We start from the raw sequence: 57,671 nt of genomic DNA, 5'->3' as shown, positions 1-57,671 counted from the left end.
GAAACTTGCGTCCCTTTCCAAAGGCGTGAGAACATATCTCGGCCAAGGCCGTCAGTGCCGAACCAATAATTGACTTCGACATTTTTCATGTCGTAGATATCAACATCTTTGCCACCCAAATTGCCGTGGCCATCCAGGATGCCCAAATTCTCAATAACCGGAATTTTAGGCGGCAAGTTAGCATGTGTTATGGTTTGCGCGTTTGGTTCGTAAGGGCTGATCATCGGTCCCACGAAAGACATGATGACGATTAATGTGAAAAGGATGATGCTGAATATTGCACCCTTGTTTTTTCGCAGGCGCAGCCATGCATCCTGCCAAAAGCTCATGCTCGGTTTTGATATGCGTTCAGCTTGATTTGCATCAACTGTTATACGCTCAAAAGAGCCTTTCGGCAATTTTTCTAGATTTTGTGTCATTAGTTTTTACCTCCTGAAAGACGGATCCGAGGATCGATGATGCCATATAGAATATCTACTATTAAGATGACGACTATCAAGAACACTGAGAAGAAAATTGTTGTGCCCATAATAATAGAGAAGTCATTGACCATGATGGATTTTACGAATTGCTCGCCAATTCCTGGTATTGCGAAAACCTGTTCCACAACTAGGGAACCAGTTAAAATGCCAACTGCCATTGGTCCAAGAACAGTTACCAACGGAATCAATGCGTTACGGAAAGCGTGTTTGAAAGCGACTTCAAAACCGCTTGAACCTTTTGCTTTTGCAAGAGTAATATAGTCGGAACTTAAAACTTCAATCATTTCTGTACGGATGAAACGCGCTGCAGTCGCTAATGGGAACATCGCCAACGCAATCGATGGCAGGACGCTGGACATAAAACCATCTTTCCAGAGTGCTACAGGGAACCATTCAAGCTTAACGCCTAACCAATATTGGAGCAGCGTTGCAAAAACAAATGATGGTATCGATATTCCGATGATAGCTATCAGTGTACTGGAATAATCAATCCATGTATTTTGCCTCAATGCGGCAACCATGCCGAGGAGCACCCCGATAATTGTGCCTAGAATCATGCCCTGGAAACCAATTTGTGCAGATGGGCCCATGCGGCTCAAAATCAAGTCTGTAACATTAGCGCCTTTGAATTGGTTGATCGAGATTCCAAGGTCACCTTTTAATAAGCCGAACATATAGTCGAAATACTGAACTGGAAGAGGTTCGTTCAAACCATAACGCGCTTCGACAACCGCTCTTTGTTCAGGAGATAGTTTACTTGCGGAAGCAATAGGGGATCCTGGTAAAATTTTCATTAAGAAAAATGTGAATGTAGCAATCAGTGCTAAGGTGATTACCATATAAATCAATCGTTTTCCGATATATCTTGCCATGTTGCACCTCCAAGAAGATTAGATCTATTTTACATGGGCCATGAACATCTCTGCATGGGTGCCATATTCTTTTCGATAGTTAGCTGAAAATGGTCAATTTTCGGTGAATTTTCATACATTAGAAAAGAGAGTATATCGAACACATTTATCCGATATACTCTCTTACTATTTGTTTTTCACAGTGGCCAGTTTACAGAATTATTCTTTGCCTGATACGAATGCCCATTTGTAGCTATAATCTCCACCGAATGGGTGAGAAACGATACCTTGAACATACGGTTTTTGAAGTGACATAACACCACGTTGGTAAATAGGTGCGATAGCAGCGTCATCTTCGATCAAGATTTTCTCAGCTTTAGCCATTGCATCCCAACGACCAGCAAGGTCTTGAGCCAATTCGCCTTTAGCTTGTTCGATCAATTTGTCGAACTCAGGGTTAGAGTAAGACATCAAGTTGTGTGAAGAACCAGTTACGAACAAATCGATGAATGTCATTGGATCCTGGTAATCAGGGCCCCATCCAGAGTTTTGGATATCGTAATCTTGCGCCTCATCAAGTTCTAGACGAACGTTGAATGGTACTGCTTTAAGGTTTACAGTCAAACCTTCAAGATTTTCTTCAAGCTGTGATTTCAAGTACTCATCCATTTTCTTAGCAAGCTCAGAGTCTCCGCCAAGCAATTCAAGAGTTACTTCAGTTTCACCAAGTTCTTCTAAGCCAGTAGCCCAGAATTTTTTAGCTTCTTCAGCATTGAATTCGTTCATGTCGCCGTTTACTTCACGGAAATCCGCGCCGCTCTCGTCGAAAGTGAATTCAGTTGGTACAAGGTAGTTAGCTGGAAGTGATCCGTTTGCTAATACTACGTCAGTTAGATCTTGTTTGTTGAACGCCAAAGAAATTGCACGGCGGATGTTTTCGTTCGCAAGTGGAGTTTTCTCACCATTGCGTTCTTGGTTGAATTTCAAGTAGAAAAGAGTTGGTTCAAGTTCTTTAATAACTTCTTCGTTATCAGCGTATTGCAATGCGTACTCGCCTGAAAGGCCAGCGCGATCTTTTTCGCCTGAAGTGTAAAGGTTAACTGCAGTACCTGGCTCTTTAACTACGTCAACATTGATTTTTTCAAGTTGAACAGTTTCAGCATCCCAGTACTCAGCATTTTTTTCCATTGACCATTTAAGTCCAGTGCCATCCCAGTTAGTCAAGACGAAAGGACCGTTTGAAAGCAAGTTGTCTGAGTTAGACGCATAAGCATCGCCTTTTTCAGTAACGAAAGCTTCGTTTTGCGGGTAGAAAGTTCCGAAAGCCATTAGAGACATGAAGTAAGGAACTGGGCGCTCAAGAGTAACGACAAGAGTTTTCTCGTCAGTAGCTTCGATTCCTAGTTCAGCTTTGTCCATTTTGCCTTCAGAGATTGCTGTAGCGTTTTTGATCGTTCCAGCCATCATGTATGGACCATAAGGTGATCCAGTAGCCGGGTCGATCGCGCGCTGCCATGAGAAAACGAAATCTTGCGCTGTAACTGGCGTACCATTAGACCAATTAGCGTCACGCAATTTGAACGTGTAAGTCAAACCGTCTTCGCTGATTTCTGGTTCGCCTTCAGCTAGAGCTGGTTCAGCAACGTTTTCTTGGTTCAAGCGGAACAAACCTTCGTTAACGTTGTTCAAGATGTTGAATGCTACAGAATCTTCAGCGATAGCTGAGTCCATTGAAGGAATTTCTGCGCCTTCCATCAAGTTAAGTTCTTGCACTGCATCTGGCTCGCCTGCAGGTGCTTCAGTAGATGTTCCATCTTCTTTTTCTTTCTCTGGAGTTTCAGATCCTTCTTCGCTTCCGCCGCCACATGCAGCTAAAAATGCGCTCAGAACTAAAACTAGGCTCATTAGCCAAAATAACTTGCTGTTCTTCACTTACGTGACCCCCTTAAATTTTCTGAAAAATTGGTACACTGTTAATTATACATATTCTTTTTTCCTTGTACAGCGTTTTTTTTAAGCTAATTACAATTAGATGACAGCAAGATGTCAAAGAAATGTCGTGAAGTAGCGTGAATATTGGGTTTGTAAGCGTTTACTAAGGAAAAATTTTTCAGTTTTTTTTGATTTTTTTTTTCTAAATCTTCTACAATATATTAGAACTGAGGTGCAAAAAAATGAAAAAATCCTTTATCGGTATATTAATAATACAAGTTCTGATCGTATTGACCATGACTTTTAGAAGTGATCCATTCTCTCTTTTGTCCTACATTAATACCTCCTTCATCTATGGAGGGGTATTGGTTTTCATCGGCCTCTGGGTTTTTGTGATTAGAACCGGCGTATTCGATATCTTCACGATGAGCATGCGAAAAGTGTTTAAGGGGAAATCGACGCTTGAAGACGATGAGATGAGGCTCCCATCGGAAACGATGGCTTTCTCCAGCTCCCCTTTGCTGATCATCGGCGGTACCACGCTGCTTATTATGGGAATCTGTTTACTGATTTATATGATGTAGATATTGCGCTGAATTTCTTCTTTGGTTTATAATGGATGAATATATGAAGCTGTGATAAAGAGTAGTAGATGGCCTTCCTTCTATAATAGAGAGTCTGTGGCTGGTGGAAACAGATGTCGGAAACCATTGAATGGACTTTTGAGCTGAAACGGTGAAGCAACGTAGCCGTTTCCGTGTTCTTCACGTTATGAAGAAGAGTGGCCGGAAACGGCAACTAGGGTGGTACCGCGGAAAAACACATCATTCGTCCCTTTATGCAGGGATGTGTGCTGTGTTTTTTTATTTTGAGGAGGAATTGTCGATGAAAAAGATTTTTTCAGGCGTACAGCCTACCGGTACAGTGACTTTAGGAAACTATATCGGCGCATTTAAACAATTTACAGAACTTCAGGACGAATACGATTGCATTTTTTGCATCGTCGACCTACATGCGATTACGATGCCGCAGGACAGCAAAGAACTGCGCAAGAACATCAAATCGTTGGCCGCATTGTATCTTGCAGCCGGCATCGATCCCGAAAAAGTCACGCTGTTCATCCAGTCGGAAGTTCCGGCGCACGCCCAGGCGGGTTGGATGATGCAATGCATCTCTACTATCGGAGAGCTTGAACGCATGACACAATACAAAGATAAATCAGCGAAAAACGAATCTGTTTCTTCTGGTTTGCTGACCTATCCCCCATTAATGGCTGCGGACATTCTGCTTTACCAAACGGATATCGTGCCTGTTGGCGACGACCAGAAGCAACATATCGAACTGACTCGCGACTTGGCTGAACGGTTCAATAAACGCTTCAAGAAAGTTTTGACGATTCCAGATATCCGCATTCCAAAAAATGGCGCCCGCATTATGTCCCTGCAAGATCCCGCCAAGAAAATGAGCAAATCGGATCTGAATAAAAAAGCTGTTGTCACTTTGCTGGATGACCTGAAAACAATCGAGAAGAAAATTAAAAGCGCTGTGACCGATTCGGAAGGCATTGTCCGCTTCGATCCAATTAACAAAGCAGGCATTTCCAATTTGCTGACCATCGAAGCCGCTTTAACAGGAGTATCCATTGAATCCCTCGTCGCCAAATACGAAGGCGCAGGTTACGGCGACTTCAAAGCTTCTGTAGCAAAAGCCGTAACAGAACATATCGCGCCGATCCAGGAACGCTACAAAGAGCTTCTCGATTCGGAAGAATTGGATGCAATCCTTGACCGCGGCGCCGAAAAAGCGGCGATGCTTGCAAACCGTACACTAAAAAAAATGGAAGACGCTATGGGCTTAGGCCGTGCAAATAGGTAATTCCTTTCGGAAATAGCATAAAATCATTAATCGAAGCAAAAAAAACATAAAAAAAGACTGCCGCTAGGGCAGTCTTTTTTTATTGGCCATCGTATTTTTTCAAAACGATTGATGCATTGTGTCCGCCAAATCCAAGTGAATTGCTCATTGCGTATTTCAAATCCGCTTTGCGCGCTTCATTTGGCACGTAATCCAAATCACATTCCTCATCCGGCGTACCGTAGTTCGTCGTCGGAGGCATAATGCCTTCTTGCAAAGCAAGTGCAGTGAAAATCGCTTCAATGCCGCCCGCTGCTCCAAGCAAATGGCCCGTCATCGATTTCGTCGAACTCATACCCAGTTTATAAGCGTGCTCGCCAAAAACCGTTTTCACAGCCATTGTTTCGAAAAGATCATTATAAGGTGTGCTTGTACCATGGGCATTGATATATCCAACTTCAGTTGTATCAACGCCGCCATCTGCAAGTGCTTGCGCCATTGCACGCGCTGCCCCTTCTCCGCCAGGTGCCGGAGCTGTGATATGATGTGCATCGCCGGTTGAGCCATAGCCCACTAGTTCTGCATAGATTTTTGCGCCGCGCGCTTTCGCCTGCTCATACTCTTCCAGAATGATGATGCCGGCTCCTTCGCCAATGACGAATCCGTCACGGTTTTTGTCAAATGGCCGTGAAGCTGTGGTTGCGTCCGGGTTAGTTGTCAAAGCGGTGTTCGCTGTAAAGCCCGCTACTGCCAATTGAGTGATCGGTGCTTCCGCTCCACCCGTGATCATTGCGTCTGCATCACCGCGCTGGATGACTTTGAACGCGTCTCCGATGGAATTCGTTCCTGATGCACAAGCGGTTACGGAACAAGAGTTGATCCCTTTCGCGCCAAAATAAATGGAAACTTGCCCTGACGCCATGTCCGGAATGATCATCGGGATTAGGAACGGGCTGATGCGGCGAACGCCTCTCGTGTTCAATACGTCCATCTGGTTTTCAATTGTTTCCATGCCGCCGATTCCTGAACCGATCCACACACCCGTACGCAACGCATTTTCCTCATTCAATTCAAGGCCAGAATCTTTCATCGCCATGATCGAAGCAGCTAACGCATAATGCGTAAAGCGGTCCATTTTGCGGGCTTCTTTCTTTTCAACATATTCTTCTATCGAAAAGTCTTTTACTTCTGCTGCAATTTTTGCCGGATATTTATCCGGGTCCAGCCTAGTCAACGGACCTACGCCCGATTTACCGGCTTTTACCGCTTCCCAAGTCGTCTCTATATCGTTTCCTAAAGGAGTCACTGCTCCGATGCCTGTAATAACTACTCGACGATTTTCCATTCTATTTTATCTTCCCTTCGCTTAACCTTTTATTTGCCCCATCGCATTGCTATCGCGCCCCATGTCAAACCGCCGCCGAAACCGACCATAACGACAACATCGCCATCTTTGATCCGGCCTTCTTCCACATCTTCAACCAAAGAAATTGGAATGGACGCTGCTGACGTATTGCCATATTTGTGGATGGTCTTTGACATTTTTTCAATCGGCAGATCCAGGCGGGTACGTGAAGCTTCCATGATCCGGATATTCGCCTGATGCGGAACAAGGAAATTCACATCTTCCTTTGTCAGTCCTGCTTTTTCAATGACATTGACTGCAGATTCGCCCATTTGGCGTACTGCGAATTTGAATACTTCACGGCCGTTCATCACCAGATGGTCGTTCTCATCTTGGAAAAGATGCTTGCCGCCGGTGCCGTCAGCTCCAAGTTCAAATGACAGGATGCCCCGCCCTTCTGAAACTTTGCCCATGACGACCGCTCCGGCTCCGTCGCCGAACAGCACAGCGGTATTGCGGTTGTCCCAATCGGTGATCTTCGATAGTTTTTCGACGCCGACAACTAGAACATATTTATAAGTGTCAGACTCGATAAACTGCTTTGCTGTGATTGCGCCATACATGAATCCCGCGCAGGCTGCAGAAACGTCCATTGCCGCTGCGTGTTTCGCGCCGATTTCCTGTTGGATCATGCAAGCTACCGATGGGAACGGCTGGTCAGGGGTTACAGTAGCAACCAGAATCATTCCGATTTCAGCTGGATCAATACCCGCGTTCTTAATTGCCTGATTTGCAGCTTCTATTGCCATATGAGATGTATCCTGGTCATCTTTTGCAATTCTGCGCTCTTCGATGCCAGTCATTGTGCGAATCCATTCATCTGATGTATCCATGCGTTTTTCCAAATCCGTATTCGTCAGTATATCTTCTGGCAAACATCTGCCTATGCCGATTATCCCTGCATTCATGATTGGTCCCTCATTTCAATTAACATCAATTATTAGTACCTGGTAATAATAATACGTCATTTCCCCTTTTATTTCAACTCACTGACAAATTTCGGACAAATAATCTTTGAAAATCAGAAACTTTCTTTCTGTCTGCGAACCGGTATGATATGATTAACACAGATATTTCTATGTTGAGGTGAAAATTGATGCAATTTCTAGGTACATTCTTTTGGTCTTTCTTGTTGATTTCGTTATTGAATTACGTAGTAAGCGCAGTGCAGAACGTTCCATTCGACTTTATGGTGGGTGTCTATATTTCTGTAGCTGTATCAGTACTGATATTCGTCCTGTCTTCATTGATCCCGGACGGTCCTGCACCTGAAAAACATTAATAATAATACAAAAAAAGAAGCGTAAACCGGAATTCCGGTTTACGCTTCTTTTTTAATGATGGCCAAACGATTGTCTTGCATCGTCAGCTGCAAAGTGGAGTTCGGTTGGATATCTCCTTTGATCAGCTCACGTGCGATATTGGTTTCGATTTCACGCTGAATAAAGCGTTTCAGCGGACGTGCTCCGAAAACCGGATCAGTTCCCGCTTCAACTACATAGCGAATGACTGATTCATCGACATCCAATGTCAATTGCTGCTGAGCCAAGCGTGCTCCGAGTTCAGCCAGCATTTTCTTGGCAATGCCATAGAAATGGCTATTATCCAAGGCATGGAAAATGACGATGTCATCAATGCGGTTTAAAAGTTCCGGCTTGAAGTGCTTTCGGAGCTCCGCCATGATGATGTCATCCAGCGAATGCTCTTTCGTTTCCTGGCCGATAAACGCCGATCCGATATTCGAAGTCATGATGACTACGGTATTGGAGAAGTTCACGAGCCGCCCTTGGCTGTCCGTGATCCGGCCGTCATCCAGAATCTGAAGCAGGATATTGGCGACATCCGGATGCGCTTTTTCAATTTCATCCAGCAGCACGACCGAATACGGATTGCGCCGCACCGCTTCTGTCAATTGGCCGCCTTCTTCATAGCCGATATATCCAGGAGGTGCTCCAACCAAGCGGGACACACTGTGTTTTTCCATATACTCCGACATATCAATGCGGATGAAATGGTCTTCCGAATCGAATAGGTTGGCAGCTAATGCTTTAGCAAGTTCCGTCTTCCCGACCCCTGTCGGCCCTAGGAAGATGAACGAACCGATCGGCTTTTGCACGTCTTTGATGCCGGCGCGCGCACGCCATACAGCTTCGGTCACCAATTCCACTGCGCGGTCTTGGCCGATGACACGTTCTTTCAATGTATCTCCGAGGCGCAGCAGTTTGTCCCGTTCCCCTTCGACCAATTTCGTCACCGGAATTCCCGTCCAGCGGGCTACGATTCCGGCAATTTCTTCTTCCGTCACTTCTTCCCGCAACAGCCGTTCCGATCCTTCTGCCTCAAGGCCCGCTTCCAAAGCAGACAGTTCTTTCTCAAGTTCTGGAATCTTGCCGTGGCGAAGCACTGCGGCCGCATTCAAATCGTAGCGGTTTTCAGCTTCTTCAAGCTGTCTTCTATATTGGTCCAGCTTCTCGCGTTTTTCCTGGATTTTCTTCAGCGCTTCTTTTTCAGAAGTCCATTGCTGCTTCATGCCAGCGGAAGATTCTTTCAGCTCGGCAATCTGTTTGCGGAGCGTCTCCAGACGCGTTTTGCTTGCCGTGTCTTTTTCTTTCATCAACGCCTGCTCTTCAATTTCAAGCTGCATGAGCTTGCGCGTCACTTCGTCCAGCTCCTGCGGCATTGAATCGATTTCTGTACGGATCATCGCGCAAGCTTCATCGATCAAGTCGATCGCTTTATCCGGCAAAAAACGTTCCGTGATGTAACGGTCCGACATGGCTGCGGCCGCTACAATCGCCCGGTCATGGATGCGCACAGCGTGGTGCAATTCAAATCGTTCTTTCAAGCCGCGCAAAATGGATACGGTATCTTCAACAGACGGTTCGCGCACCATCACTTGCTGGAAGCGCCGTTCGAGTGCCGGATCTTTTTCGATGTGCATGCGGTATTCATCCAGCGTTGTCGCCCCGATGCAATACAACTCACCGCGTGCAAGCATCGGCTTAAGCATATTGCCGGCGTCCATTGCACCTTCCGTTTTGCCGGCGCCGACAATCGTGTGGATTTCATCAATGAACAAAATGATTTGGCCCGCACTGTCCTTCACTTGTTTCAAAACGCTTTTCAAACGTTCTTCGAATTCCCCGCGGTACTTTGCGCCGGCAATCAATGCGCTCATATCCAACTCATAGATGACGCGGTCCTTCAGCCCTTCCGGTACATCATTGCGGACGATGCGCTGTGCCAAGCCTTCGACAATTGCGGTTTTACCGACGCCCGGCTCGCCGATCAACACCGGGTTGTTCTTCGTTTTCCGCGATAAAATTCGGATGACGTTGCGGATTTCCTGGTCCCGGCCAATGACGGGATCCATTTTCCCGGATTTCGCCTGCTCCACCATATTGCGGCCATATTGTTCTAGCGGCGACTGCTGTTCTTGGTTCTGGTTTTGGAATTGGGTCATGCTGCTCACTCCTTTAAAAGTTTGACCTTTCTTGACTAATTCAATTATATGAAATCCGTCCTTTAAAAGCAAACGATTAAGCCATAAAAAAAGCCTTCCGGAAAATAGATTTCCGGAAAGCCCATCCGCTTTAGCGGATGCCTAGCGCCATTTTAGCGTAGCGCGACATATTCTCTTTGCCCCATACCGGCTGCCAGACGATTTTCACATCGACTTCTTCAATTTCAGGCAGTTCGTATAACGCTCTTTTCACCATATCGACAATCTGGGGACCCATCGGGCAACCCATTGAAGTCAATGTCATTGTTACAACAGCAAAACCGTCTTCTGACATATCCACGTCATAGACTAAGCCAAGGTTGACAATATCGACACCCAATTCCGGGTCGATAACTTGTTCCAAAGCGCCCATCATACTGTCTCTCATATCTTGATCCATTTAAAGCCCCTCCTTCTTCTGCTCTTTCTATCTTAACAAAGTTTCCGTGCAATTCAAATTCCCCTGCTTATTGCGCTGCCGTATGCCTCGCCAGCCAGTCAGTCGCCGCCAACATTCCACTCCGGCTGACAGCATGCCCTGCTTCTTTGTCCCGCATAAAATAGAGGCGTTCAGGAACTTCCGCATAATCTTCCGTTAATGCTTTGTAAAAGCTGAATATCGGTGAAAATGGCACGGTAGTGTCTTGTTCGCCATGCCAGAAAAACACTGGACGGCTATTGAAAATCGATTTGTTCTTTGTCGCATCGAAATGCTCGAGCGTTTGCAGCATTTTGTTCCGCTCTTCCTGTGTAATGGGCAGCTTGAATCCTTTTGATTCAAATTGCTGCATCTGCGCTTTCGCCAATTGGACATAGTTAGCGGCCCCCATCATGACAGCAGAAGTTTTAATCCAAGGATAAACGGTAAGTGCACCAAGTGTCGTGATGCCTCCCATGGAAGTTCCACCGACGCCAATCTCGCCCGCGGCCAATTGCTTTCTATGTAATTCATTGTTCAAAATCTCCAGTTCTTCGATCGACGTCAGCACCACTTCCCAAAAACGCAGGCTCATCTGAATCCCATCGAGCCCTTCTTCCCGTTCACCGTGGAGATGTGCATCCGGCAAAAGCACACGGAGGCCTTTTTCAGCCAATTGATAGGCATAATGCAGATTGTGCTCTTTAGCGCTCATATGCCCGTGAAAAAATACCACGGTTGGCAGCCGTTCGTCGATTTTGTCATCCGGCACCACATGCAGCAGTGGTATGCCTTTCCAATTTTCTCTCTCTACTCGCATCGATCTCACTTCCTTCTATTTAATCCTATCAATGTTCCGAAACACCGGCAAGCATTCCGCAGCCGCCTAAAAATTTTCCAGAAACGCTTGGTCAGCCGTCAAGTTTCTTTGACGAAACAGTTCCCTTATCGCTACACTATATAATAGAGAGAAAGGAGACGGATACCATGAAACAGCACCTGATTGTATTGGACTTGGACGGAACGCTATTGACCGACCAAAAAGTCATTTCACCTAAGACCAAGCAAACCTTATTCCAAGCTATTGAGGCGGGGCATCAAGTTATGATTGCCACTGGCCGCCCTTACCGTTCGAGTGAACCTTATTATAAAGAGCTAAGCCTGCAGACGCCGATTGTCAATTTCAATGGCGCTTTTGTGCATCATCCTATGAATCATAACTGGGGAACGCACCATACGCCGATTTCACTGGATGTCGTCCATGAAGTCGTCGAGTCAATGCATGACTTCAACTTCCATAACATCATTGCGGAAGTATTGGACGACGTCTATGTCCATCACCACGACGAAAAATTGATGGACATCTTCAGCATGGGAGACCCTAGCATCACGACGGGCGATTTGCGGAATTACCTGCGGGTAGACCCGACTTCGCTGCTGATTCACGCACCTTATGAAAAAGTGGAATTGATCCATGAACATCTGAACTCAGTCCACGCGGAAGTCATCGACCATCGCCGTTGGGGTGCTCCGTGGCACGTTATCGAAATCGTCAAAAGCGGCTTGAACAAAGCGGTCGGAATTGACCGCGTCTCCAAATCACTCGGAATTGCAAAAGAAAACATCATTGCGTTCGGAGATGAAGACAATGATCTTGAAATGATCGATTATGCTGGAGTTGGAGTTGCAATGGGCAACGCCATCGGCCCATTAAAAAATATTGCCAATGAAATCACATTGACGAATAACGATGACGGCATCGCTGAACTGCTGATTGACCGTTTGAAACTAAATAAATAATTGGTTAGAGGTCCAAATTAAAAAGGAGGATTATCATGAAATTATTTGCTGACAGCGCTTCTGATTTGCCGAAACAGTTTTTTGTAGATGAAAACGTGGAATACTTTCCATTGCGCGTCCATATAGGCACTGCGGAATATGAAGACATCCGCACCATCCATTCCAAAACCGTTTACGATGCAATCCGATCAGACATCCACCCGAAAACGTCGCAAGCTTCTCCTGAAGAAATGATGAACACGTTTGAAAAGTTGGCGAAAGATGGCGAAGAAGGGCTTTATATCGCCTTCTCTTCTGAATTGTCGGGTACATACAATACAGCCGTCATGGTCGCTGACCAGGTCCGCGAAGAGCATCCCGATCTGGACTTGATAATCATCGATTCGAAAGCTGCCTCACTGGGCTACGGAATGATCGTCAAAGAAGCGGCACGCCTCCGCTCTGAAGGCCAGGCGCGCACCGCTATCATCGAAACCGTGAATTTTATGGTTGCCCATCTCGAAAGCCTGTTCACGGTTGAAGACCTGGATTATATGGCGAAAGGCGGACGTATTTCAAAAGGCAGCGCTTTTGTCGGCGGGCTATTGAACATCAAACCTCTGCTTCATGTCGAAGACGGTAAATTGGTGCCGATCGAAAAATTGCGCGGCCGAAAAAAAGTCCTGAAACGCATTGTAGAATTGATGAAGGAACGCGGCTCTGATTGGAAGGAACAGACGATTGCAATCAGCCACGGCGACGATATCGAGTATGCACTTATGCTGAAGCATGAAATTGAAGAACAGCTGCAGCCAAAAAATGTGGAAATTTATTTGATCGGTTCTGTCATCGCAGCACATACAGGCCCGGGAACGCTCGCTGTATTTTTCTTAAGCCAAGTGAAAGCCTGAGGTGAACACACAAATGAGGAAGATTGTAATCATTGGGGCGGTCGGCGGCGGCGCAACAGTTGCGGCGCAAATCCGGTTTTATGATAAAGAATCCGCTATTACGGTGTTCGACCGGGATTCGACAATGAGCTATGCTGCTTGCGGCACGCCTTACGCAATTGGCGAAGCAATTGAGAATCCTAAGTCTTTGCTGATGGCAGACCCTTCATCTTTTAAAGAAAAGCGTGATATTCAAGTTCTCCTAAAGCACGAAGCATTGGAAATCAAACGAAGTAAAAAGGCTGTAACTATAAAAAACTTGGCCACTGGCGAAACATTTGACGAACCCTATGATGTGCTAATCCTGGCAACCGGCGGCTCTGCAATTATACCGGACATCGACGGATTGTCATCCGCTGACGTATTTGTGCTTCGCAGTTACGGCGATATGGAGAAGATCAAACAATTCATCAATGAACGCAAGCCTCAAAGCTGCTGCATTTCAGGTGCCGGGTTTATTGGCATCGAAATGGCTGAGAACTTGAAAGAGCTTGGCATTGATGTGAACCTGGTCCATAAATCGCCGCACGTCATGTCGATCCTTGATGAAGACATGTCCGCTTTGGTCAAAACAGAGCTGCAAGCGAATGGCGTCAATGTCAGAACAGGCGTATTCGTAGAGAAAGTTGATGGGACCGCGCTCACATTATCGAATGGCGATACAATTGAAGCTGATTTCCAAATCATGAGTGTAGGCATCAAGCCCAATACGGAACTAGCTGAAAAAGCTGGGCTGCCGATCGGCGAAACAGGCGGCATCGTAACAAACGATTTCATGCAAACAGCCGATCCGAGTATTTACGCTTTAGGCGATTCGTCAGAAAATGCCGATCTTGTAACAGGGGCTCCTAAGCGGATCCCGCTTGCGTGGCCGGCCCATCGCCAAGCCTACCTGATCGCTCGCCATTTGATCGGCAGCGCCATACCTAAAAACGGCTTGCTCGGCACTTCCATTGCCAAAGTCTTCTCGAAGACTATCGCCATGACCGGATTAAGCGAAACGATGATCCAGGAAAGCGGACTTTCCTACGAAACCGTCGTCCATAAAGGCAATTCAAACGCCGGCTATTATCCCGACCACTCGAGATTAACGTTGAAAGTGCATTACCATCCCGAGACCCGCAAAATTTTGGGTGCTCAATGTTTCGGCGGAAAAGGCGTCGACAAACGGATCGATGTCATCGTCACCGCCATGTTCGCTGGCCTGACTGTAGAAGATTTGCAGGCGCTGGAGCTTTGCTACGCCCCGCCGTATTCTTCACCTAAAGACCCGATCAATATGGTCGGCTATAAAGCGGTTAAATAAGAAAAACCGGTCCTGGAAAAAAGGACCGGTTTTTCTTATTTATTTTTCACTGCTCCGTCAGCTTTGCGTTGTTTTCCTTTTCTCCAGACGAGCCAGATGAAAAACATGAACAATACATAAAGGACAGCAAGGGCCGCCAGATAAGCGGTATTCAATCCTCTTTCTTCTGTCACGTGGAACGTATCGGCAATTTCACGGTCAAGTGTGATGCGGTAATCGCCATTGCTTTCCTGGCGTACCACGTCGCTTTCAAACAATCCGCGCATTTCTTTATCGCTGCCGATTTCTGATGCAGGGATGCTGATGCTTTTCGTCGACGATGAGTTATTGATTGCAACGATCCACATTTCCTCTTCATTGAAGCGCTTATAGACTATCCAGCCGTCTTCTTCATGAAGCACTTCGGTTTCGCCTGTGCGCATGGCCTCAGACGAGTTTCGCAGCGAATTCAAATTCGTGATGTGGTCAATCAACTCTTCTTCCACTGCCAAATCCATAATTTGATGCGACTCAGGCAGCTCACTGCCGTTCATCGCTGTTTCCGAACCGTATTGCACAACAGGGATCCCTGGCATCGTCAGAAGCTGGGTCATAATCAGGCGCCAGCGCGTCGGCGGAAATCCTCTTTCTGCAACGGCGTCGGCAGTAAACCGGGAACCGAGCAGCGAATCGACGCGGATCAGGTCTCCTGAGCTTTCCTCGATAAGTTCCGGAAGGCCGGAAGAATCTTGGTCGAAGTTCTTATAGCTGTTTCTGAGCACTTCTTCCGCATCAGGCAAGACAACTGCGTCCATGCCATCTATCCCTTCACTTTCCTGGTCATTGATGAGGTAGATGTCTCGAATATTTTTCATTTCGCTGGAAAAGATTTCGATAAACTCAGCATCGACCTTATCCGTTTCCACCAAACGCAACCCGTCAATTTCATATTTCTTGATGAAATCACCGATAGCGACCACCAATTGCTTTTGGACTTCCGCATTCGACGTATCAAGCGCTAATGTACCATCTTCGTTCTTAGTAAACCATTCCGGGTTTTCAGCCGCCCAAGCGTGATCTGCGCTCAAGCTTTGCGTCGGAATGTCCACCATGACTTTCATGTCTTCCTTATGGCTTTGCTCAATAAGGGCCTGAAGTTCTTCTTCAGTTCCGAAATGGCGCTCCAACTGGCTATAATCCAACACAGTTTTGCCGTCATATGTAGAAGTGGCAAAAACGGAGCCAATCGACATCATCGTGAAGCCCATGTCTTTAATGTGCATCATTTGATCTGACAGCCCGGCAAAATCCCCGCCGCTGAATGCCGCTGGATCTTGTGCGCTCACTTCAAAATCATTGTCGATTTTTTTATTGAAATATCGGTCAACCAATACATCGTAGATGATTTCGTCTTCAATCGACCGTTCTTCTGCCGCTGCAGCGGGTTCGATCGGACTTAACACCAGTGCTCCGATCAGCACGCTTACTAGCCATTTTGCTTTCAATCCAATATCCTCCCTCAATGAGGCTCATTTAATCCGTTTCACTCGGTCTATTTTATCAAAAATTCACAGTTCCCTGTTGAAGAAAATGCAAATAACCACCAGTTGTCCGGCAGTTTCGTCTAAACTGTGAATTTCAACATAAAAAAACAGGCGCGAAATGCGCCTGTTTCTTTAAAGGTCATGCCAGAAAATTAATGCCCACTGGCAATTTGAAGCCTAGGAACATTGTTACAAATAAGAATACTGCGAACAATGCCCAGAATAAAGTGACCGGTTTTTGTTTTTTCGAGCGGACCAGCACCATTTCCATCATGCCGATTGTCAAAATTCCGAACAGGAACTTCATTCCGTATAACATTGCATCATAAGAAGAATGCTCGACGAACAAAGTCAATCCAGAAATCACAATCAGAATGTAGAACAAGCGAAGGACCATGTGTGTAATTTTGCGTCCTTTGCTTTCTTTGGCCATGAATGCAGCCACTAAAAACAAAACAATCCCGATGACCCAAGTCGTAATGTGCAAATGTGTAGTATCAGTTAAAAAAGCCAAATCGTCACCTCTTCTAAAATAGTCTTTTTCAGTTTAGCATAACTCTGCACCTAAAAGACATGTTTGCCGTTATGACAAATGTGTGACGAGTGTGCCTATCGATTCGATTGATACTTTCACGGTGTCCCCAGCCTTCAGGAATTTTGGAGGGTTAAACCCTTTGCCCACTCCTGCAGGTGTTCCTGTCAAAATCACATCCCCTGGTTCCAACGCGATGTATTTCGACACTTCTGAAATGATGTCATCAACACGGCGGATCATATTTTCCGTATTGCCATTCTGGCGTACTTCATCATTTACTTTAGTGACGACCGAAAGGTTCTGTGATTGCGGAATCTCATCTTTGGTGACGAGATATGGTCCCATCGGACAAGAACCTTCAAGGCTTTTCCCTAAGAAATATTGTTGGTGTTTCGTTTGCAGGTCGCGTGCCGTCAAATCATTGGCGATAGTATACCCGAAGACATAATCGTAAGCCATTTGCTTTGGAATTTTTTTGCCTGCCTTACCGACAACAATAGCCAATTCGCCTTCATAATCATAAGCTTCTGTTAGGTCGCTGTGAACTGAAACCGTAGCTTCGTCTCCAACAATGGTGCTTGGTGTTTTAGTGAAGACCACCATTTCCACAGGTGCTTCTGCACCCATTTCCTTCGCGTGGTCCGCGTAATTCTTGCCGACGCAGATAATATTTTTAGGTGTTCGTGTAATTGGCGCTAGCCATTCGATATCTGAAAAAGAGAGTTTGAATTGCTCAGGATGTTCAGATTTTCCAGCTGCTTCAATCAGTTTCCGCATTTGTTCAACAAATTCCATTCCCTCGGAAACCCCTTCAACAAGCTTTTGTGGAAAAGAAGGCAACACTTCCAGCTCTTGCTGAATTGCTAATACATCCCATACAGCTTCTTCTTTCTTAACTTTCGGTCCAAAACGTTCTTCCCCTTCAAATCGAAAAGATAACAGCTTCATACTTCAAACACTCCTTTTCTATGATTCCATTCATTATACACATTCATTGTTTTGAATTGTTGCTTTTTTCGAAATTTCGTCCGTAAGTCGCTTTTTTCCATACAAACTCAAGTGGTCCTTGTGAAAATTTAGAAAACCATATTTCTGCAAAAATAAGCTGGACCGTAAAAATCCCTAATGCAATCAATGTGCCGACCGCTATGTCCACCTGGCCATAAAGCCCGAATCCATAAGAATAGAAGATGAATGTCGCAATCAATGATTGCATGATGTAAATGGTCATCGACATGCGCCCCGCATTGGCAAGCGGGTGGAATAGTTTGCGGAAGCCTTCGAAGCGCGACAGCAGCACGATTGCCGCAGCATAGCCGATTGAAACTAACGGTCCCCCCAGGGAATCCTGGATATACATGAACGCATAGTTTTTTTCAAAAATAAACGGCGTGGATTTTAACAGAAGACCTAACCCCAATCCTCCAACAGCCAGCGCTGTCCATATACCCTTCAGCTTTGATGCCCGTTCGACAAGCCGCCATTTTGCAGCAGCCGCTCCGAGCATCATATGGGGAAGAATCATCACCAGCAGCAAGAGATAAGTCGATGGGTTATTTCCGTTCAGCCAATCATCCAACCGCTGGCGGAAAATCTCCGCGAATGAGCCCGTCGGATAAGCCGACAGCGAATTTTGGACTTCTTGCATGCCCGTGTAGAAATTCGGATCCACCGACACCGCGATGAACATCAACACAGTCATGAAAAACTGCGGGATGGCATACAGCAACGCTGCAAATCCCAATAGCCATGCCGGAGGCAGCCGAAGCATGCCTATCAGCAAGATTCCTGACACGGCATAAGTGATCAGTATATCCCCGTACCAAATTAAAAACGCATGCACAATGCCGATCAGCAGCAGGAAAGCCAGGCGTTTCACCGCCAGCGGCGCAAATCTCCGCCCGCTCTTCTGTGCTTTAACGAACTGCATTGCTAAACCATACCCGAATAACATAGAAAATAACGGATAAAAACTTGCTTGCACAAATATATCCAGAAAAGTGAATACTTCTGTATCCCATTCGCCTTCAAACCAGCTATATGGATCAATATATGAAAATGGTGAGTGGAACGCAGGCATATTGATCAACAGGATTCCAAGAAGCGCAAAGCCTCTCATCAAGTCCAATGCCTCGATGCGTTCGTTTGTAGCCACAGGTTGTATTTTCACTTCAATCCCCCTAAATCTTCTCTATACGGTCAGCCGCGAACAAATACAAAAGGCGCTCTTGGATGCGGATTTGCAAGATAGCCTCTGCCGCTTCCTGGTAAACGGCCAATTGCACACCGTAGCGCGATGCCATTTCCTGTCCGATATCCGCGATGCCCATGACACTATCCGTTTTATAATCCAGCAGAACCCAGCCTTCCTCTTCTTCAAAAAGGCAGTCTATAATCCCTTGGATGATTTGGTGGTCGCCATCCTGGTCTTTTTTCGCATAGGTAAAGGGAACTTCGCGTTTGATATTTTTGGCCCTCGACAAGCGGCCGTATAACTCACTGCTGTAAAATTTGCTGATGCTGCTGGCGCGGACAGCTTTTCCTTCGTCCTCAGACAATATCTCCTTGCCTACCAGCTCTTTTATGAATTCCTGGATTTCAGGCACAGACATTTTTTTGTGGAGTGGAATATGCTGCATAACAGCATGGACGGCAGTGCCGACATCTGCAGCCGACATGCGTTTTTCCTGCATGAAGTCCGGACGGTGGGCCAATGCGCGCTTAGGCGTGCCTCCAGCTGCACTGATAAATGATTCTGGTTCATCCAGCCGCTGCAGCATTTGCAGGCGCTTCATCTCTGAGACAGACTGCTTCGACCTTTTCTCGACCGCTTGCTGATGCGGATAGCGGAAATCGAAACGATGCAAAACTTCATCCGTGTAATCGGCCTCCCCTGTTTCGGCATGCAGCAATTCTTCGACATCCAGTACTGTTGGCAGCAACGAAGTGGATTCGATGATGCTGACATGGAAACGGGAATGGTGCGGCAATTGCTGGCCGCCAGTGCCGAAGATTTCGGCCGCATCCGGATGGCGCGACAATGCCGGCCCGATCCAATCGAGATACGTTTTTGCGCGTGAACGCAGGAAATCAGGCATCAAAATCTGCGGTGAGTTGACCTTCCATTTTCCAAGCAGCCGGTCAATATCTTTAACTGAAGCCGTCATATACAGCCGTTCTTTGGCTCGTGTCATCGCGACGTACAAAACCCGCATTTCTTCCGCTTTCATCTGCAGCTGCTTCATTTCTTTGACCGCTAAAAATGGCAAAGACGTATATTCCAACCGGGTATCGGGGTTGATGGCTTTTACCGCTAACCCATAATCCTGGTCAAACAAATAAGACTTCCGAAAATCCATTTCATTGAACGCACGTCCCGTACCGGCAAAAAAGACCACTGGAAATTCCAGGCCTTTCGATTTATGGACGGTCATCAACCGCACGACATTCTCTTTTTCACTCAATGATTTGGCAGTTCCCAAATCATCTCCGCGTTCACGCATCCGGTCAATAAAGCGCAAAAAGCGGAACAACCCTCGGAATGAGGTTTTTTCGTATTCCAATGCCCGGTCATGCAGCGCACGCAAATTCGCTTGGCGCTGCTTGCCATTCGACATGGCCCCGGCCATTTCGTAATAATTCGTGTCCAAGTATACCTGCCAAATCAATTCAGCAAGAGAGCCTCTGCGCGCCAGATTGCGCCAATCCTCCAGCTGGTAAGTAAAGCGCTGAAGTTTTTCCGCTGCAGCCGGATCGATGCCGCTGCCGCTCCGGATAAAGGTCTTCATCGCTTCATAGAACGAGGCGTTTGGTGCAGCCAGGCGAATTTCCGCCAACTCGTTTTCTTTCATGCCGATGAATGGCGCACGCAGCACCGAGGCCAGCGGGATATCCTGGTATGGGTTATCGATGACACGTAATGTGTTGAGCATAATCATGACTTCCAGTGCATCAAAATAGCCGCCGGTGAGTTCTGCATATAGCGGAATGCCTGCCGCCTTGAACTCATCCGAAAAATCGCCCGACCACGTCATGGATCTCATCAATACGACGATATCGCTGTATTCCAGCGGACGATTATCCTGTTTCCATGGATCATAGACGAGCGTCCCTTGTTCCATAAGCTTGTGGATCTCACCTGCAATGAAGCGGGCCTCCCATTGCGACTTCGCCATATCATCTTCCGGTTCTTCTTCGGTTTCCGGCTCATGGATCAACGCCAATTCGAGCGGCACTTCCATTTCCGGGAACGGGGCTTGATGCTTCAATTCAGCAGACGCATCGTATGTGATTTCCCCGACACGCTCCCCCATGATCTGTGAAAATATATAATTTGTGCCATCGAGGATTTCTTTGCGGCTTCTGAAATTGGCGTTCAAATCGATTTTCAGGCCGGTGCCTTCCGCTTCAGCTGTGAAGCGTGAATATTTGCCGAGAAACAGCATCGGTTCCGCCAAACGGAAGCGGTAGATCGACTGCTTGACGTCCCCCACCATGAACAAATTGCCGGCTGCTTCTGTGCCGGATTTCACCAGCGACAGGATTTTTTCCTGCAGCATATTCGTATCCTGGTATTCATCCACGAGCACTTCCTTGAATTGCCGCTGGTAATCTTTCGCAATATCCGAAGGATTTCCTCCGTCACTCAAAATCTGCAGCGCGTAATGCTCCAAATCCGAAAAATCGACAAGCGCCCGGTCAATCTTCAACGCTTTATAACGTGAACCGAAAGTCTTCGTTAAAGCCGTCAATGTTTCCATTAAAGGCGCCATTTCACGCATTTCCTCCAGCAGCCGTTTGGGTCCCCTGGTAAAATAAGATTCAAATATGCCGTTGACCAGTTTTTTTACTTCGTTGCGGCGCGCCTTGGCTTCTTCCGCCAGTTTCGGGTCGCATGAATCTTTTTTAATGGATGCCGCTTTTGGCCATGCCATGGATTTACTTAGTTCATGCAGGCTTTTCCACGATTCATCCAGTGCTTCAATTGCTGCCTTGATGACCGCAATATCCAAATCGAATGTGCCCGCAAGGACTTCTGGCCCTTCCGGTTCGAGTGCCAACGCTTTTCCTTCAAATGCCAATTGCAGCGCTTCATCAAAAGCATGGCGGATCGCCATTTTCAAATCACCGATAAATGGCAAATCATCAATCGACGCAGTTTCCGGCACTGCATAAAGTGCCGGCACTTGGTCCAGCCATTGCTCAGGTTCAGGATGGACGCGCGAATAATCATACAGTTTATTCAACAGAACTTCCATCGCCTGGTCGTTGCGGTCTGATGTAAAACTATCCGCTAAGCGGTAGACAGCTTCAGCCCCGTCCCCTTCATAAGCTTCTTCAAGCACTGCTTCGAGCACATCGTCGCGCAAGAGTGCCGCTTCGGTTTCATTGGCGATGCGGAACCCCGGATCGATTTCAAGCAGGTACGCATATTGCTTCACCACTTGCAGGCAGAATGAATGCAAGGTCGAAATTTGCGCTTTATTGATAAGGCGCAATTGCTTCCGCAAATGCTTCGATTCCGGATTTTCAGCCACTGCTTTTTCCAGTGCCCGCAGCATGCGGTGCCGCATTTCAGCGGCTGATGCGTTGGTGAATGTCACGACGAGCAATTCATCGACGGAAATCGGATCGTCTTCCGCCAGCACTTTTTCAATCATCCGGTTGATGAGGACTGCAGTCTTTCCGGAGCCAGCCGCCGCGGACACGAGCATGTCCTGCCCTTTTGCCCAAATGGCCGTCCACTGTTCGTCTGTCCAGGTGGCATCAGTCGGTTTGTTCGGTATCATCGCCTGCAGCCTCCTTTCGAATAAGTTCAATTGCCTTGTCCGTGTTCAAAACAGGCAGTTTGCGGTAATGCTGGTCAGGATCTGCCGGATCGAACTGGCAGACAGACCGATAAGAACAAAACTGGCATGGTGTCTGTTCTTTTACTTTATAGGGTGTGATTTGAGTATCGCCTTCCAGGATGCCGTTGCCGGCAGCCTGATGTTTGCCGCGGACAAATCTGCGGATCGCCTGCATATCTTCTTTCACTACGGTTTTCGACTGGGATGTGGAAATTTCCCCGCTTTTATTCAGGCGCACCGGAATGACGTTGGAATAGCCGTCGATGCCGCTGTCCATCGCCTCGATGACTTCGGGATCTTCAACAAGCAGCCCATTCATCTTGAATGATTTGGCCACTTCTTCTTCTATTTCATCGGCTGTCATCAGCTTCGAAAGTTTCAGCATCGGGTTGTGCATGTGGAAATATAACACGCCGGCCGGTTCTGCCAGCGTGCCAAGAATGCGTTCCGAATTGTCGAGGGCTACGTCCAGATAAGTGAATGTCTGCAACGACAGCCCGTGGTAGACATCGCCCAGTTCAAGGCCTTGTTTCGATGATTTATAATCGACGATGCGGATATATGGCTTGTCATGGATTTCCGTTGAATCGATGCGATCGATGCGGCCTCGGATATTCATGAGCCGCCCCTTGTGCAACGGCACTTCCAGCGGCGGAATCGATTCTTTCAGGCCAAAACTGACATCCATCGCTACAGGCTTGAAGCCCGTCACTTTCGCATGCTTGCCAAGCATGAATGCGGTCTGCCGGATAATGGCTTCAAGTTTATGCTGGATATAGCGGTAGCGATTGGAACTCATCAAGATGTGATTGACAAAATAAGGTGATAATTGATCGATGGCAGCCTTTGCCAGCTCATTGCATTGCTTCTGGCTCAGCGAAGACCAAGAAACGCCCAGCCTTGCCACTTCATCGGAAATCCATTTGATGGCGGCATGGAACAGATCTCCCATCGCCGGGGCAGCCAGTTTGTATTGGCTCCGCTCCTCAAGCCTCAGCCCGTAGGAGACGTATTGCGCAAACGGACAGCTGAAATACGTTTCCACCCTTGAGACGCTTGATGCAAGCGTGGTGCCGTACAATGGCTCTGCGATTTCCTCGCGCAGCGTGTCAGCTGTGTTGGGTTTAATCGGCTCCAAAATCCTTGAGACAACCGAAGACCACAACGGATCTTCCCGGTAATAAGCGAGAACTGCACGCCATTCCGCCGCCAACTTTCCGCCGCGCAGCTGAGACGTCAGATAGGAAAGAGTGGCGCGCGGATGTGAGATATAGTCCAGTGGCGCTGCATCTTTCAGTTCCGCCGGATCGATGGCAGCCGGAGTCAAAGCGATGCCGAACATATCCTGAAGCTTTTGAATGTAAAGTGAAGGCAGCAATGCTTTGCCTTCTTCATCTGCAATCGGATAAGACACAGTAAGCGAATCCGAAGCGGATGTAAATGTCCGGTAAGCCATATAAGTCTCATCCATCAAACGGCTTTTGGAAGTCGGCGCCAATTCAAAACCGATTTTGGCAAACCATTCCCTGTCCGTATCCGTCAACAAGCCTTCTTGCTCGACGCGTTTTGGCAATATGCCGTCATTCGCGCCGATGACAAAGACCGATTTGATGTCCATCAAACGGGCCAAGTCCATTTTTGAAACCGTCACCTGGTCCAGTGAAGGCGGAATCCGTGAAAATTCCAAAGTCTCAAAACCTTCATCCAGAATTTTGGCAGCGGCCGGCAAACCGATTTCCTGGTCGCCGAACATGAGGACGAATTGATCGAGCACTGCCACCCATTGGTTCCATGCCTGTTCGTGCTCGGCAGCTGCCAATAAACGGTGCTCCCTTTCCTCGCGGTCTTTGAGTGTCTGCAATTTGCTGTAAACGTCCTGTTCTTCGATGAACAGAAAAAGCGCCTCTGCAAAATCGCGCCCTGTCCGGCAGCTGCTGAAGTTTTCCTTCAGGCGTGAAAGCGGATCCCGAATGAGATCCCGCACAGCATGAAGCTCAACTTGCGCCGCACGCTCTTCGTCGGTCTGGATGCCGGTATGCATCTCGAGCCCACGGTATTTCTTGAAAAGCCAGCGTTTTTCATCAAACCAGCGATCGCCGAAAATGCCATTGGCGATGACGAAGTTTTCGAGCAGATCGCTTCGCTCGCGCCATTTCAAGACACTTGCTTCCGGGAAAAACAGATCCGTCTTGACCGCCCGGAAAACAGGTTCATATGAATAATTGGAAAGCACAGCTTCGAGTACCGAACGGCTGAATTCAATCAGCGGATGGTGCAGCATCGTTTTCTTTTGGCTGATAAAATAGGGGATATCGTATTGCGGAAGAATGGTATTGATCAATTCGTCATACACTTCCGGCTGGCGGTACAGCACAGCAATCTCGTTATAGCGCATCCCTTCCTGCGCTTGGCGCCGGATAGACCGTGCCATTGCGTGGACTTCTGCCCGGCGGTTTGATGCTTCCACTAAACGGATGTGGCCCCGCGACTCGGAAACCGGCTGCGGGTAATCATCGAAATGCCTCTCTAAATGGGCAAGTTCCGGGTTCGTGAAACGCCGTTGCATTTCCATATGGATCGGATGGTCGACATCTACGCTTTCTTTCCGTGCAAAGTCGGTCAGCCGCTGCGCCGTATTTGCGGACTGGTGGAAAAGCGCCTGTTCATCCTTTCCATCAGAAGAATTATCCATCGGCAGGGCGATCGTTACATTTTTTGCGTATTTCATCAGTTCCACGATGATCTCGTATTCACGGGCAGTGAATGACACAAATCCATCGATATAGATATCAGCGGATTTCACAAGTTCTGAATGCCGGATTTTTTCAGCCAATAACGCCAAATGGCCTTCGGAATCGACGAACACTTTCCCAAGGCGGCTTTCTATTTCAGCTAAGATCAATTCCAAATCTGCTGCTTTGTCGAGCAGCGTTCGCGGAGCACCGGCAGTTTGCAATGAAGTGCGGATAGTCGACAGCTCTCCGCAATCGACACAATACCGGGCGAACTCTTTCACCAATTGCTCAATCTGATCAGTGAACCCGCGCTTGCCTGCAGCTCTGCGGAAAAGTTGGAACTCTTCTTTGTGTTCTTCAAGCAGGCTGCGGATCAGCATCCGGTAGCCGAAAGCATCCACTTCCTTGCGGCTGATGCCGCCGACTTCCTGCAGTACGCGCCAGGCCAGGCGCTTGAAGGTCACTGCCTGCGCGCGGATCATGCCGTTCATGCCGTACGCAGAAGAAAGCCGATACTCCGTAGAGAATGACATTTGATCCGGAACGATGAAAAATATAGGATCCCCGTCTCTGCTGCGCTTCAATTCTTCAGCAATTTCTTCCTGTATGAACCGGGTTTTGCCGGAACCTGCACGCCCATAGACAATTCGCAATGACACATAACCACTCCATTCTAGGAACATTTGTTCTTATTATATAAGAAAAACAGGTGGATTGCCACTTTCCGCAGCCTTCTCACCCCTGTTTTTTATTATTTTCCCCAGCTTGCCTGAAGTCTTCTTCCACCCTTTTATGCAGCCTTTTTTCAAATATCTTTCCGACCACATAGAGAATCACAATAACTGCAATGACGATGGCCGTCCGCAGCGGCTGCGTGAAAAGCGCACGGATGTCATAGCCGACAAACGAAATGATGAATACCATGACCAATTTGCCGGCCATCACCGTCAATAAATAATAATGCCGGCTGATATTCGACAGGCCCGCCACTAAGTTGACCAATGCCGATGGTGTAAACGGAAAGCATAATAACAAGAATAACGGGCCGAATCCATTGCGCTCCACCCAACGGATTAATTTCTGCACTTTTTCATGGCGCGTCATGAAATTCATGAAGCGCGCTTGCCCATACTTTCGCACGATCAAGAAGACGGCGTAAGCCCCTACCACTGTGCCAAGCCATGACAGCAGAAATCCGAACCACAATCCATACGCTGTGGCATTCGCGAAGACAAATACGAAGAGCGGCAGAAATGGCAAAAACGCTTCCAGAAATGGCAGTAAAAATCCGATAAGCGGACCAAATGCCCGATAAGATTGCGTTAGTTCAATAATATTTTCCAATGAAAAAAAGTCAGCCATTACGCCCATCCTCTGCCTCTGTTATAGATTTTATGTATATGACCAATAAGCAGCGGATCCGATTAAATCAAAGGAACTCGCAGACTTTGGCCGCTATTTTTGCACTATACTTCTTAAGTCGAATTATCTTATGATAGACTATATTGATTACTTTACACTCTTTCCCCTCATTTGGAAAAGAGAAATACTTTACATAAGGAGTTTGCCACATGACGGAACGCGGTTTTATAGCTGGGCTGAAAGCCGGCACCAGCATTGCAATTGGCTATTTCCCGGTAGCCCTGACATTCGGGCTGCTGGCAAAGACCACAGGATTGTCATTAATCGAAGCGACGGCCATGAGCATTTTCGTCTTCGCGGGAGCAGCTCAATATATTTCGCTGACCCTTATCACCGCAGGTGTCGCACCAATCCTGATCGTCCTGAACACGTTCGTCGTCAATATCCGCCACTTTCTGATGACAGCGGCGTTGAATGAAAAGATGGAACCTGCGGCTGTCTGGAAAAAAGCGTTGTACGCCTTCGGAATCACAGATGAATCGTTTGCAGTTTTAGCTATCCAGGAAGACAACAAAGTACGCACATCGTTTGCAGCAGGAGTCATTGCCATCTCATACGGCAGCTGGGTCGTATTCACCGCTATTGGCCATTTGATCGGAGCCAACCTGCCCCACTTTCTGCAAGCTGCCATGTCGATTGCGCTGTATGCTATGTTCGTCGGCCTTTTAGTTCCTTCAATGCGAGGAAACCGCAAAGTATTAAGCCTGGCGGCAATTGCCGGAATCATCAACTCCGTCTTCTACTTCACTGGCTGGCTATCCACCGGCTGGGCAATCCTGTTTTCCACACTCGCTTCCGCGGTCATCATTGAAATCATTTCTTCGAAAGGTGTGAAAACATAATGAGCGATTGGTTCTGGTGGATGATTTTAGGCATGGCACTTGTAACTTACTTGCCGCGTGCTATTCCTCTGACATTTTTGGAAGGCCGCGAACTGCCGGACGCCATTCAGCGAATTCTGCGTAATATTCCTTACGCCGTATTGGGTGCTTTGATTTTTCCGGCGATCCTGTTTATCCAGGAAAATAATATCTGGTTCGGGGCCATCGGAGCGGCTGCCGCTTTCGGCATCGCTTTGACTGGCGCCAACGTCATGCTGGTCGTGCTGGGTTCCATTTCTGTCCTAGCTGCCTATAGTCTGTTTTTCTCCTAAAAAAAAAGCCGTCACTCATCTTCATGAGTTTCGGCTTTTTTCGTGCGGTGATACATCCGGGAAGCATACCAGAACCCCGATGTCAGGGAAGCAGCGTTTACGGCATATAAAAACCACGTATTAGTGTATCCTGCATAAACTGCAGCTGCAATCAATGCAACCGTTAAAATCAGCCCCACAATGTGATTGAAAGTGACCCTTGTAAAGAGCACAACCAGGAGGCCAGGGATCAGCAGGGACAATAAAAACTTTGTAAGCATTGATTCCATTTTATAAGCTCCTTATTTAACGACGATGAGCCCCAAGCGATGATGGTCATGCCGGAAAATAACGTGTTGGCGCAGCCTGACTTCCCGGCTGTGGTCAAGCACTTCAAGCCGGCAATGGGCAGCATTCACTTGGATCGCTTCATATAATTCCATTTCGTTTGATACCGATAAGCCGTTGACTTTTCGGATCACTTCTCCGCGCATCAAGCCCATCTTATGTGCCGGCGAATCCGGCAGCACGTCGATAATCATCACTCCAAGAGCTTGCGGTGCCACTGCATTATTGCCTTGGCGTTCTTTCAACTCAAAATTCACAGTAATCGCAAGTCGCGCTGCTGCACCGGCAATCAGTGCGATGAAAGCAAGCGGCTCCCATAACACGGCTCCAAGGGACAGCAAGATAATTGCCGCACCAAGTTTCCAGACCAGATTCCCGATTGCCGGATATAAATAAATCGGCATCGTTTTTCTTGCACGGCTTTGAAAACCGAAAACCATTGGAAACAGAATGAACGAAAACATGCTTTGCCCGATTGGCAATTGCGGCCAGTACGGCGCGTATGATTCGATAAGATCCCCGGGCACAACCAGCAGCACTGGCAGCAGCCATAGGCGTTTTGCCGTATAAGCTGCTGCTGCCAGCCCTCTGGAAGAGGTTTCAAGCCTTGGCGAGGCGGCTTCCGCTCCGTGCTTGCGGATCAGCAAGCCCTCGGCCACCACCATAGCCCCAGAAATCAATGCGACAGGCACAAGCCAGTCCCAATTGACCGCGTAACCGCTATAACTAATTATTCCAAGATCCACGTTCCATTCGTTGGTTCGGAATAACCAGCCGATGAAGACAGCAGCCAATGCCAAATAAATGAAAGAGCCGAGCTGATAAACACCGGCCACCATGAGTAAAATAGCCACGGCACTCAAAGCGATCAGCCATTCAATCGGCACTACTAAACCGATGCCGGCAAAAAGCACTGAAAAGACAAGCGCGAACAGCAATCCGTCTTTCACAAGCCCGGCAAATTCCCGCCAGCCCCAAATTATGCGTGTCCGAAACATTTTCCGCTCTTTCTTGACTCGGAAGTAGCCGAGCAGCACCGCTGCCAACAAAGCTATGTAAAAAACAGGGTTTATAAAAAATCTTCCTATGTCCAGCAACGCATCCATTATCACTTTTTACACCTTCCTATTCACAGCCACTTGCATTTCTTCCCATTGTACCAAAGAAACAGCGCTCACTGCACTTCTTTTTCAGTTTACAAACGCCGCGCCCAGCTGCGTTAAAATATCTTCGGCGCCTTCAATTCCAGCTGATAAACGGATTACTTGGCGCGTAACGCCAATTTTCTCTTTTTCTTCGAGGGACAGCGCCCGATGCGAAGTGCCGAACGGGTAGGAAACCGTCGTTTCCACTCCAGCCAAGGTAGGAACAATTTTGATCCAGCCCAGTGATGAAAAGAATTTGGAAACATCCATTGATTCGGGCAATGCAAATGTAACAATCGCGCCCATTCCTGGATACCAGACTTGCGCTTTGCCTTCAAGAAACGCTGCAATCGCAGCGGCATTTTCTGTCTGCGCCTTCATCCGAACCGCTAGTGTCTTGATGCCGCGGATCGTCAGCCATGCTTCAAATGGGCTTAGATTCATTCCCAGGTTAACGATGCGGCTCTCAGCCACCCGAATCAAGTCGGCGTCACCAACAAGCACGCCTGCCGTCACATCGCTATGGCCTCCAAGATATTTAGTAGCACTATGCGCAACAAGATCTGCGCCTAAAGCATAAGGCTGAATCGTATACGGGGTTGCGAACGTATTGTCGATCATCAGCTTCACACCGTAATGCTTCTTCAATTGTTCAAGTACCGCAAGATCTTCAACTCTTAGAAATGGATTAGTAATGGATTCACTGAAAATCAGTTTCACTTCCGGGTAGTCGATCAGAATTTGTTCAACTTGGCTAAGGTCCGTGAAATCAGCAAAATGGACAGTCATGCCCAGGTGCACCAATTCTTCCTTCAGTAAATGGAACGTGCCGCCATATACATCTTCAGCTGCAAGGATGTGGTCGCCTGCACCAGCGACAGCGAGAATCCCAGCAAATATCGCTGACATGCCAGAAGATGCCGCAACTCCGCGTGGCGCTTCTTCTAGATCCGCAACCGTTTGGCCAAGCGCGTCGGTATTCGGATTGGCTGTCCGGGAATAAAGATAGGTGCCATTCCCTTCATAATAGCCTTCCAATTCTTCTAATGAAGAAAAAGCAAATGCCGAAGTTTGGTAAAGCGGCATCACTTTCGGTTGGATGGTGCGTTCTTTCATAGATGCGGTATGCACTGATTTCGTGTTAATCGAGTTCATCTTTTATCCCCCTAATCCATAGTCGATATGATGTTTTCAATTGTAGCTTGGTCCATCGGCCCCACAAACTTCGTTTGGACGCGGCCTTGTGTATCCAGTATATAGGAAGTCGGTATTGTCACAGCCTGATACAACGAGCCAATTTCTCCCTTTTCATCCATCGGAATCGGGAATGACAATCCATACTCTTCTTTAAATGTCTTGATTTTTTCCAATCCATGATCTTCTTTTGTTAAGTTCACTGCTAAAATTTCCACATTATCCGAAGCTGCCTGCTCTTCATAATATGCCTGCATATGAGGCATTTCGGCCCGGCATGGCGGACACCAAGTAGCCCAGAAATTCAAAATCACTTTTTTTCCTTTGTAATCGGACAGCTTGACCCTTTTCCCGTCCAACGTCGTCAATTCGAAATCGGGAGCCATTTCACCTTTTGCCAGCCCTTGCTCCGTTGCCAAAAAATCAACGTCGCTGCCAAGTGCGATATTGTCGAATTCCGTGGTTTTTTCAATATTGTCTTTTACCACTCCGGCAATCGCTACCCCAATCAATACCGCAACCAGTGTCAAGCCGATCAGTTTTTTCGACATTGCTTTTTCACCTCGCCTAACTTTCATCATACGATAAACCAAGGGCTGAAATCCACTATGCCAGACATTGATTTGTGACTAAAATAAAAACCGGCATCGCTGTCGATGCCGGCCTTTCTTATCTTAACGAAACGAATCTTTCAGGATCGACTGCATTGGATCGTGCACCGTTCCAAGGACCGACGTGAATTTCAAAATGGAGATGCGAACCGAATGAACGTCCCGTATTGCCCATTTGCCCTACACTTTGCCCTTGAGAAACTGATTGGCCAACAGAAACGCCAATTGAGTTTAAGTGTGCATAAACTGTAGCGTGTGTTTGTCCGTTAATTGAGTGAGTAACGATGACAACATTGCCGTATCCGCCCATTGAACCTGCATAAGACACGAAACCGTGCGCTGCTGAAACGACATTCGTTCCAACACTATTTGCAATATCCACACCTTGGTGGAATTCCTGGCCAGCGCCAATATCGCGCCATCCGAAATCAGATGTGAAGCGTCCAGAAGTGGGACGGATAAAGTCTGCACTGATCGGTGCTGAATAAGATACAACAGGTGTTGGCGCAGGAGCAGGCGTTGGCGCTGCAGCTGGTGCCGCTGGAGCGCTTGGTGCCGGCTCAGATTTAGCACTCGCTTTTTTAGCTGCAGCTGCTTTTTCCGCTGCTGCCTTTTCTGCCGCTGCCTGTTGTGCTGCCGCAAGCTGGGCCGCTGCTTGTTCAGCCGCTGCCTTTTCTGCTGCCGCTTTCGCTGCCGCAGCACGCTCAGCAGCTAATTTGCGCTGGCGCTCTTCTTCCGCTTTTCTGGCTAATTCAGCCAAACGTTCCTGTTCTGCGATAATCTGGTTTTCAAGTTCTTTCGAAACTTCAATCGATTCTTCGCGCTGATCAACCAAGTCGGCTTTCTCGCTTGCCAAACGTTTTTGTTCTGCTTGCAATTCTTTTTGCAATCCGGCTTGCTCAGCTTTCTGTCCGCTGAGTGAGCCTTTCAATGATTCAAGTTCAGCGCGGCGCTGTTCCTGCTGCGCCAATTTCGTTTCGACTTGCGCTTTTTGTTCTGCAAGCATTTTTTTATCCTGTGCTTGTTCTTTCATGATTTCCCGATCCGCATCAATCAACGTGTTGACGGCTGAAAAACGGTCGATGAAATCGATAAAGCTGTTCGCTCCGAGCAATACGTCTATGTAATCAACAGAACCGCCGCTCAACTGAATAGCGCGGGCTCTCTCTTGAAGCAATTCCGTTCTATCGGAAATCTTGCGCTCCAATTCCTTGATTGATGATTTTAACTCATTTATTTCAGTTACTGTTTTTTCTATGTCGCCTTCTACGCTGGAAATCTTCGCTTCGGTTTCACCGATTTTAGCTTCCAGTTTCTTAATCTGAGACATGATTCTTTCTAACGTCGTCTCATTTTTCTTCATTTCACCAGTTTTTTCAGAGATGCCTGAATTCAATTGATTTTGCTGCTGTTCTGCTTGTTGCTGTTTTTGTTCCAGCTCAGTTAATTTATCCGCATTAGCGGTCGGCATCAATACCGACAACGCTAATACGGATGATAAACTGGCCAACACCCATTTCGACTTCGAGCCCAAGTTCGTGTTCCCCTTTCGGATGACGTTCTCTCTTTTTTCTTCTCTCTCTTATCTTGCTGTCATCTCTATCTCTAAGTTGTATGTTATACGCGAAGGAATTTCCGGATTGACATGAAACTGCCCCAGACGCCGATAAAGACGCCCATCAATAGGATCAAGCCGCCCACTTGGTAGATGAACGGTGTAAAGTCAAGCAACTGGAATAATTCCCCGCTCAATTTCGGCTGTATGAATTCGAGCGTATTATAGTAGAGCGCTGCTACCAGGCCGATTGGTATGATCGATCCCAGCAAGCCAAGCCACATGCCTTCCAGTATGAATGGCACACGGACAAACCAGTTGGTCGCCCCTACAAGTTTCATAATCTCAATTTCCCGGCGACGTGCCACGATCGTGATGCGGATCGTATTGGAAATCAAGAACATTGCTGTGAAGAGCAGTGCCAGTATTAACACCAAACCGACATTTCTTCCGGCATTCAGGAAATTGAATAACTTCTCAATTTTGCCTTTGCCATACTCGACTTTTTCTATGTTCTCAATTTCAGCAATTTCTGCTGCCACATTTCCAGTTTGTTGAGGATTTGAAGCTTTAACATAAAAAACGTCGAACAATGGATTATTTTGCTGGAATAAATCCAGCTCATTTCCGAAATCAAGAACAAGATCAGCTAATTCTTCTTCTTTAGTGGAATAGACTGCTGATTCCACTTCGGGTATGTCGACTATCGTTTCTTCGATGCTCTGCTTTCGAGCTTCGTCCGTCTCCAATGAGACAAAGACCTTCATTTCAACATCGTTTTCCAAATCGTCTGCAACTTTGTTCAAGTTCATCATGATTAAGACGAAAACTCCAACAAGCAGCAAGGTCACTGTTACAGCACTGACAGATGCAAACGTCATCCAGCCATTGCGTCCTAGGCTTTTCAGGCTTTCACGGAAATGGCGCCATAATGTTCTAGCTTTCATAACCGTAATCACCTCCGTCTACGTCACGGACAATCAGTCCGCCTTCTATGGCAATTACGCGATGGCGAATGGTGTTGACGATTTCCTTGTTATGAGTCGCCATTAAAATCGTCGTGCCTGTGGCGTTGATCTTTTCGAACAGGTTCATGATATCCCATGCAGTTTCAGGATCCAGGTTTCCTGTAGGCTCATCGGCAATAACTACCTTCGGTTTATTGACGATCGAGCGAGCAATCGATACCCGCTGTGCCTCGCCGCCGGACAATTCCGTCGGGAACATGCGAGCTTTATGCTTCAATCCAACCATATCCAGCACGTCTAAGACACGTTCGCGGATTCTAGAAGGTGATTCTTCGATAACTTCCAATGCGAATGCAACATTTTCGTAAACATTCAACCTTGGCAAAAGTTTAAAATCTTGGAATACGACGCCCATTTGGCGGCGCAGCATTGGCACTTTTTTATTCTTCAATGTAGCAAGATCAATGCCATCTACGAACATTTGCCCTGAAGTCGGGCGTTCTTCACGATACATCATTTTGATGAAAGTCGATTTCCCAGCACCGCTGGGCCCTACTACATAAACGAATTCGCCTTGGTCGATTTCAACATTCAGTCCGTTGAGCGCTACAATGCCATTCGGATATTTTTTATAAACATTCTTCATTTGAATCATTTAATAACCACCTATATGAATTAAGTTTCCCTAAGCTGAGTTTATCTGACTGAAAAATTCCGGCAGAATCATTATAACATCCTAAACCTTTTTTTTTATTACAGTTCTGTATCAAATGGGTTTGTTGATATACATCCAACATTATAGAGGAATAAAGTAATAGCTGATTGGGCCATATCCAGCTGTGGAGAACGTCGTTTAATTTAACACATAAATGTTCTATCCGCAAATTATTATCATTCTTGTGCAAAAAGAAAAACCGGCCATTTGGCCGGTTTATTTCTTCTCGGACAGCCATTTCGCTACAGCTGTCGCTTCTTCGCCTTCAATGATTCCCGCAGGCATTGCCCCGCGGCCATTTTCAATGACACCTAAAATCTCTTCTTCTGATAACCGGGCACCGACATCATTCAACGGCGGGAAGTTCCCTTGCCCTTCGAGATTTTCACCATGGCAGGAAATACAGTTTTGCTGAACAACTTGTTCAGCATCCACAGCTGCCGTGTCTCCGTCTCCTGAGTCTGCAGGCGGTTCAGCAGTATCTTCTCCGCCTCCGCATGCTCCAAGAACCAATGCAGAACCGAATAATAAAGCCATCAATTGCTTTTTCATTCAATGTTCCTCCTCGCTATAGTATCTATCTAATACAGTATATACCAATACTAAGCTCTTTTGAAACCCTCTCCTAGCACTTCCGCCGCATCAGACACTATGACAAATGCGCCAGGGTCGACATCTTTAACCACTTTTTTCAGCCGGGTGAACTCCGTCTGATGGACAACCACAAGAAGGATTGGCTTTTCCGCTTCTGTATAGCCGCCTGTTGCTGTCAGCTTTGTTACGCCCCGGTCAATTTCTTCATAGATGGCATCGCGCATTTCGACTTGTTTATTGGTGATAATATAAACAAGTTTCGATCTGCCGAAGCCGACTTGCACCAAGTCGATCGTTTTCGTCGTCACATATAAACCGACCAAAGCATATAAGCCTTTTTCAATATCAAAGACAAGCGCAGCTGCTAGCACAATCAGTCCGTCTATGAGCGCTACACTGGTGCCTAACGTGAAACCGGTATACTTCGTGATAATCTGCGCAGCTAAATCGGTTCCTCCAGTTGATGCATTGCCGCGGAAGACGATGCCAAGCCCAAGCCCGACAAGAATCCCTCCGAACAAAGCACCAAGCAGCGGATTCAGCGTCCACGGTTCCCAGGCTTCTGTCAAAAAGACCACAAACGGCAGGAATACCGTACCCACTGCCGTTTTGGCACCGAAATTACGCCCAAGCAAAATGACGCCGGCAATGAACAACGGAATATTGAACGCCCATTGAACGAAAGCCGGCTTCCAGTCGAAGAGGCCTTTTAAAATTGTACTGATGCCGCTCACACCGCCTGAAGCCACTTCATTCGGCAGTAAAAATACATTAAAGGAAATTGCCACAATTGCGGAGCCGACGATGATACTGAAATATTCACCAAAGATCCGCAGCAGCGGATGCGGATCTTTGCGGTTGCGTTGTTTGTTTTTCATCATGATGGTTTGAATCCTCTTTCCTTTATATGCTCGTTAACCCTGTCAGAGTATACCAAAGGAAGCGCCGCTTGTGAACTTCATCAAGATAAAGCAGGATGCCATCTATCTCATTATGGAGCGTATAAGCTAGCCGATATTCCGCAAAACAGCCCCGCTAAAACATATGCTCCTGCATCGCTTCACTGCTCCCTTGGGAGTCGGAACTATTTTGCTTCATATCTGGAGAACCTATAGACATTGCAGAAAGCATATCTTTCGTCTTTTTCGGTAAACGAAATGATTTTCTATATTAAGAAATACCTTTGAATGAAGCGGAAGGCGGCGACTCCTGCGGGATTAGCGAGATAGACGAGACCCTGCAGGAGCAAAGCGACGAAGCGGCTCGGCGCTCGCCCCGCGGAAAGCGTCCGTCTGAAGCGAAATGCAAAACAACCATTTAAGTTTCTCAACAGTCTGAAAAGCCCGGAAGCGTTTTTCGCTTCCGGGCTTCAGCTTATTGCATTTTTGAACGCAGCAAAGAATTGATGAAGCCGTCAATATCGCCATCCATGACAGCTTGGAGATTGCCGGTTTCGTAATTCGTGCGATGGTCTTTGACCATTGAATAGGGGTGGAATACGTAAGAACGGATCTGGCTTCCCCAGCCGATTTCCTTTTGTTCTCCACGGATTTCAAGCAATTGCTCTTCCTGTTCCTGTATCTTAAGAGCATATAATTTCGCTTTCAGCATCTGCATCGCTTTCTCGCGGTTTTTAATCTGTGAGCGTTCCTGTTGGCACGTCACAACCGAATTGGTTGGAAGGTGAGTGATGCGGACAGCGGAATCTGTCGTGTTGATGTGCTGGCCGCCGGCGCGCTTGCGCGGTACGTATCAATCTTCAGATCTTCCGTACGGATATCAATTTCGATTTCACCGGTAAATTCCGGCATCACTTCACATGATACGAACGATGTGTGGCGGCGTCCCGAAGAATCGAAAGGTGAAATGCGTACGAGGCGGTGCACGCCTTTTTCAGCTTTCAAGTAGCCGTAAGCATTGTGGCCTTTGATGCTGAGCGTGACCGATTTCACACCCGCTTCGTCTCCAGCCAAGTAATCCAAAGTTTCTACTTTGAAGCCGCGCTTTTCAGCCCAACGCGTATACATGCGAAGCAGCATTGAACACCAATCCTGAGACTCGGTGCCGCCTGCGCCTGGATGCAATTCCAAAATCGCATTGTTTTTATCATAAGGCTCGCTGAGCAGCATCGTCAGTTCGTAATCGGCCAGTTCTGAAATGAAAGCTTTCATTTCGGAAGCCAGTTCGTCATGCAATTCTTCATCTTCTTCTTCACGCAATAATTCCAATGTCATTTCCAGGTTTTCCTGGGTTTCGACAAAGTTATGGTAGGTATTGACGATTTCCTTTAAACCGTTCGCTTCTGAAATGACCACTTGCGCTGAATCCTGGTCGTTCCAAAAATTCGGGTCCAACATCATTTCGTCCAGTTCCTGAATGCGGGCTTCTTTGTTCTCTAAGTCAAAGTGACCCCCTAAAGTCGGCCAATTTGCTGGCGGATTTGTCGAGTTCATTGCGGATGCTTGCTAATTCTATCATTATAAGTTCCTCCTCAAAATAACACCGAAGAGCATTCGCTCTTCGGCATGGCTTGCTTGTTATGCTGTTGTCGTACCGTGGCAATTCTTATATTTCTTGCCGCTGCCGCAAGGGCAAGGGTCGTTGCGCCCTACTAAAACATCCTTGCGTGCGGGTTCTTTTCTTTTAACTGCCGCTGGCCCATCCTCTTTCGGATTAACCGCTTGGCCTTTCGCAACTTCTTCACGTTCCAAGTTGCTGCGGATTTCAGCCTTCATGGCGTATTTTGCCACATCTTCTTCGATCGCCTGCACCATTTCCTCGAACATCGCAAATCCTTCTTGTTGATATTCACGAAGCGGGTCATTCTGTGCATACGCACGAAGGTGAATCCCTTGGCGAAGCTGGTCCATCGCATCGATGTGGTCGATCCACTTCGTATCGATTGAACGGAGAAGGACGACTTTTTCGAATTCGCGCATGCGGTCCGACGTCAATTCCTCTTCTTTTTCATCGTAGCGTTTATTGACAGCCGCCGTGATGAATTCGATCAATTCCTGCTGGTTCTTGCCTTCAAGGTCAGCCAAAGTAATGGTATGTTCCGGCAGCAGATTCGCACCGATCAATTCAGACATCGCTTTCAGATTCCAGTTTGCCGGTTTTTCGTCAACTGTGTGGGCATAGACCATGCGTTCAATTGAACTATCGATCATTTTTTCCACTAGCGAACGCATATTGCCGGTTTCAAGAACTTCCATCCGTTCTTTATAGATAACTTCACGCTGCTGGCGCAAAACATCATCGTATTGCAGCAAACGTTTCCGTGCGTCAAAGTTATTGCCTTCTACCCGTTTCTGGGCGGATTCCACAGAACGCGTCACCATCTTCGACTGAAGCGGCTGTGAATCATCCATTCCCAATTTGCCCATCATCGAACGCATTGCATCAGAGCCGAAACGGCGCATCAAATCATCTTCCAATGAAAGATAGAATTGCGTTACACCCGGATCTCCTTGGCGGCCTGAACGTCCGCGCAGTTGGTTATCGATGCGGCGGGATTCATGGCGCTCTGTACCGAGCACCGCAAGGCCGCCCGCTTCGATGACGCCTTCTCCAAGCTTGATATCCGTACCACGGCCTGCCATGTTCGTCGCAATTGTCACTGCGCCTTTTTGGCCGGCATTCAAAATGATTTCCGCTTCGGAAGCGTGGTTTTTAGCGTTCAAGACAGAATGCTTGATGCCTTCTTTTTTCAGGTAAGCTGAAATGATTTCTGAGGTTTCAATAGCTACCGTACCGACAAGCACCGGCTGGCCATTTTTATGGCGCTCAGCGATATCTTCTGCAACCGCTTTGTATTTCCCAGCGATTGTTGCATAGATCAAATCGACCCGGTCATCACGGATGATTGGTTTATTGGTCGGAATCGTAATGACGTTCATATTGTAGATATTGCGGAATTCCTCTTCCTCTGTTTTCGCTGTACCGGTCATCCCGGACAATTTCGAATACATACGGAAAAAGTTCTGGAACGTGATCGTTGCCATCGTCATTGACTCGTTTTGGACTTCAAGGCCTTCTTTTGCCTCAATTGCCTGGTGCAGGCCATCAGAATAGCGGCGGCCTTTCATCAAGCGTCCTGTAAATTGGTCAACGATGACCACTTCGCCGTCCTGCACTACATAATCGACGTCGTTATGCATCGTCACTTGAGCTTTCAGTGATTGGTTCACTGCATGGTTCAAGCGCACATGCTTCATGTCGAATAAATTATCGATGCTGAAAGCTTTTTCGATTTTCTCGATGCCTTCCTCCGTCAACACGACGCCTTTTGTTGTTTCATCAAACGTGTAATCCGTGTCTTTCATTAGAAGGCGTGCAAACGCATTTGCCTGCATATAAAGCTGGGCCGCTTTTGCTGCTTGACCTGAAATGATCAATGGAGTCCGTGCTTCATCAATCAGAATTGAATCGACTTCATCGATGACTGCGTAATTCAGCGGACGCTGAACCATATCAGTTTTATAAAGCACCATGTTATCGCGCAGATAATCAAATCCAAGCTCATTATTCGTGCTGTACGTGACATCCGCCGCATAGGCTGCTCTTTTTTCATCTTTCGTCAAGCTGTTCAAATTCATGCCGACTGTCAATCCGAGCCATTCATATAAACGGCCCATTTCAATCGCATCGCGGCTTGCCAAATATTCATTGACTGTTACAACGTGAACGCCTTTTTTAGCAAGTGCATTCAAATAGACGGCAAGTGTCGATGTCAAAGTTTTACCTTCCCCGGTCTTCATCTCGGAGATATTCCCTTCATGCAGGGACACTGCCCCCATGATCTGAACGCGGAAAGGATACATGCCAAGAACACGCTTTGATGCTTCGCGGACTGTCGCGAATGCCTCAGGCAGCAAATCATCCAATGTTTCGCCTTTTGCATGGCGCGCCACAAACTCATCCGTTTTCGCTTTTAACGCGTCGTCGGATAAAGCAGCATAATCTGCTGCCAATGCTTCAACCGAATCCGCTGTCTTTTCTAATCTTTTCAAGTCCCGTTTGTTCGGATCGAATACTTTATTCAATACTCCAAGCATATATAACCGCTCCCTGTATAGTGTCTGGCTGTCCCTTAATGAGATGCCAAAACGCTTTTGCTATTGTGTAATAATCTGCAGGCACAATAATGCTATTGCCGGTGCGCCTTTTCTTAGTAATCCATGACAAAAATTCTCATGACTCATTTTAACACTGCAAAGAACCCTGTGCAAATAAACAAGAGTCCATTTATAGGCTTGTTAAGCATAATCACCATAGAAAAAAGCCTCTCGCTAGGAGAGGCTTTTCATCTGACTCAGCTTGTTTCGATCAAGCCGTATGTTCCATCTTTTCGTTTGTAAACGATATTTGTGCCGTTTGATTCTGCATCGGTGAAGACAAAGAAATTATGGCCAAGCATATTCATCTGCAGAACCGCTTCTTCTTCATCCATCGGTTTCAAATCAAATTGCTTCGTGCGCACAATTGTCAGATCCTCTTCTTCCTCTTCTAGAGAATCGAGGACTCTCGTTTCGTTTTCAATTGATGCAAACGCTGTGCCAAGGCTTTCGCGGTCACGGAATTTGCGGTTGATGCGTGTTTTATATTTTCTGATTTGGCGTTCCAATTTGGCAACGATCAAATCGATAGCTGCGTATAAATCTTCATGGCGTTCTTCCCCGCGGAGCACCAGGTTCTTCATTGGCACTGTAACTTCCGCTTGAGTCTGGCTGTTATTAATCGTTTTTAAGTTAACCATAACCGTAGCATCAGTTCCTTCAGGGAAATAACGTTCGATTTTTTCAACTTTCTTTTCAATATGTTCGCGAATTGCTGGAGTTACCTCAAAGTTGTCGCCTCGAATGTTAAATAGTAGCATGTTAACTCCTCCTTCTATTAGCTTACACGGTATTATTTCTATAACTTCCCTTAACATTCCTGCTTAAAACGTGAAAAGTTTCAAGTTCGTAAAGATTAGGTAAATAAATTAATAAGGAGATGAAAATTATGCTAAAAAACAAAATTATTGTTGTCACCGGTGCTGCACAAGGCATCGGAAAGAGCATCGCAGAGCATTTTGCAGCACAGCACGCTACAGTCATTGCATTGGATATTGAAGAAGTGAAAATCGACGGGGTGGAATTCCGGAGCTGCAATGTCGGCAACTTCAACGAAGTGATTGAGACATTCGCCTCTATTAACAAAGACCATGGCGCCATACACATTCTCATTAATAATGCGGGCATATCCGAATTCAAATCCATATGGGAAGTGGATGAAAAAGAATGGGACAGAGTTTTGGACACTAACCTTAAGAGCGTGTTCATCTGCAGCCGTGAAGCTGCAAGGTTCATGACCGACGATATCCGTTCCATCGTCAATATGACTTCAACACGAGCTTTCATGTCCGAACCCAATACTGAAACGTATTCGGCCTCTAAAGGCGGAATTTACGCGTTGACCCATTCATTGGCCGCCACGCTTAGCGAAAACAGTATCCGGGTCAACTCTATCGCTCCGGGATGGATCCATACCGGAGATGAAAAAGATTTGCGTTCCATAGACCACCAGCAGCATTGGAGCGGCCGCGTTGGAAAAGTTGATGATATTGCACGTGCATGCCTGTTCCTATGCGATCCGAAGAACGACTTTATCACCGGCGAATGCTTGAAGATCGATGGCGGCATGACCCGTAAAATGATTTACGAACATTAAGAAAAGAAATAGGCCTGCCGTGCCGGCAGGCCTATTTCTTTTCTTTCAAAGCTTTCACTTCATCCGCGATGAACATTTCACGCACAGCGTCCCGCGATAAGTGGAGGCCGTAAATCCACCCCCCAGCCGCTTCTTTCTTCCATACGACCAGGCAATCCGCGTTGATTGTTTCATTCGCAATGGCGAACGAAATGTTCAAGGTGTCAGCATGGCCAGGAAATTCATCGTCTACAAACACCCGTGCTCCAGATGGCGAGATATCCAGCAGCAATCCGAATACGGCATTTTCCTGCCCAGACTTGAATTTCAAGCGGATTTCTGGTGGCTTGCCAAAGGCATGCCTGAAACTTTCCGTTCTGTCGAAAACCATGATTGCCCTCCCCTGCTTATGCGCGGATCAAGGTAAACAGCTTAATTTCACCGGCTCCCGCCATTTTCATTTCTTTTGCAGCATGGCGCATTGTCGTGCCGGTTGCATACAAATCATCGATTAATATGATTTTATCCGGAATCGGCTTGCCGTTCCACTCGAACAACTTCGTGCTTTCCAAGCGTTCCTGACGGCTCTTTTCACCTTGTACTTGAGCTGTTTTTGACAAGAGATGTGTAAAGGGCAACCCCGCAGACGCCAGCAGTTCATCTACTTGTGAAAAAGTCCTTTGTTTCAGCTTTTCTGTATTCATCGGTATCGGCACCAGTATGGCATCAACTTTGCAGAGAGCTTCGTTGATTTCTCCTGAAAAGACTTCCGAAAGAACAACGTCTTGCAGAAATTTATATTGATGCAAATAAGTTTTCATCGCGTCGTTATACACATATAAGCTTTTGCCGGAATGCACCAGACCCGCAAATTCAGTCTTTTCCCATTCGCTGCAGTCCCGGCATATTCCTCCCCCTGGAAGTCCGCATATATTGCAGCCACCTTTTGGCACCCTGCAGAATTCAGCTTTGCACGATGGACAGGCTGTTTCGGCAAAATCACGAAAGAACAGGCTTCGCCAAGTTGGCTCATGCCTCATTTTCTGGTCGCATAAATAACAATTCAGCGCATTCCCCTCCTGTTGTAAAAGCTTATCATCGATTTTGCTTTGTCCATTTCCCGGGAAATACCATCGTGGAAAAAGCTTATATCGCCCGCCGGATAAGAAATTGAACGCCCAGCCCTCCCAGCAATCTGAATCAAAGCGGAAGAATTAAAAAGTGCATCGTCCGCCCCGACTACCGCTACTTGCACATTCGGTATGGTGATGCCACGTTCCAATATGGTCGACGTTAACAGTCCGGGGATGTCTCCATTACGCAAGGCCATAACTTTTTCCTTGCGCTGAAAATCTTTGGAATGCACCGCTTCAATGCGGACATCCAATTTTTTGAAGAGCGGAATACTGTGCTCAATCAATTCGATCGTCGGCAAAAATAGCAGAAATGGCTCTTGTTTCGCGATGCGTTCCTCGACCCACACGACAAGCTTTCGAGGAATGGCGTTGCGCTCCAGTTTTTTCTTATACCTCCAAAGCGGCTTGAATTTCGGTACTGGCAGATCATGGCCGTGGAAACGCCTGAAGATTTCGGAGCGGTTTGCTGTTGCTTTCAATAATTTATCAGAAGGTGTCGCTGATACAAATACAATCGGCGAATCCGGTTTTGCTGCTTTCAATACAGCCCGCTCCAAGGCCTCGTCAAAAGAATAAGGAAACGCATCCGCTTCGTCGACAATCATGACATCGAACGCCTTTTCGAATCTGTACAATTGATGTGTCGTCGAAATGACGATATCCGCGAAACCTTTTTCTATTGGGGCACCGCCATACAATGTATGGACGGTCGTTGACGGGAACACCGCACGGATTCTCGGCGACAGCTCCAGAACAACGTCCGTGCGCGGTGCCGCGATGCAGATGCGGAGCCCTTTTTGGAGCGCATCGAATATCGGCTGGAAGAGCAATTCCGTTTTTCCCGCTCCACAGACCGCATAGACCAGATGATTTTCTTTTCTTGCCAAGCTGTCAGCTACTTCTGTCGAAGCAGTTTTTTGGGCGGCAGTCAGGGTGCCGCTCCAATTGAATGAATGGTTCAGATGAAGTTTAGGGGATGGGGACGCCCAGGAGATCAATTCCGTACAGGAACTGATGCGCCCCATTTGAATGCAATGCCGGCAATAAAAACAGACGCTGCCGCATTTCGCACAATTATAAGATAGGATTTTATGAGAGGATTTTTCCAGGCAGCGGGAGCATTGGCCGTCTGCTGTGATGCCTTTGATTACGAGCAAATCGCCTTTGGCAATGGCGCGTTCGATTTGTTCTTCTGGGAAAGGGGTGAAATCTTTCAGCCATATTCTTCCCGTGAAAAATGCTTCCAATTCATTCATCCGCATCTTCCTTCCATATTATAAGTGGCTTTGGCTGGTTATTTTCTAACCCAGCCCAAGCCCATTGCGCCTTCTCCTAAATGCGTTCCGATGACCGGCCCGAAATAAGAAATACCGAATTCCACTTCGGGGCATTCCAGTTTTAATTGTTCCATCCATTTTTCGGCTTCTTCAGGACGGTTGGCATGGATTACTGTCGCCTGAATTTGGCCGCCAGCTCTTACATCGTCTTTTAACAAGTCACCGATCCGCTTCATCGCTTTCTTGCGGGTGCGGATTTTCTCAAAAGGAACAATCACTTTTTCTTTAAAATGGAGCAGCGGCTTGATTTGCAGCATACCGCCCACAATTGCTTGTGCATTCGACAGGCGGCCGCCCCGGCTCAGATGCATCAGGTCTTCGACCATGAAATAGGCGCGCATCGACTTTTTCATTTCATTCAACTCCGCGATGATAGTCGCGGCATTTTCTCCGGAATTGGCCATTTCTGCAGCCTTGACTGCATAAAACCCTTGCATCGCACATGAAATTTCTGAATCGAACGAATAGACAGCTGCCCCTTCTACAAGATCATTTGCCTGAACAGAACCATTGAAAGTTCCACTGATGCCGCTTGATAAGTGAATGGAAATAATCTCATCATGATTTTCAGCCAGTTTATTGTACAAATTGACAAATTCACCTAATGGCGGCTGGGATGTTTTGGGCAATGTGCTGCTCACTTTTTTATAAAAATCATCAACATGCAATTCCTCTTCTTCTGCATAAGACTCTTGGTTAAAAGTCACTTGCAGCGGAATCATTTCGATATTTTTCGCTTTCCGGACATGCTCCGGTAGATAAGCGGTACTGTCGGTTACAATCGCTGTTTTCAATTCTATCAGCCTCCATTGCCAGTTTAACAAAAATAACGTTATAAAAATACATAAATAAGCAGCCGTAATCCCAAGCAATTGGAGATGAAAACAATAAAGACAGGATGCGGCGCAAGTTCCGCCATATCCTGTCTCCTTCTAGTTCATCCGCAGCTTGGGGCATCGCCTTAGCTTCCTTCTAACCGTTCTGTGCCAAATTTATTGGCTGCCGATAAAGTGGAGCGCACTGACAAGCCAGTTTCCTTCTTCTTTCTTGAAGACCACTACCTGTCTGCCTGTCTGCCCGGTGCTTTTATCGGAATTCGGATCTTTCATCTCTACATCGATTGTTGCGTATACTTCAGCGCGGCCCGCTTCATACTTCACAATCGTTTCATCAGAAGTCGTATAGGCCGTATCGTATGCAGCAAATGCTTCTTCCAAAGCCTTCTTGTCTTCATCCCGGTCAAAGCCTTCCGGATTTTCGGAAATCACTGCCATATACCGCTCCGTATCTTCTGCATTGAATGCTTCGATATATTCTTTATAAGAAGCTAAAATCGCTTTTTCTTCTTCAGCTGGTACTTCTGCCTGCTGCACATTGCCTTCATCGTCCAGTGTAAAACCGACTTCTCCGCCGTCTTCAATGCCATGCCCGACAGCGTTATTTTCAGCAGAAGCATTGCCATCTTCTGAAGTATTGCCGTTTTCAGCCGCTTCTTCTTCACCTGAACACCCTGCCAAAACAAGGATGAGTCCTGCAGCTACTAGATATTTTTTCATCACGCATTCCTCCTGCCGTCAATTTTGCCATAGCTCGCCATCAAATACAATGAAGAAACTGTGTCTAAACGCCATAGAAAAAAGCCTGCATTTTCAGCAGGCTTTTAAACATTTTTAACGTACTTCAACCCAGCCATTTTTAATTGCTGTGACAACCGCTTGTGTACGGTCATTCACTTGCATTTTTTGAAGAATGCTGGAAACATGGTTTTTTACCGTTTTTTCAGAAATGAACAAAGTTTCACCGATTACACGGTTGCTTTGGCCATCTGTCAAAAGCTGGAGCACTTCGCTTTCACGTTTTGTCAGCAAATGATATGGGCGGCGAATTTCAGTTTGATGGAAAGAGCCTTTGTTTTCACGTTCGCTTAAACGCCGGAATTCCATCACTAAATTGCGTGTGACTTTCGGATGCAGGTACGATCCGCCTTTAGCCACTACTTTAATGGCCTGGATAATCGCTTCTGCGTCCATTTCTTTCAGCATATAGCCAAGTGCACCTGTTTTAAGGGCATGTGTCACATAGGACTCATCATCGTGAATCGACAGCATAATGACTTTCGCATCCGGGAAGTTCTCGATCAATTCGCCCGTTGCTTCTACACCATTTTTCTGTGGCATGTTGATATCCATCAACACGACATCCGGCTGGTATTCTTCGTATAATTTAAGTACTTCTGTTCCGTCTCCGCCTTCAGCGACGACTTCAAACGAGTCTTCAAAATCCAGAATGCGTTTAACTCCTTCGCGGAACAATTGATGGTCGTCAATAATAATAATCTTCGTCATTATGTTGTCCTCCTCAATACCGTCTCTTAACTTTCAGTCTCCAATGGAATCTGGAACATCAATACCGTGCCGTTGCCAGGCGAGGAATTGATGAAAAACTCACCGTTCACCAATTCAATGCGCTCTTTCATGCCCAACAGACCAAATGATTGGTTTTTCACAATGCTTTGGTCAAATCCAGCTCCATTGTCTTTTACGATCAGCGTTACATGGTTTTTCAGCCATTCCACTTTCACTTCTATCTGAGAAGCTTTGCCGTGCCTTACTGCATTGGTGATGGCTTCTTGAACCAGCCTGAAAATGGCAGTTTCGTAATTACTGGGAAGCCGCACTTCATTGCCGTTCGACTGAAAGTAAAGTTTGGTACCCTTGTTGTAATCTTCTGTAGTTTCAAGATATTTCTTTAATGTCGGTACAAGCCCCAGATCATCCAAGGCCATGGGCCGCAAATCGTAAATGATTCTTCTCACTTCAGTGAGCGCATCGCGTACCATTTCTTTTAATGATTTAATCTCCTGAAATGCCAGTTCCGGTCCTTTTTCCCGGTAAGTCCGTTCGATCAGGTCCGAGCGGAGCAGCACATTCGCCATCATCTGGGCGGGGCCGTCATGGATTTCCCGCGAAAGCCGTTTTCGTTCTTCTTCTTGCGCTTCAATAATGCGCAGGCTATAATCTTGCTTTAGCTTGGCTTTATCAATCGCTTCACCAACGTCTTCGTAATTGGAAGTCAAATAGCTTATCGTCACGTTCAGCCGGTTGGCAAGATGCTCGGCGCGTTCAATCGTCTGAAGCAGTGATTGCAGGCGGCGCTGCAGCCGGTCCCGTTTTTGGCGATACTGTTTTTCTTCAGCCCGGTTTTCCGCCAATTGCACTTGCAGCCTATTTGCCTGTTCATACGCTTGGCTGACCTGGTTTTCTGAAAGTGTATCAAAAAACTTTGAGACTTCTGCTAGACGCCTTCGCGCCGCGCGTGTCTTGTCTTCCAAAAGGTCGCCGGCCTTTACAATCCGTGTGATGTTCGACCGGACATCTTCGAGCTCATTTTTCATATCTTCATAACTTTGGCGACTTTGTTCACTGATGACGAAAATATCCTGCTTCGAACTTTCCATTCTATCCAGGACATCGCCGAAAATGGAATCCAGTGCTTTCACATCGTATTTTTTAGCCATTTAAAAACCGCCTTAGCTATACTGAACTGTATATAGGGGTAAAATCTGTATACCTTTATGCCTGTTACGACTTAAACTAGTATATCACTTTATAAGCAAATCCATATTAAAAACACATTACATATTATCTGATTACATTTTACACCAGGAGGCGTTAAAATGCGAGAAAATTACAAAACTATCGGCGAAATGAAATCATGCGAAATCATTATACAAAAATCCCGTTTTATCGGTTATGCAGCACGTGCTGAAACCGAAAAAGAAGCAATCGATTTTATTGATTCCATTAAGGCCAAGCATCGCGGCGCCAATCACAATTGTTCAGCCTATATAATCGGTGAACATAATATTATCCAAAAAGCGAACGACGATGGGGAACCTAGCGGAACGGCCGGCGTCCCAATCCTGGAAGTGATAAAAAAACAAGGGTTAAAAGACACAGTAATTGTTGTCACCCGTTATTTTGGAGGCATCAAGCTTGGCGGAGGCGGATTGATCCGCGCTTATGGAAAAACAGCCAGCGAAGCAATTTTGGCCTCAGGAGTGGTAGAACGGCGACTGCATTACCGGATGAACGTCTCGATTGACTATACATGGCTTGGCAAAATTGAAAATGAGATACGCCAATCCGAATATCCACTGGATGACATCGTATACGCTGAAGGAGTGGATTTGCACATCTTCGTTCCAGTTGAAAAAGAAGACGATTTCATCACATGGATTAACGAATTGACCAATGGCCAAGCCGACATCAGGGCTTTGGAAAATAAATTTTTGGAGTTTAATTCCATTTAATCAATTATCATTTACGTATCATTTAACTCAGTATATAATAGATAGAATCTATGTATGCCACTTTGCATACAATGCTGATTTAAAATCGGAAAGATTGGATCGATCGAATTCTATACTCGGTTAACCCATTCCTATTAAAGAGGAGTTTTAACCATGAACCGTAAAAAATACCGCAAAAGCAAAAATGAAAAAAAACGCACCACGATTAAAGTATTGATAACCCTAGCCTTATCAGTTCTCATATGCGGCTCTGCGTATGGTGTATATTTAGTGAAGAAGGCAGAGAATGCTGCAGGCAACGCCTTCGAAACTGCCGGCGACCGCGGCAAATCCGACTTGCGCGACGAGCAGGTAGAACCGCTGCATGATAATGTCTCCGTTCTTTTCATCGGCGTCGACAACAGTTCAAAACGGGAGCAAAGCGAAAGCAGTACGCGATCTGATGCATTGGTGCTGGCGACTTTGAATAACGAAGACAAGTCGATCAAGTTAGTGAGCATCCCGCGTGATACGTATACTTTCATTCCGGATTCTCCGAAAATAAGCAAGATGGATAAAATCACCCATGCTTATGCTTATAACGGGCCTAGCTCAACGATTGAAAGCGTTGAAGAATTATTGGATGTGCCTGTCGATTATTATGTACGCATGAATTTCGATGCATTCATTGATGTTGTCGATGCACTCGACGGCATCACAGTAGATGTTCCTTATGATTTAAAAGAACAAGATGAAAACGATAAAAAAGATGCAATCGTACTCGAAGAAGGATTTCAGACATTGAATGGCAGTGAAGCGCTGGCATTAGCCAGAACACGCCATTACGACAATGACATCGAGCGAGGCAAGCGGCAGCAGATGATTATTGAAAGCATCATGAACCGAGTGCTTTCCGCTTCTTCTTTGACTAAATATGGTGATGTCATCGATGCAATCGGCGACAATATGAAAACCGATATGACGTTCAAAGATATGCAATCGTTCTTCGAGTATGCGAAAGACGGAAAACCCAATGTTGAAACATTGACGGTCCAAGGATACGACGATATGTCAACCGGCACTTACTACTGGCAACTCGATGAAGAGTCTCTTTTGGAAGTACAGGATATCTTGCAAAGCCATTTGGGATTGAAACCAGATACATCGAATCTTTCAGACAATAGCCAAACCAAGTTTGCAGAAAACCCGGAAGATGACGAGGATTATTAAAGCCGCAGCTTTGCTGCGGTTTTTCTTTTGCCATTAACCAAAAAAAAAATCTGAAGCGCAGAGCGCTTCAGATTTTTTATTTCCCGATAAGTTTGACAAGATTGATAAGCGGCCGGTAATTCTTGCCCGCAAGCCCTACCACTTCGACAAACAATTCGATGGCAATGAGCATAACGCTGATTAATAGAATTCCACCCCATAAGGTCGCTTGGGAGAAAAGCAATGCTGCTAATCCGAATAATGCCGCAATGCCGTAGATGATCAAAACGGTCTGCCTGTGCGAAAATCCGATATTCAATAAGCAATGGTGCAAATGCGATTTGTCAGCAGCCGAAATCGACTGTTTTTCACGAACCCTGCGCACAATGGCAAAGAATGTATCCGATATCGGCACGCCCAGCATAATAACCGGAATGATCAATGCCACTACAGTGATGTTTTTAAAGCCCATCAAAGCGAGCACTGAAATCATGAAACCAAGAAACAATGCCCCTGTATCACCCATGAAGATTTTTGCAGGATGGAAATTATAATACAGGAACCCGATTGAACTGGCGGCTAAAATCGCAGCCAGCGACATGACAAATGGGTCGCCCATGATGAAAGCCATGATTGCCAATGTGGTCAATGCAATTGTTGAAACACCGGCAGCGAGCCCATCCAGGCCATCGATCAAATTGATTGCGTTCGTTATTCCAATAATCCAAATGATGGTCAACGGGATGCTGAAATAACCGAAATCCAGCTCGCCGCCAAACGGCAAGTTAATGAACGAAATTTCAAGTCCGCCACCTACGACAACTATAGCCGCAGCAAGAAATTGGCCCAGCATTTTTGCTTTTGCTGTAATTTCGTACATATCGTCCAATACGCCTGTTACCGTAATAATTAAGGCCCCGATTAAAATAGCTGTTGAAATCGGGATAAATGCCGGTTCTACAGCGTTTGAAATCGATTCTTCCGGACGAAGGATGAAATAGCCGATGACAAACGATCCGAATATTGCTAATCCGCCTAAACGCGGCATAATTCTCGCATGTACTTTTCTATAATTGGGACGGTCAACTGCTCCTATGCGAAATGCCAACCGTTTTACAATCGGAGTGAGAACTATAGAAGCGATAAATGCCAAAACCAGTGTAAGGTATAGCATGCCTTTCCTCCTCGAAACTTCTTTTACCACATATATATCCAATTTTTATTATAACACGCAATAGAAAGATTACTAGATTTATGATCAAAATTTACAATTCTTTACTTACAAGACGCATAAGCCACATAAAAGTTTCACGATTAGTTTTCTCAATCGCCGCCCGAATTATAGGAACGGAAATCAGCAATCAATTCTTGCTCTTTTTCCCTGCTTAACCCCGCTTTCAATTGTCTATTCTCCTGTCTCTGCAGCCATTCCCGGATATCCCTGGCCGTTTCATTTGCCGCCCGGCATTGGAGTCCCGCTTTTTTCGCTTTCGCATTTTGCACTGTTATAAAGCCCTCAGGATGTTCATCGGAAATCGGTATCCAAAGCGGAATGTCAAATGGCTTGATGCCTTCTCTCAATAGAAAAGCATCATCCACCCAAACTGCATCCGCCTGTCCGCTGCCTACAGCCGTTGTAAATTCCTCCATTCCCACTGCGTCAGCGGCCACATTGAATATCCCACTGCCCTTTTCCTCTGCTTGCTGAATGACAAAATCCGCCAAATCCCTTGCATCGATCCACTGTACTTTTCGTGGCTTGCTCCCCGGAATCAATGCTTCTCCGCTCTCCGCCAATTTTTTTGCCCAAAACGTGAAGCGGTCAGTAGGATCATAAGGTCCCGCGACGATGCTCGGCCGCACGATCAAAGCACGGCTGCCAAAAGCATCCATCACTATTTTTTCAGCTTGCACTTTTAACGCCCCATAAGTTTCACCGGTCACTTCATCATTTTCCACATGCTTGTCTGATACCTCTGAGGTTTCAGTAGGTGCTCCATTGCTGTAGTCACTGTAAACCGATATGGTCGAGATGAAAACGTAAAGTTCCGTTTTAATATGTTTGAATAGCGGCGCCAAATCTGCTGGTGTATAAGCACACGTATCAATCACTGCATCCCAGGCTAGACCAGATAATTTCCCAGCATCTTTTCGGCGGTCGCCTGTAATATGGCGCAATTCCGGAAAAGCATCCGGGTTGCTGACGCCGCGGTTAAACAAGGTCACCTGGTGGTCCGCCCGCAAAGCAGCTTCTACAATATGGCGCCCGACAAAAGAAGTCCCGCCTATCACTAGAATATTCATGTAATCGCCTCTTTCTTCTCAGTATCTCTATTTTGTTTAAGTTTTCTGATAACGTGATATAATACTGGTAAAACTACCTATGCATTAACTTAACCGATTCCCTGCCCTTTTGCCAAAAGCTTTGAAAAGCAATTTGCATTAATCCAACACATTTCAAATAGGGGTGCAAAATCAATGAACGGCAATCATCAATTTTATGCAGGCTTGACTGACTGGACGCCATGGGATGAAGCTGAGGTGTTGAAGATGCAATACGGTGAACGCGCCGTATTGGCCGAGTTGATCACATGTACAGGACTGCTTGTCGACTTATCAATGGACCAACATACAGAAGTGCGAAAAGGCGTAGCTGCCAATCCCTGTACGCCTGCTTCAACTTTAAAACGGTTGGCTGAGGATGACTTTTGCAGCAGCGTTCAGGAGACTGCGAAAAAGACATTATCCAATCTACCAGAATAACACCCCGAAAACTTTCAATTCACATTGAAAGTTTTTGTTCGTTCTATTAACTACTTTCCCCTTTATTCCCGAGACTTTAAACGGCAATTGCTTAAATGGGCAGGGAATAATCTCAATAATTTTTAAAGTTTAAAAAATCCGCTTTCTCCTATATACTAATACTTTGTGCAGAGTTAATTTAGATAGGAGCCTTACATGGAAAAGAAAACGCTTACACTAAATGAATCCATTACGATTGGCCTTATGCTTTTCGCCTTGTTTCTTGGGGCCGGCAATATAATATTTCCACCTTATCTCGGCCAGTTGGCTGGCGACAATATCGGTATTGCTTTAGTCGGCTTTTTGTTGACCGGAGTCGGCTTGCCGCTGCTCGGCATCCTCGCTATCGCGAAAGCCGGCGGAGATCTTCAAACGATTGCGGGCCGGGTCCATCCAATTTTCGGTATCGTTTTCACCGCGATTGTTTATATGGCCATCGGGCCTTTCTTCGGCATTCCACGTACCGGAACAGTCGCTTATGAAATTGGCATTGCCCCATTCCTATCAGTTCAGCAACAGGCTTCTTCATTGCCGCTATTTCTGTTTACACTGTTGTTTTTTACCATTGCGGTGCTTTTTGCCTCGAATCCGACTAAACTTGTCGACCGCATCGGTAAAATACTGACACCGATACTGATAGTGGTCATCGGCATGCTTGCTGTCAAAAGCATCCTTACACCAATGGGCTCGATTAATGCTCCAGTTGGCACTTACACAACTGAGCCGTTTTTCGAAAGTTTTCTGCAAGGCTATTTGACCATGGACGCGATTGCGGCGCTTGTTTTCGGCATTGTCATTATTCAAGCCATCCGTGCCAAAGGCGTCACTGACAAAAACGTCATCTTGAAAACTACGGCATTCGCCGGTGCTATCGCTGCTGCCGGGTTGGCTGCGGTCTATCTATCTTTGGGCTATATCGGCGTCACAAGTGTTGACGCAATCGGGCTGCAGGATAATGGAGGCAGCATTATCGCAATGTCAGCTCGGATTTTATACGGTGATTTCGGTGGAATCATCTTAGCTGCCGCGATTTTATTCGCCTGCCTGACAACTGCAATCGGTCTGATCTCGGCTAGTGCCCAGTTTTCCAATAAGATCTATCCAAAGATTCCTTATATTGCTTACGTACTCATTTTTGCAGCATTCAGTACAGCTGCAGCTAATGTCGGCTTAACTCAATTATTGGCCATTTCATTGCCGGTGCTGTTGGCAATATACCCTCTGGCGATAGTCTTGGTAATTTTGTCATTCTTTGATTATGCATTCGGCCGAAAACCTTTTGTTTACATCATTCCATTGATGTTGACAGGCATTATAAGTGTCTTTGACGGGCTTCGGGCTGCCGGCATTGAATTTCAGGCAATCGATGCCTTGCTTAACAATATCCCATTGCATGAACAAGGCATCGGCTGGCTGCTGCCAGCTGCAATCGGCACAATTATGGGTGTCTTCATTGCACGAAGAATGATGAAATGAAGTTCATAACAGAAAAGACCGAATGCCCTGCAGAATTGCTGGGCATTCGGTCTTTTTAAAATTTAAATAGATTTAGATAGGGATAATTTGTTATTAGAAAAGTTTAGGTGATGGCGGAGTATCGGATTTGCGCTCATCGCCATCAAAATTGCGGCGCGTCCCATCCGGATTAAGCGGCTCTTCGTAGTCGCCATTTTTGCCTCTCAGCAGATGCTCTTCTTCTGAATCACGTCCGAATGGAGCTGGCCCAAGATTAGGATCGACTCCAGGTGATTGCTCATCCTGTCGGCGGTTGACACCTTCTTCACGGTTCAAGTTATCATTTCCTTTTTCTGTGCCAAGCGCAGGCTCATGTTCCATCAATTTTTCAGATGGCGAACTTTCATCAAGTGTCGGCCGGTCTGTTGTCGGATGGATATTTTCACCTTTTAAACGGCTGTCTTTACGCTCGTCCCCATAGTTTGGCTCACCATATTGTTCCTCGCGCGGAACAGCCGTAGTATATATTTCACCGGAATCCTTTCTGGAAGGATCACTGTAATCTGTTTTGATGTCTTTATCAATCAACTTTTCGTCAGTATGTCTTCTGCCGTCTTTTTCAATATCTCTGCCGAACGGCTCTAAAGCGGTATTGCGTTTTACTTCATCGCTGTCTAAGGCACGCGTGTCGTCACCGAATGAAGATTGGTTATCGCGCTCTCTGGATATTGACCCACGATCTGTGTAAAGGAGAATTCCGCCTCTTTCCAGATCCTGCTGATAAGTATCGATTTCCCGCTGTTCCAAATCAAGATTTTTCAATTCTTCCCGAACGCTGTCACGACCAGTGAAAAATGATTTGAATTTGCTTCCAACACCGCCTGCGTTATGCGTATGGACGCCATCGAGGTCATCAGAAGCGCCTAACACCGCACTGTCTTCCACAAGAACGTGGATGTCATTTTCGCTATAGCCGCGCCCTTTCAACTCTTCAATTCTGCTTCTTAGCTCTTCCGGACTGTATACTAATTCAAAATCACGGTTTGTCGGTTCCATCTAAATCAGCCTCCTGTTTAATAGGTATTAATTCTTGTCTACCCCGCCATCCCGAAATCTGAAACATATGAGTTATCCGATCAAGGAACGGCTAAAGAACTTCCATCAATCGAACTTTTAAAAAAAGCCCTGCCTACTGGAGGCAAGACCTTGTATCATTTGTATTTCTTATCGCTCGACGAATGGCGTTCGCTTTCAGTCATGCCGCCTCTCGCTTTTTCTACTTCCGGCTTTTGCTGGGTAGTGAAAGATACATGGTGTTCATCGACGACAAGGTTCGGATCATGCTGGAAGCTCTCGCCTCTCGCAAAACGGTCTTCCTGCTCGTCAAAATTATTGTCTACAGAATTCACGAACTCATTTGACGACGGCTCGATTGGATTGCCTTCACGGTCACGCAACCCTCCTGCATGGATGACTTCGCTGATATTGTCCCGGCTTTGATCGACATAAACTAAAATGCCGCCTTTTTCCAGGTCTTCTTGATAGCGCTTCTTATCTTCATCTGTCAAATCCAATGCTTTGACGCCGCCTTTGCCAAAAATGCCTTTGAATTTTTCAGAAAAACCACCAGTTTCTTCTATTTCAATGTGAGTGCGCTGCTCTGCTCTTTCGAAGCGGTCCTCGTCCTCTGCCATTAAATGCAGATCTTCTTCGCTGTAACCCTGTTGTTTCAGAGCATCGATCTTCCTAAGCAAATCTTCCTCTGAAAATAATACGGCTAGAACTTGAATATTTGAACTCATGCAAATAACCTCCATGGGAATAAAGTATTTTCAACACTTTACCCTTCTTCAGCCAATGCCTAAACTTGCCGAACAGAGGCAGCTCTCTAAATTAGAAAAACTAATTTCAATTTTTTGTTTCGTAAAAATAAGCTTGAAAAGAGAATTTTTTATTATTACCTATCCTTTCTTCGGAAAGTTGGCCTACGAAAAGGATTTAATTGCGTAGATTCTTCTTAATTAAACTATTCCATGCGTTAAAATACATTATAAATTTTCCATTACTAGGTATAATTTACCTTTTAAAATTATTACCATAAATAGGTCTTAAAAAGGCAGTTTATTTCGAAAATTGATGATATCATGGAAATACGAAGTTTTTTGGAATATATTATTGTTATTGGAGGCGGATACCATAGTACTAAATAATCTATCATCGCTCTCTTATCCAGACCCCTCAGTTTTGTCGGATAAGAACTCTCCAACATGGATGATTGAAGTTCTTCCCATGCAGATGGAAAGGAGAGAATCAATGGATACAGGTTTACGCCTTAAATACCATAGGCTTAAAAAGAAAATCAGTTTAGAAGAAGCTGCATCCGGAATCATCACCCCTCGGGAGCTTAAGAAAATCGAAACCGGTGCAAAGGAACCTGCTTTAAAAGAGTTGGAAGCCCTTTGTAAAAAACTCGAAATCCCACTCGCTCCAAAAGACAATCCCGTAGGAAAAGTACTAGTTAAAAATTTCAAAACCTCTTTGCTGCACCCACAAAACAAAGGAAAAATCATGGAATTGTATTCTGATATCCACGATCACCCGCTGCTTCACGTAAACGAAGACATCGAACTCGAATACAACATTCAGCAAATCCGTTATTTCATCATCACTGGCGATTTAGACAGTGCCGAGGAAAAACTGAAAAGCATGGAACATTTCAAGGAATTCATGGACCAAGAGCAATTCTATTTATTCCATAAATACAACGGCAATTATCATTATATTTTAAATGATTTTGAAGCAGCATTAAAAACATACTTAATGGCTGAAAAAATCGTGCCTAACTCAGTATCCCCTTCTGAAAAAGGAGATTTGTATTATTCGATCGGGATCTCCGCTTCACAATGCTGGGAAACTGAATTAGCTTTCAAATATACTGACATGGCATTAAAAACATATCAACAAGAATTTATCCCTAAACGCATTGTAGAATGCCATATGAATATGGGGGTAATCCATACACGGTTCGGAAATTATAAAACAGCTTTAGAACATTATAAAAACGCACTCACTATTGGAAGAAAGTTAGAAATTGATATTTTACGTTTCACTACCGAATACAATGTTGGTTATTTATATCTTCTAAATCAACAGTTCAGTTTGGCTATTAGCCATGTGGAAGAAGCTTTAAATTATGTGCCTCAAGAATATACTGCAGACATTCTTTTGAGTTATAGCGTATTAATAATGTCTGAATTAGAATTAGGGAATTTTGAAGCGGCTAAAGCATGGGCAATCAAGGGTTATAATTTGATTGTTTCAAAAAATTTAAGCATAAATTCACCAACCAGTGATATTTTCAAAATAGCTTTTAGACAAAACATGGCTTTATTTTATTTGATAAATGAAAATTATGATGAATTTGAAAGCATTGTTGTTAATTATTTAATACCTAGTTTAGAAGATTACAAAAGTTTTTATGAAATGGGATATTTTTATAACGAGTTGGGTAATGTATACTACAAACAGAAGTTTTTTGAAAAATCAGCAACTGTTTTGAAAGAATCTCAAAAAGCTTTTAAAAACTTAATAACATTCAGATGAGGAGTGAAATAAATGAAGAAGACTACTAAATTTATTTTCGCATCAATACTAGTAATTTCAAGCTTACCTGCTATTTCAAATTTATCTGAAAATGAAGCTGCTCAAAGTCGTATCCCTGAACCTTGGTCTGTTGGATCTGAGTTTGCCCAAAGCCGCATCCCTGAACCCTGGTCTGTTGGGACAGAGGTTGCCCAAAGCCCAAGAACATGCCGATGATCATGAAAGCACGAGAGATGGCACGCCGGCGCGTGAAGACACTTTGGTCATCAGCACACCCGCCAGGAGAAAAATGCCCCCCATTAGAATTAAACCGTTACGTCGAAAAATCGATCATAGGAAA

At 46.0% G+C, this 57,671-nt stretch carries 52 protein-coding genes, 1 pseudogene and 1 other annotated feature (1 of these 54 running past the window's edge); of the genes and pseudogenes, 15 read left to right on the top strand and 38 right to left on the bottom strand.

Annotated elements, in window-relative coordinates; all coding sequences use genetic code 11:
- The 3 genes from opp3C to EGV91_RS07770 all read right to left on the bottom strand — a co-directional run.
- On the bottom strand, positions 1-419 hold the beginning of the coding sequence (opp3C, locus tag EGV91_RS07780; protein ID WP_135502362.1) for an oligopeptide ABC transporter permease. It extends 601 nt beyond the left edge of the window; the window shows 419 of its 1,020 coding nt (coding positions 1-419); it begins with the start codon at positions 417-419; the stop codon falls past the left edge of the window.
- Positions 419-1,354, bottom strand: coding sequence for an oligopeptide ABC transporter permease (gene opp3b / locus EGV91_RS07775; protein ID WP_135502360.1), 936 nt, complete (start codon positions 1,352-1,354; stop codon positions 419-421). The genes opp3C and opp3b overlap by 1 nt, the downstream gene beginning before the upstream one ends.
- 198 nt (positions 1,355-1,552) lie before the next feature.
- Positions 1,553-3,265: a peptide ABC transporter substrate-binding protein gene (locus EGV91_RS07770; protein WP_135502358.1), complete on the bottom strand. Its 1,713-nt coding sequence runs from the start codon at positions 3,263-3,265 to the stop codon at positions 1,553-1,555.
- A 242-nt stretch (positions 3,266-3,507) separates the two neighbouring features.
- On the opposite strand from EGV91_RS07770, the gene EGV91_RS17365 reads away from it, so the two are divergent.
- Together EGV91_RS17365 and trpS are read left to right on the top strand one after the other, a co-directional pair.
- Positions 3,508-3,849: a DUF3899 domain-containing protein gene (locus EGV91_RS17365; RefSeq protein ID WP_135502356.1), complete on the top strand. Its 342-nt coding sequence runs from the start codon at positions 3,508-3,510 to the stop codon at positions 3,847-3,849.
- A 42-nt stretch (positions 3,850-3,891) separates the two neighbouring features.
- Positions 3,892-4,104 (top strand) — a binding site (T-box leader).
- Positions 4,105-4,150: 46 nt separating this feature from the next.
- Entirely contained in the window at positions 4,151-5,140 is a 990-nt protein-coding gene (gene trpS, locus EGV91_RS07760) for a tryptophan--tRNA ligase (protein ID WP_135502354.1), read from the top strand.
- A gap of 79 nt (positions 5,141-5,219) precedes the next feature.
- Here trpS and fabF read toward each other — a convergent pair whose 3' ends face one another.
- Positions 5,220-6,464: a beta-ketoacyl-ACP synthase II gene (fabF, locus tag EGV91_RS07755; RefSeq protein WP_135502352.1), complete on the bottom strand. Its 1,245-nt coding sequence runs from the start codon at positions 6,462-6,464 to the stop codon at positions 5,220-5,222.
- 29 nt (positions 6,465-6,493) lie between these two features.
- The gene (locus tag EGV91_RS07750) at positions 6,494-7,432 is read right to left on the bottom strand and encodes a beta-ketoacyl-ACP synthase III (RefSeq protein ID WP_135502350.1); all 939 of its coding nucleotides are present in this window, start codon (positions 7,430-7,432) and stop codon (positions 6,494-6,496) included.
- Positions 7,433-7,620: 188 nt separating this feature from the next.
- Between EGV91_RS07750 and EGV91_RS07745 the strand changes: the two genes are divergently transcribed.
- On the top strand, positions 7,621-7,806 hold the full coding sequence (locus EGV91_RS07745) for a YjzD family protein (RefSeq protein WP_135502348.1): 186 nt from the start codon (positions 7,621-7,623) through the stop codon (positions 7,804-7,806).
- Positions 7,807-7,845: 39 nt separating this feature from the next.
- On the opposite strand, the gene EGV91_RS07740 is transcribed toward EGV91_RS07745, so the two are convergent.
- The 3 genes from EGV91_RS07740 to EGV91_RS07730 all read right to left on the bottom strand — a co-directional run bounded on the left by EGV91_RS07740 (position 7,846) and on the right by EGV91_RS07730 (position 11,264).
- Positions 7,846-9,987: an ATP-dependent Clp protease ATP-binding subunit gene (locus EGV91_RS07740; protein ID WP_135502346.1), complete on the bottom strand. Its 2,142-nt coding sequence runs from the start codon at positions 9,985-9,987 to the stop codon at positions 7,846-7,848.
- Between the two features lie 130 nt (positions 9,988-10,117).
- The gene (locus EGV91_RS07735; protein WP_135502344.1) at positions 10,118-10,426 is read right to left on the bottom strand and encodes a metal-sulfur cluster assembly factor; all 309 of its coding nucleotides are present in this window, start codon (positions 10,424-10,426) and stop codon (positions 10,118-10,120) included.
- A 67-nt stretch (positions 10,427-10,493) separates the two neighbouring features.
- The gene (locus EGV91_RS07730) at positions 10,494-11,264 is read right to left on the bottom strand and encodes a prolyl oligopeptidase family serine peptidase (protein WP_135502342.1); all 771 of its coding nucleotides are present in this window, start codon (positions 11,262-11,264) and stop codon (positions 10,494-10,496) included.
- Positions 11,265-11,431: 167 nt separating this feature from the next.
- On the opposite strand from EGV91_RS07730, the gene EGV91_RS07725 reads away from it, so the two are divergent.
- Genes EGV91_RS07725 through EGV91_RS07715 form a run of 3 tightly spaced genes read left to right on the top strand, consistent with a single transcriptional unit; the run spans position 11,432 to position 14,479 of the window.
- On the top strand, positions 11,432-12,244 hold the full coding sequence (locus EGV91_RS07725; RefSeq protein ID WP_135502340.1) for a Cof-type HAD-IIB family hydrolase: 813 nt from the start codon (positions 11,432-11,434) through the stop codon (positions 12,242-12,244).
- A 35-nt stretch (positions 12,245-12,279) separates the two neighbouring features.
- Positions 12,280-13,134: a DegV family protein gene (locus EGV91_RS07720; RefSeq protein ID WP_135502338.1), complete on the top strand. Its 855-nt coding sequence runs from the start codon at positions 12,280-12,282 to the stop codon at positions 13,132-13,134.
- A 13-nt stretch (positions 13,135-13,147) separates the two neighbouring features.
- The gene (locus EGV91_RS07715; protein ID WP_135502336.1) at positions 13,148-14,479 is read left to right on the top strand and encodes a CoA-disulfide reductase; all 1,332 of its coding nucleotides are present in this window, start codon (positions 13,148-13,150) and stop codon (positions 14,477-14,479) included.
- 35 nt (positions 14,480-14,514) lie between these two features.
- Here the strand turns inward: EGV91_RS07715 and EGV91_RS07710 are convergent, their stop codons facing one another.
- From EGV91_RS07710 to EGV91_RS07680, 7 genes are all read right to left on the bottom strand, one after another.
- Positions 14,515-15,963: an alpha-amylase family glycosyl hydrolase gene (locus EGV91_RS07710; protein ID WP_135502334.1), complete on the bottom strand. Its 1,449-nt coding sequence runs from the start codon at positions 15,961-15,963 to the stop codon at positions 14,515-14,517.
- 178 nt (positions 15,964-16,141) lie between these two features.
- Positions 16,142-16,516, bottom strand: a complete 375-nt coding sequence (locus tag EGV91_RS07705; protein WP_135502332.1) for a YisL family protein — start codon at positions 16,514-16,516, stop codon at positions 16,142-16,144.
- 69 nt (positions 16,517-16,585) lie between these two features.
- A complete protein-coding gene (locus EGV91_RS07700) occupies positions 16,586-17,485 on the bottom strand; it encodes a fumarylacetoacetate hydrolase family protein (RefSeq protein WP_135502330.1) in 900 nt (299 codons plus the stop codon).
- A gap of 43 nt (positions 17,486-17,528) precedes the next feature.
- Positions 17,529-18,707 carry a DUF418 domain-containing protein gene (locus EGV91_RS07695; protein WP_135502328.1) on the bottom strand — a complete coding sequence of 393 codons (1,179 nt, stop codon included), beginning with the start codon at positions 18,705-18,707 and terminating at the stop codon, positions 17,529-17,531.
- 10 nt (positions 18,708-18,717) lie between these two features.
- Positions 18,718-22,326 carry a helicase-exonuclease AddAB subunit AddA gene (addA, locus tag EGV91_RS07690; RefSeq protein ID WP_135502326.1) on the bottom strand — a complete coding sequence of 1,203 codons (3,609 nt, stop codon included), beginning with the start codon at positions 22,324-22,326 and terminating at the stop codon, positions 18,718-18,720.
- The gene (gene addB, locus EGV91_RS07685; protein ID WP_135502324.1) at positions 22,304-25,780 is read right to left on the bottom strand and encodes a helicase-exonuclease AddAB subunit AddB; all 3,477 of its coding nucleotides are present in this window, start codon (positions 25,778-25,780) and stop codon (positions 22,304-22,306) included. The genes addA and addB overlap by 23 nt, the downstream gene beginning before the upstream one ends.
- 76 nt (positions 25,781-25,856) lie before the next feature.
- Positions 25,857-26,483 (bottom strand): TVP38/TMEM64 family protein, encoded by a 627-nt coding sequence (locus EGV91_RS07680; protein WP_135502322.1) that lies wholly within the window; start codon positions 26,481-26,483, stop codon positions 25,857-25,859.
- A 209-nt stretch (positions 26,484-26,692) separates the two neighbouring features.
- Here EGV91_RS07680 and EGV91_RS07675 point away from each other — a divergent pair, with 209 nt between their 5' ends.
- The gene (locus EGV91_RS07675) at positions 26,693-27,385 is read left to right on the top strand and encodes an AzlC family ABC transporter permease (protein WP_135502321.1); all 693 of its coding nucleotides are present in this window, start codon (positions 26,693-26,695) and stop codon (positions 27,383-27,385) included.
- A complete protein-coding gene (locus tag EGV91_RS07670; protein WP_135502319.1) occupies positions 27,385-27,696 on the top strand; it encodes an AzlD domain-containing protein in 312 nt (103 codons plus the stop codon). Before EGV91_RS07675 ends, EGV91_RS07670 begins: the two co-directional genes overlap by 1 nt.
- An 11-nt stretch (positions 27,697-27,707) precedes the next feature.
- Here EGV91_RS07670 and EGV91_RS07665 read toward each other — a convergent pair whose 3' ends face one another.
- The 12 genes and pseudogenes from EGV91_RS07665 to hpf all read right to left on the bottom strand — a co-directional run bounded on the left by EGV91_RS07665 (position 27,708) and on the right by hpf (position 40,683).
- Complete coding sequence (locus EGV91_RS07665; protein ID WP_135502317.1) at positions 27,708-27,965, bottom strand: CsbA family protein; 258 nt, start codon at positions 27,963-27,965, stop codon at positions 27,708-27,710.
- A gap of 12 nt (positions 27,966-27,977) precedes the next feature.
- Entirely contained in the window at positions 27,978-29,129 is a 1,152-nt protein-coding gene (locus EGV91_RS07660) for a PDZ domain-containing protein (protein WP_135502378.1), read from the bottom strand.
- Between the two features lie 84 nt (positions 29,130-29,213).
- Positions 29,214-30,323, bottom strand: coding sequence for a trans-sulfuration enzyme family protein (locus EGV91_RS07655; protein WP_135502315.1), 1,110 nt, complete (start codon positions 30,321-30,323; stop codon positions 29,214-29,216).
- Positions 30,324-30,334: 11 nt separating this feature from the next.
- Complete coding sequence (locus EGV91_RS07650; RefSeq protein ID WP_135502313.1) at positions 30,335-30,913, bottom strand: peroxiredoxin family protein; 579 nt, start codon at positions 30,911-30,913, stop codon at positions 30,335-30,337.
- A gap of 118 nt (positions 30,914-31,031) precedes the next feature.
- On the bottom strand, positions 31,032-32,507 hold the full coding sequence (locus tag EGV91_RS07645; protein ID WP_135502311.1) for a murein hydrolase activator EnvC family protein: 1,476 nt from the start codon (positions 32,505-32,507) through the stop codon (positions 31,032-31,034).
- An 83-nt stretch (positions 32,508-32,590) separates the two neighbouring features.
- Positions 32,591-33,475, bottom strand: coding sequence for a permease-like cell division protein FtsX (gene ftsX, locus EGV91_RS07640; RefSeq protein WP_135502309.1), 885 nt, complete (start codon positions 33,473-33,475; stop codon positions 32,591-32,593).
- Positions 33,465-34,151, bottom strand: coding sequence for a cell division ATP-binding protein FtsE (gene ftsE / locus EGV91_RS07635; protein WP_135502307.1), 687 nt, complete (start codon positions 34,149-34,151; stop codon positions 33,465-33,467). The genes ftsX and ftsE overlap by 11 nt, the downstream gene beginning before the upstream one ends.
- Positions 34,152-34,427: 276 nt before the next feature.
- Positions 34,428-34,763, bottom strand: coding sequence for a cytochrome c551 (gene cccB / locus EGV91_RS07630; protein ID WP_135502304.1), 336 nt, complete (start codon positions 34,761-34,763; stop codon positions 34,428-34,430).
- A 50-nt stretch (positions 34,764-34,813) separates the two neighbouring features.
- Positions 34,814-35,686: a YitT family protein gene (locus tag EGV91_RS07625; RefSeq protein ID WP_135502302.1), complete on the bottom strand. Its 873-nt coding sequence runs from the start codon at positions 35,684-35,686 to the stop codon at positions 34,814-34,816.
- 493 nt (positions 35,687-36,179) lie between these two features.
- Positions 36,180-37,280: pseudogene (gene prfB, locus EGV91_RS07620) on the bottom strand (peptide chain release factor 2).
- A gap of 62 nt (positions 37,281-37,342) precedes the next feature.
- Positions 37,343-39,862 carry a preprotein translocase subunit SecA gene (secA, locus tag EGV91_RS07615; protein WP_135502300.1) on the bottom strand — a complete coding sequence of 840 codons (2,520 nt, stop codon included), beginning with the start codon at positions 39,860-39,862 and terminating at the stop codon, positions 37,343-37,345.
- A 257-nt stretch (positions 39,863-40,119) separates the two neighbouring features.
- Positions 40,120-40,683, bottom strand: a complete 564-nt coding sequence (gene hpf, locus EGV91_RS07610; protein ID WP_135502299.1) for a ribosome hibernation-promoting factor, HPF/YfiA family — start codon at positions 40,681-40,683, stop codon at positions 40,120-40,122.
- A 128-nt stretch (positions 40,684-40,811) separates the two neighbouring features.
- Here hpf and EGV91_RS07605 point away from each other — a divergent pair, with 128 nt between their 5' ends.
- Positions 40,812-41,519 (top strand): SDR family NAD(P)-dependent oxidoreductase, encoded by a 708-nt coding sequence (locus EGV91_RS07605; RefSeq protein WP_135502297.1) that lies wholly within the window; start codon positions 40,812-40,814, stop codon positions 41,517-41,519.
- A gap of 31 nt (positions 41,520-41,550) precedes the next feature.
- Here EGV91_RS07605 and EGV91_RS07600 read toward each other — a convergent pair whose 3' ends face one another.
- The 7 genes from EGV91_RS07600 to EGV91_RS07570 all read right to left on the bottom strand — a co-directional run bounded on the left by EGV91_RS07600 (position 41,551) and on the right by EGV91_RS07570 (position 47,488).
- The gene (locus EGV91_RS07600) at positions 41,551-41,889 is read right to left on the bottom strand and encodes a PilZ domain-containing protein (protein WP_135502295.1); all 339 of its coding nucleotides are present in this window, start codon (positions 41,887-41,889) and stop codon (positions 41,551-41,553) included.
- 16 nt (positions 41,890-41,905) lie between these two features.
- Complete coding sequence (locus tag EGV91_RS07595; RefSeq protein WP_135502293.1) at positions 41,906-42,319, bottom strand: ComF family protein; 414 nt, start codon at positions 42,317-42,319, stop codon at positions 41,906-41,908.
- A 242-nt stretch (positions 42,320-42,561) separates the two neighbouring features.
- On the bottom strand, positions 42,562-43,890 hold the full coding sequence (locus tag EGV91_RS07590; RefSeq protein WP_135502291.1) for an ATP-dependent helicase ComFA: 1,329 nt from the start codon (positions 43,888-43,890) through the stop codon (positions 42,562-42,564).
- 38 nt (positions 43,891-43,928) lie between these two features.
- Positions 43,929-44,765 carry a DegV family protein gene (locus tag EGV91_RS07585; RefSeq protein WP_135502289.1) on the bottom strand — a complete coding sequence of 279 codons (837 nt, stop codon included), beginning with the start codon at positions 44,763-44,765 and terminating at the stop codon, positions 43,929-43,931.
- A gap of 198 nt (positions 44,766-44,963) precedes the next feature.
- A complete protein-coding gene (locus tag EGV91_RS07580; RefSeq protein WP_135502287.1) occupies positions 44,964-45,527 on the bottom strand; it encodes a DUF4440 domain-containing protein in 564 nt (187 codons plus the stop codon).
- Positions 45,528-45,641: 114 nt separating this feature from the next.
- Positions 45,642-46,316, bottom strand: coding sequence for a response regulator (locus EGV91_RS07575; RefSeq protein WP_135502285.1), 675 nt, complete (start codon positions 46,314-46,316; stop codon positions 45,642-45,644).
- A gap of 26 nt (positions 46,317-46,342) precedes the next feature.
- Positions 46,343-47,488, bottom strand: a complete 1,146-nt coding sequence (locus tag EGV91_RS07570) for a sensor histidine kinase (RefSeq protein ID WP_135502283.1) — start codon at positions 47,486-47,488, stop codon at positions 46,343-46,345.
- A 159-nt stretch (positions 47,489-47,647) separates the two neighbouring features.
- Between EGV91_RS07570 and EGV91_RS07565 the strand changes: the two genes are divergently transcribed.
- Entirely contained in the window at positions 47,648-48,283 is a 636-nt protein-coding gene (locus tag EGV91_RS07565; protein WP_135502281.1) for a YigZ family protein, read from the top strand.
- Between the two features lie 153 nt (positions 48,284-48,436).
- Positions 48,437-49,492, top strand: a complete 1,056-nt coding sequence (locus EGV91_RS07560; protein ID WP_135502279.1) for an LCP family protein — start codon at positions 48,437-48,439, stop codon at positions 49,490-49,492.
- 76 nt (positions 49,493-49,568) lie between these two features.
- On the opposite strand, the gene EGV91_RS07555 is transcribed toward EGV91_RS07560, so the two are convergent.
- Positions 49,569-50,645 carry a glycosyltransferase family 4 protein gene (locus EGV91_RS07555; RefSeq protein WP_135502277.1) on the bottom strand — a complete coding sequence of 359 codons (1,077 nt, stop codon included), beginning with the start codon at positions 50,643-50,645 and terminating at the stop codon, positions 49,569-49,571.
- Between the two features lie 149 nt (positions 50,646-50,794).
- Entirely contained in the window at positions 50,795-51,775 is a 981-nt protein-coding gene (locus EGV91_RS07550) for an NAD-dependent epimerase/dehydratase family protein (protein ID WP_135502275.1), read from the bottom strand.
- Between the two features lie 174 nt (positions 51,776-51,949).
- On the opposite strand from EGV91_RS07550, the gene EGV91_RS07545 reads away from it, so the two are divergent.
- A complete protein-coding gene (locus EGV91_RS07545; protein WP_135502273.1) occupies positions 51,950-52,234 on the top strand; it encodes a hypothetical protein in 285 nt (94 codons plus the stop codon).
- Positions 52,235-52,429: 195 nt separating this feature from the next.
- Positions 52,430-53,749: a branched-chain amino acid transport system II carrier protein gene (gene brnQ, locus EGV91_RS07540; RefSeq protein WP_135502271.1), complete on the top strand. Its 1,320-nt coding sequence runs from the start codon at positions 52,430-52,432 to the stop codon at positions 53,747-53,749.
- A gap of 93 nt (positions 53,750-53,842) precedes the next feature.
- On the opposite strand, the gene EGV91_RS07535 is transcribed toward brnQ, so the two are convergent.
- On the bottom strand, positions 53,843-54,784 hold the full coding sequence (locus EGV91_RS07535; protein ID WP_135502268.1) for a YflT domain-containing protein: 942 nt from the start codon (positions 54,782-54,784) through the stop codon (positions 53,843-53,845).
- Between the two features lie 155 nt (positions 54,785-54,939).
- On the bottom strand, positions 54,940-55,530 hold the full coding sequence (locus EGV91_RS07530) for a YflT domain-containing protein (RefSeq protein WP_135502266.1): 591 nt from the start codon (positions 55,528-55,530) through the stop codon (positions 54,940-54,942).
- 511 nt (positions 55,531-56,041) lie between these two features.
- On the opposite strand from EGV91_RS07530, the gene EGV91_RS07525 reads away from it, so the two are divergent.
- Positions 56,042-57,331 carry a tetratricopeptide repeat protein gene (locus EGV91_RS07525; RefSeq protein ID WP_135502264.1) on the top strand — a complete coding sequence of 430 codons (1,290 nt, stop codon included), beginning with the start codon at positions 56,042-56,044 and terminating at the stop codon, positions 57,329-57,331.
- A 12-nt stretch (positions 57,332-57,343) separates the two neighbouring features.
- Complete coding sequence (locus EGV91_RS07520; protein WP_135502262.1) at positions 57,344-57,547, top strand: hypothetical protein; 204 nt, start codon at positions 57,344-57,346, stop codon at positions 57,545-57,547.
- Positions 57,548-57,671: the final 124 nt, after the last annotated feature.

The organism is Planococcus koreensis (assembly GCF_004761975.1).
Classification (GTDB): Bacteria; Bacillota; Bacilli; order Bacillales_A; family Planococcaceae; genus Planococcus; species Planococcus koreensis.
The sequence above is the reverse complement of the archived record's forward strand: the minus strand, read 5'-3'. Positions and strand labels throughout refer to the sequence as shown.

What these genes read in the sequence shown, in the direction of transcription:
- opp3b (WP_135502360.1), bottom strand. Translation starts at nt 1,354, where the DNA reads ATGGCAAGATATATCGGAAAACGATTGATTTATATGGTAATCACCTTA.
- EGV91_RS17365 (WP_135502356.1), top strand. Translation starts at nt 3,508, where the DNA reads ATGAAAAAATCCTTTATCGGTATATTAATAATACAAGTTCTGATCGTA.
- trpS (WP_135502354.1), top strand. Translation starts at nt 4,151, where the DNA reads ATGAAAAAGATTTTTTCAGGCGTACAGCCTACCGGTACAGTGACTTTA.
- fabF (WP_135502352.1), bottom strand. Translation starts at nt 6,464, where the DNA reads ATGGAAAATCGTCGAGTAGTTATTACAGGCATCGGAGCAGTGACTCCT.
- EGV91_RS07750 (WP_135502350.1), bottom strand. Translation starts at nt 7,432, where the DNA reads ATGAATGCAGGGATAATCGGCATAGGCAGATGTTTGCCAGAAGATATA.
- EGV91_RS07745 (WP_135502348.1), top strand. Translation starts at nt 7,621, where the DNA reads ATGCAATTTCTAGGTACATTCTTTTGGTCTTTCTTGTTGATTTCGTTA.
- EGV91_RS07740 (WP_135502346.1), bottom strand. Translation starts at nt 9,987, where the DNA reads ATGACCCAATTCCAAAACCAGAACCAAGAACAGCAGTCGCCGCTAGAA.
- EGV91_RS07735 (WP_135502344.1), bottom strand. Translation starts at nt 10,426, where the DNA reads ATGGATCAAGATATGAGAGACAGTATGATGGGCGCTTTGGAACAAGTT.
- EGV91_RS07730 (WP_135502342.1), bottom strand. Translation starts at nt 11,264, where the DNA reads ATGCGAGTAGAGAGAGAAAATTGGAAAGGCATACCACTGCTGCATGTG.
- EGV91_RS07725 (WP_135502340.1), top strand. Translation starts at nt 11,432, where the DNA reads ATGAAACAGCACCTGATTGTATTGGACTTGGACGGAACGCTATTGACC.
- EGV91_RS07720 (WP_135502338.1), top strand. Translation starts at nt 12,280, where the DNA reads ATGAAATTATTTGCTGACAGCGCTTCTGATTTGCCGAAACAGTTTTTT.
- EGV91_RS07715 (WP_135502336.1), top strand. Translation starts at nt 13,148, where the DNA reads ATGAGGAAGATTGTAATCATTGGGGCGGTCGGCGGCGGCGCAACAGTT.
- EGV91_RS07700 (WP_135502330.1), bottom strand. Translation starts at nt 17,485, where the DNA reads ATGAAGCTGTTATCTTTTCGATTTGAAGGGGAAGAACGTTTTGGACCG.
- addA (WP_135502326.1), bottom strand. Translation starts at nt 22,326, where the DNA reads ATGATACCGAACAAACCGACTGATGCCACCTGGACAGACGAACAGTGG.
- EGV91_RS07680 (WP_135502322.1), bottom strand. Translation starts at nt 26,483, where the DNA reads ATGGCTGACTTTTTTTCATTGGAAAATATTATTGAACTAACGCAATCT.
- EGV91_RS07675 (WP_135502321.1), top strand. Translation starts at nt 26,693, where the DNA reads ATGACGGAACGCGGTTTTATAGCTGGGCTGAAAGCCGGCACCAGCATT.
- EGV91_RS07670 (WP_135502319.1), top strand. Translation starts at nt 27,385, where the DNA reads ATGAGCGATTGGTTCTGGTGGATGATTTTAGGCATGGCACTTGTAACT.
- EGV91_RS07665 (WP_135502317.1), bottom strand. Translation starts at nt 27,965, where the DNA reads ATGGAATCAATGCTTACAAAGTTTTTATTGTCCCTGCTGATCCCTGGC.
- EGV91_RS07660 (WP_135502378.1), bottom strand. Translation starts at nt 29,129, where the DNA reads ATGGATGCGTTGCTGGACATAGGAAGATTTTTTATAAACCCTGTTTTT.
- EGV91_RS07655 (WP_135502315.1), bottom strand. Translation starts at nt 30,323, where the DNA reads ATGAACTCGATTAACACGAAATCAGTGCATACCGCATCTATGAAAGAA.
- EGV91_RS07650 (WP_135502313.1), bottom strand. Translation starts at nt 30,913, where the DNA reads ATGTCGAAAAAACTGATCGGCTTGACACTGGTTGCGGTATTGATTGGG.
- ftsX (WP_135502309.1), bottom strand. Translation starts at nt 33,475, where the DNA reads ATGAAAGCTAGAACATTATGGCGCCATTTCCGTGAAAGCCTGAAAAGC.
- ftsE (WP_135502307.1), bottom strand. Translation starts at nt 34,151, where the DNA reads ATGATTCAAATGAAGAATGTTTATAAAAAATATCCGAATGGCATTGTA.
- cccB (WP_135502304.1), bottom strand. Translation starts at nt 34,763, where the DNA reads ATGAAAAAGCAATTGATGGCTTTATTATTCGGTTCTGCATTGGTTCTT.
- EGV91_RS07625 (WP_135502302.1), bottom strand. Translation starts at nt 35,686, where the DNA reads ATGATGAAAAACAAACAACGCAACCGCAAAGATCCGCATCCGCTGCTG.
- secA (WP_135502300.1), bottom strand. Translation starts at nt 39,862, where the DNA reads ATGCTTGGAGTATTGAATAAAGTATTCGATCCGAACAAACGGGACTTG.
- hpf (WP_135502299.1), bottom strand. Translation starts at nt 40,683, where the DNA reads ATGCTACTATTTAACATTCGAGGCGACAACTTTGAGGTAACTCCAGCA.
- EGV91_RS07605 (WP_135502297.1), top strand. Translation starts at nt 40,812, where the DNA reads ATGCTAAAAAACAAAATTATTGTTGTCACCGGTGCTGCACAAGGCATC.
- EGV91_RS07600 (WP_135502295.1), bottom strand. Translation starts at nt 41,889, where the DNA reads ATGGTTTTCGACAGAACGGAAAGTTTCAGGCATGCCTTTGGCAAGCCA.
- EGV91_RS07595 (WP_135502293.1), bottom strand. Translation starts at nt 42,319, where the DNA reads ATGAAAACTTATTTGCATCAATATAAATTTCTGCAAGACGTTGTTCTT.
- EGV91_RS07590 (WP_135502291.1), bottom strand. Translation starts at nt 43,890, where the DNA reads ATGAATGAATTGGAAGCATTTTTCACGGGAAGAATATGGCTGAAAGAT.
- EGV91_RS07580 (WP_135502287.1), bottom strand. Translation starts at nt 45,527, where the DNA reads ATGAAAAAATATCTAGTAGCTGCAGGACTCATCCTTGTTTTGGCAGGG.
- EGV91_RS07575 (WP_135502285.1), bottom strand. Translation starts at nt 46,316, where the DNA reads ATGACGAAGATTATTATTATTGACGACCATCAATTGTTCCGCGAAGGA.
- EGV91_RS07570 (WP_135502283.1), bottom strand. Translation starts at nt 47,488, where the DNA reads ATGGCTAAAAAATACGATGTGAAAGCACTGGATTCCATTTTCGGCGAT.
- EGV91_RS07565 (WP_135502281.1), top strand. Translation starts at nt 47,648, where the DNA reads ATGCGAGAAAATTACAAAACTATCGGCGAAATGAAATCATGCGAAATC.
- EGV91_RS07560 (WP_135502279.1), top strand. Translation starts at nt 48,437, where the DNA reads ATGAACCGTAAAAAATACCGCAAAAGCAAAAATGAAAAAAAACGCACC.
- EGV91_RS07555 (WP_135502277.1), bottom strand. Translation starts at nt 50,645, where the DNA reads ATGCTATACCTTACACTGGTTTTGGCATTTATCGCTTCTATAGTTCTC.
- EGV91_RS07550 (WP_135502275.1), bottom strand. Translation starts at nt 51,775, where the DNA reads ATGAATATTCTAGTGATAGGCGGGACTTCTTTTGTCGGGCGCCATATT.
- EGV91_RS07545 (WP_135502273.1), top strand. Translation starts at nt 51,950, where the DNA reads ATGAACGGCAATCATCAATTTTATGCAGGCTTGACTGACTGGACGCCA.
- brnQ (WP_135502271.1), top strand. Translation starts at nt 52,430, where the DNA reads ATGGAAAAGAAAACGCTTACACTAAATGAATCCATTACGATTGGCCTT.
- EGV91_RS07535 (WP_135502268.1), bottom strand. Translation starts at nt 54,784, where the DNA reads ATGGAACCGACAAACCGTGATTTTGAATTAGTATACAGTCCGGAAGAG.
- EGV91_RS07530 (WP_135502266.1), bottom strand. Translation starts at nt 55,530, where the DNA reads ATGAGTTCAAATATTCAAGTTCTAGCCGTATTATTTTCAGAGGAAGAT.
- EGV91_RS07525 (WP_135502264.1), top strand. Translation starts at nt 56,042, where the DNA reads ATGGATACAGGTTTACGCCTTAAATACCATAGGCTTAAAAAGAAAATC.
- EGV91_RS07520 (WP_135502262.1), top strand. Translation starts at nt 57,344, where the DNA reads ATGAAGAAGACTACTAAATTTATTTTCGCATCAATACTAGTAATTTCA.